This window comes from Methylobacter svalbardensis (assembly GCF_037671525.1).
GTDB classification, from domain to species: Bacteria; Pseudomonadota; Gammaproteobacteria; order Methylococcales; family Methylomonadaceae; genus Methylobacter_A; species Methylobacter_A svalbardensis.
On the sequence record NZ_JAWPOH010000029.1, the window covers coordinates 1 to 46,450 of the forward strand.

Annotated in this window: 43 protein-coding genes and 2 pseudogenes; 19 read left to right on the forward strand and 26 right to left on the reverse strand. The window is 49.1% G+C overall.

Going from position 1 to position 46,450, the window contains the following annotated elements; all coding sequences use genetic code 11:
• The first annotated feature begins 161 nt into the window (after window positions 1-161).
• From RW114_RS12050 to RW114_RS12070, 5 genes are all read left to right on the forward strand, one after another.
• Window positions 162-989 (forward strand): alpha/beta fold hydrolase, encoded by an 828-nt coding sequence (locus RW114_RS12050; protein ID WP_340123005.1) that lies wholly within the window; start codon window positions 162-164, stop codon window positions 987-989.
• A 90-nt stretch (window positions 990-1,079) separates the two neighbouring features.
• Entirely contained in the window at window positions 1,080-1,877 is a 798-nt protein-coding gene (locus tag RW114_RS12055; RefSeq protein ID WP_340123006.1) for a UDP-2,3-diacylglucosamine diphosphatase, read from the forward strand.
• 165 nt (window positions 1,878-2,042) lie between these two features.
• Window positions 2,043-2,567 (forward strand): phosphatase PAP2 family protein, encoded by a 525-nt coding sequence (locus tag RW114_RS12060; RefSeq protein ID WP_340123007.1) that lies wholly within the window; start codon window positions 2,043-2,045, stop codon window positions 2,565-2,567.
• A complete protein-coding gene (locus RW114_RS12065; protein WP_340123008.1) occupies window positions 2,564-3,604 on the forward strand; it encodes an MJ1255/VC2487 family glycosyltransferase in 1,041 nt (346 codons plus the stop codon). Before RW114_RS12060 ends, RW114_RS12065 begins: the two co-directional genes overlap by 4 nt.
• A 573-nt stretch (window positions 3,605-4,177) precedes the next feature.
• Window positions 4,178-4,759, forward strand: coding sequence for a ceramidase domain-containing protein (locus tag RW114_RS12070; RefSeq protein WP_340123009.1), 582 nt, complete (start codon window positions 4,178-4,180; stop codon window positions 4,757-4,759).
• 266 nt (window positions 4,760-5,025) lie between these two features.
• On the opposite strand, the gene RW114_RS12075 is transcribed toward RW114_RS12070, so the two are convergent.
• Together RW114_RS12075 and RW114_RS12080 are read right to left on the reverse strand one after the other, a co-directional pair.
• Window positions 5,026-5,352: a hypothetical protein gene (locus RW114_RS12075; RefSeq protein WP_340123010.1), complete on the reverse strand. Its 327-nt coding sequence runs from the start codon at window positions 5,350-5,352 to the stop codon at window positions 5,026-5,028.
• A 118-nt stretch (window positions 5,353-5,470) separates the two neighbouring features.
• On the reverse strand, window positions 5,471-6,163 hold the full coding sequence (locus RW114_RS12080) for a rhomboid family intramembrane serine protease (RefSeq protein ID WP_340123011.1): 693 nt from the start codon (window positions 6,161-6,163) through the stop codon (window positions 5,471-5,473).
• Between the two features lie 177 nt (window positions 6,164-6,340).
• On the opposite strand from RW114_RS12080, the gene RW114_RS12085 reads away from it, so the two are divergent.
• The gene (locus RW114_RS12085) at window positions 6,341-7,675 is read left to right on the forward strand and encodes a DEAD/DEAH box helicase (protein ID WP_340123012.1); all 1,335 of its coding nucleotides are present in this window, start codon (window positions 6,341-6,343) and stop codon (window positions 7,673-7,675) included.
• Window positions 7,676-7,739: 64 nt separating this feature from the next.
• Here RW114_RS12085 and RW114_RS12090 read toward each other — a convergent pair whose 3' ends face one another.
• Together RW114_RS12090 and RW114_RS12095 are read right to left on the reverse strand one after the other, a co-directional pair.
• The gene (locus tag RW114_RS12090; RefSeq protein ID WP_340123013.1) at window positions 7,740-8,129 is read right to left on the reverse strand and encodes a response regulator; all 390 of its coding nucleotides are present in this window, start codon (window positions 8,127-8,129) and stop codon (window positions 7,740-7,742) included.
• Window positions 8,130-8,238: 109 nt separating this feature from the next.
• The gene (locus RW114_RS12095; RefSeq protein WP_340123014.1) at window positions 8,239-8,454 is read right to left on the reverse strand and encodes a DUF2905 domain-containing protein; all 216 of its coding nucleotides are present in this window, start codon (window positions 8,452-8,454) and stop codon (window positions 8,239-8,241) included.
• Window positions 8,455-8,585: 131 nt separating this feature from the next.
• Between RW114_RS12095 and RW114_RS12100 the strand changes: the two genes are divergently transcribed.
• The 4 genes from RW114_RS12100 (at window position 8,586) to RW114_RS12115 (ending at window position 11,344) form a co-directional block, all read left to right on the forward strand.
• Window positions 8,586-10,184, forward strand: coding sequence for an NAD(P)/FAD-dependent oxidoreductase (locus tag RW114_RS12100; RefSeq protein WP_340123015.1), 1,599 nt, complete (start codon window positions 8,586-8,588; stop codon window positions 10,182-10,184).
• A gap of 446 nt (window positions 10,185-10,630) precedes the next feature.
• Entirely contained in the window at window positions 10,631-10,855 is a 225-nt protein-coding gene (locus RW114_RS12105; RefSeq protein ID WP_479687031.1) for a sll1863 family stress response protein, read from the forward strand.
• A 110-nt stretch (window positions 10,856-10,965) separates the two neighbouring features.
• Complete coding sequence (locus RW114_RS12110; RefSeq protein ID WP_340123017.1) at window positions 10,966-11,097, forward strand: DUF3096 domain-containing protein; 132 nt, start codon at window positions 10,966-10,968, stop codon at window positions 11,095-11,097.
• An 88-nt stretch (window positions 11,098-11,185) separates the two neighbouring features.
• Window positions 11,186-11,344: a DUF3309 family protein gene (locus RW114_RS12115; protein WP_422614808.1), complete on the forward strand. Its 159-nt coding sequence runs from the start codon at window positions 11,186-11,188 to the stop codon at window positions 11,342-11,344.
• A 271-nt stretch (window positions 11,345-11,615) separates the two neighbouring features.
• Here RW114_RS12115 and RW114_RS12120 read toward each other — a convergent pair whose 3' ends face one another.
• The 17 genes from RW114_RS12120 to RW114_RS12200 all read right to left on the reverse strand — a co-directional run bounded on the left by RW114_RS12120 (window position 11,616) and on the right by RW114_RS12200 (window position 30,294).
• A complete protein-coding gene (locus RW114_RS12120; RefSeq protein ID WP_340123018.1) occupies window positions 11,616-12,002 on the reverse strand; it encodes a hypothetical protein in 387 nt (128 codons plus the stop codon).
• Window positions 12,002-12,442, reverse strand: coding sequence for a phage holin family protein (locus RW114_RS12125; protein ID WP_340123019.1), 441 nt, complete (start codon window positions 12,440-12,442; stop codon window positions 12,002-12,004). The genes RW114_RS12120 and RW114_RS12125 overlap by 1 nt, the downstream gene beginning before the upstream one ends.
• Before the next feature lie 13 nt (window positions 12,443-12,455).
• Complete coding sequence (locus RW114_RS12130; protein WP_340123020.1) at window positions 12,456-12,686, reverse strand: DUF883 domain-containing protein; 231 nt, start codon at window positions 12,684-12,686, stop codon at window positions 12,456-12,458.
• A gap of 13 nt (window positions 12,687-12,699) precedes the next feature.
• Complete coding sequence (locus RW114_RS12135; protein WP_340123021.1) at window positions 12,700-12,960, reverse strand: ElaB/YgaM/YqjD family protein; 261 nt, start codon at window positions 12,958-12,960, stop codon at window positions 12,700-12,702.
• Between the two features lie 74 nt (window positions 12,961-13,034).
• Entirely contained in the window at window positions 13,035-13,265 is a 231-nt protein-coding gene (locus tag RW114_RS12140; RefSeq protein WP_340123022.1) for an ElaB/YgaM/YqjD family protein, read from the reverse strand.
• A gap of 614 nt (window positions 13,266-13,879) precedes the next feature.
• Complete coding sequence (locus RW114_RS12145) at window positions 13,880-15,145, reverse strand: MgtC/SapB family protein (RefSeq protein ID WP_340123023.1); 1,266 nt, start codon at window positions 15,143-15,145, stop codon at window positions 13,880-13,882.
• 1 nt (window position 15,146) lies between these two features.
• Complete coding sequence (locus RW114_RS12150; protein WP_340123024.1) at window positions 15,147-16,151, reverse strand: bifunctional enoyl-CoA hydratase/phosphate acetyltransferase; 1,005 nt, start codon at window positions 16,149-16,151, stop codon at window positions 15,147-15,149.
• 171 nt (window positions 16,152-16,322) lie between these two features.
• Entirely contained in the window at window positions 16,323-17,732 is a 1,410-nt protein-coding gene (locus RW114_RS12155; protein ID WP_340123025.1) for a DUF2254 domain-containing protein, read from the reverse strand.
• A gap of 52 nt (window positions 17,733-17,784) precedes the next feature.
• Complete coding sequence (locus tag RW114_RS12160) at window positions 17,785-18,660, reverse strand: ADP-polyphosphate phosphotransferase (protein WP_340123026.1); 876 nt, start codon at window positions 18,658-18,660, stop codon at window positions 17,785-17,787.
• Window positions 18,661-19,271: 611 nt separating this feature from the next.
• Window positions 19,272-19,604: an HPF/RaiA family ribosome-associated protein gene (locus tag RW114_RS12165; RefSeq protein WP_340123027.1), complete on the reverse strand. Its 333-nt coding sequence runs from the start codon at window positions 19,602-19,604 to the stop codon at window positions 19,272-19,274.
• Window positions 19,605-19,837: 233 nt separating this feature from the next.
• Window positions 19,838-22,192 carry a phosphoketolase family protein gene (locus RW114_RS12170; protein WP_340123028.1) on the reverse strand — a complete coding sequence of 785 codons (2,355 nt, stop codon included), beginning with the start codon at window positions 22,190-22,192 and terminating at the stop codon, window positions 19,838-19,840.
• Window positions 22,189-25,797: an HAD-IC family P-type ATPase gene (locus RW114_RS12175; protein WP_340123029.1), complete on the reverse strand. Its 3,609-nt coding sequence runs from the start codon at window positions 25,795-25,797 to the stop codon at window positions 22,189-22,191. Before RW114_RS12175 ends, RW114_RS12170 begins: the two co-directional genes overlap by 4 nt.
• Window positions 25,798-25,968: 171 nt before the next feature.
• Complete coding sequence (locus tag RW114_RS12180) at window positions 25,969-26,109, reverse strand: hypothetical protein (protein WP_340123046.1); 141 nt, start codon at window positions 26,107-26,109, stop codon at window positions 25,969-25,971.
• A 44-nt stretch (window positions 26,110-26,153) separates the two neighbouring features.
• Entirely contained in the window at window positions 26,154-26,933 is a 780-nt protein-coding gene (locus RW114_RS12185; protein ID WP_340123030.1) for a PRC-barrel domain-containing protein, read from the reverse strand.
• Between the two features lie 106 nt (window positions 26,934-27,039).
• Complete coding sequence (locus RW114_RS12190; RefSeq protein ID WP_340123031.1) at window positions 27,040-27,426, reverse strand: DUF302 domain-containing protein; 387 nt, start codon at window positions 27,424-27,426, stop codon at window positions 27,040-27,042.
• Window positions 27,427-27,565: 139 nt separating this feature from the next.
• On the reverse strand, window positions 27,566-30,109 hold the full coding sequence (glgP, locus tag RW114_RS12195) for an alpha-glucan family phosphorylase (protein ID WP_340123032.1): 2,544 nt from the start codon (window positions 30,107-30,109) through the stop codon (window positions 27,566-27,568).
• Window positions 30,110-30,150: 41 nt separating this feature from the next.
• Window positions 30,151-30,294: a hypothetical protein gene (locus RW114_RS12200; RefSeq protein WP_340123033.1), complete on the reverse strand. Its 144-nt coding sequence runs from the start codon at window positions 30,292-30,294 to the stop codon at window positions 30,151-30,153.
• A 171-nt stretch (window positions 30,295-30,465) separates the two neighbouring features.
• Here RW114_RS12200 and RW114_RS12205 point away from each other — a divergent pair.
• Window positions 30,466-30,612 (forward strand): annotated as a pseudogene (locus RW114_RS12205) (IS1595 family transposase); the annotation flags it as partial.
• Window positions 30,613-30,741: 129 nt separating this feature from the next.
• A complete protein-coding gene (locus RW114_RS12210) occupies window positions 30,742-31,797 on the forward strand; it encodes a GGDEF domain-containing protein (RefSeq protein ID WP_340123034.1) in 1,056 nt (351 codons plus the stop codon).
• Window positions 31,798-32,082: 285 nt separating this feature from the next.
• Here the strand turns inward: RW114_RS12210 and tsaB are convergent, their stop codons facing one another.
• Window positions 32,083-32,766 carry a tRNA (adenosine(37)-N6)-threonylcarbamoyltransferase complex dimerization subunit type 1 TsaB gene (gene tsaB / locus RW114_RS12215; protein ID WP_340123035.1) on the reverse strand — a complete coding sequence of 228 codons (684 nt, stop codon included), beginning with the start codon at window positions 32,764-32,766 and terminating at the stop codon, window positions 32,083-32,085.
• Window positions 32,767-32,875: 109 nt separating this feature from the next.
• Window positions 32,876-34,798, reverse strand: a complete 1,923-nt coding sequence (locus tag RW114_RS12220; RefSeq protein ID WP_340123036.1) for a DNA repair helicase YoaA — start codon at window positions 34,796-34,798, stop codon at window positions 32,876-32,878.
• A 424-nt stretch (window positions 34,799-35,222) separates the two neighbouring features.
• Here RW114_RS12220 and RW114_RS12225 point away from each other — a divergent pair, with 424 nt between their 5' ends.
• Together RW114_RS12225 and RW114_RS12230 are read left to right on the forward strand one after the other, a co-directional pair.
• The gene (locus RW114_RS12225; RefSeq protein WP_340123037.1) at window positions 35,223-36,860 is read left to right on the forward strand and encodes a multicopper oxidase family protein; all 1,638 of its coding nucleotides are present in this window, start codon (window positions 35,223-35,225) and stop codon (window positions 36,858-36,860) included.
• A 182-nt stretch (window positions 36,861-37,042) separates the two neighbouring features.
• A complete protein-coding gene (locus RW114_RS12230; protein WP_340123038.1) occupies window positions 37,043-39,214 on the forward strand; it encodes a zeta toxin family protein in 2,172 nt (723 codons plus the stop codon).
• Here RW114_RS12230 and RW114_RS12235 read toward each other — a convergent pair.
• Window positions 39,211-40,440: an amidohydrolase family protein gene (locus RW114_RS12235; RefSeq protein ID WP_340123039.1), complete on the reverse strand. Its 1,230-nt coding sequence runs from the start codon at window positions 40,438-40,440 to the stop codon at window positions 39,211-39,213. The genes RW114_RS12230 and RW114_RS12235 overlap by 4 nt on opposite strands.
• Before the next feature lie 85 nt (window positions 40,441-40,525).
• On the reverse strand, window positions 40,526-42,727 hold the full coding sequence (locus tag RW114_RS12240) for a TonB-dependent receptor family protein (protein ID WP_340123040.1): 2,202 nt from the start codon (window positions 42,725-42,727) through the stop codon (window positions 40,526-40,528).
• Between the two features lie 348 nt (window positions 42,728-43,075).
• On the opposite strand from RW114_RS12240, the gene RW114_RS12245 reads away from it, so the two are divergent.
• The 3 genes and pseudogenes from RW114_RS12245 to RW114_RS20980 all read left to right on the forward strand — a co-directional run.
• Window positions 43,076-44,038, forward strand: a complete 963-nt coding sequence (locus RW114_RS12245) for a helix-turn-helix transcriptional regulator (RefSeq protein WP_340123041.1) — start codon at window positions 43,076-43,078, stop codon at window positions 44,036-44,038.
• A 176-nt stretch (window positions 44,039-44,214) separates the two neighbouring features.
• Window positions 44,215-44,442, forward strand: a complete 228-nt coding sequence (locus RW114_RS12250) for a diguanylate cyclase domain-containing protein (RefSeq protein WP_340123042.1) — start codon at window positions 44,215-44,217, stop codon at window positions 44,440-44,442.
• Window positions 44,443-44,506: 64 nt separating this feature from the next.
• Window positions 44,507-44,682, forward strand: a pseudogene (locus RW114_RS20980) (IS1 family transposase); the annotation flags it as partial.
• 38 nt (window positions 44,683-44,720) lie between these two features.
• Here RW114_RS20980 and RW114_RS12255 read toward each other — a convergent pair.
• A complete protein-coding gene (locus tag RW114_RS12255; protein WP_340123043.1) occupies window positions 44,721-45,041 on the reverse strand; it encodes a hypothetical protein in 321 nt (106 codons plus the stop codon).
• A gap of 640 nt (window positions 45,042-45,681) precedes the next feature.
• Between RW114_RS12255 and RW114_RS12260 the strand changes: the two genes are divergently transcribed.
• Window positions 45,682-46,164, forward strand: a complete 483-nt coding sequence (locus RW114_RS12260) for a hypothetical protein (RefSeq protein WP_340123044.1) — start codon at window positions 45,682-45,684, stop codon at window positions 46,162-46,164.
• 142 nt (window positions 46,165-46,306) lie between these two features.
• Window positions 46,307-46,450: IS4/Tn5 family transposase DNA-binding protein (locus RW114_RS20985; RefSeq protein ID WP_422614784.1), on the forward strand; the 144-nt coding region annotated here is incomplete at its 3' end.

The following is a 46,450-nucleotide window of genomic DNA, read 5'->3' on the forward strand; positions in this document are numbered from 1 at the left end:
CAGTTTTTGTACAATTGAATTCGAAAAGCTTAGCGTTATGATTTTAAGTGCTCCTTTAAGTTTTTTCAGTAGAAATAAGTATATCTTCAAAGGAGTTTTTTACTGTTTTGGAAATTAATTTTCTGGAAGTCTATATGAAAAAAAGGCATTCGGTCTTTGGTATGAATAAAGATCTTGGGCGAAACTGGCTGCTGCTTAGAGGCTTGGCGCGTGAGTCGGCGCACTGGGGCGCTTTCGTTCCCCTTTTACAATCGACATTTCCGGATGCGCAAATAACGCTGCTGGATTTACCCGGCACCGGCTGTTTTCATCGGGAAGCCAGTCCATGCACAATCAAGGCGATAACCGACAGCCTTCGCCGTCATGCGCTGGATAAGGGGTTCATACAACAACCGGTAACGATTCTGGCTCTTTCGCTGGGAGCGATGGTCGCCTGGGAGTGGATGCGCAGCTATCCCGAAGATATTTGCGGCGCAGCCCTGATGAACACCAGCTTTGCAGATCTGAGCCCCTTTTATCAGCGGCTGCGCTGGCAAAGTTACGGAAAATTTGCCGCATTGGCGATGACGCATGACGTGCATAACCGGGAATCGGGAATCTTGCGGTTGACAAGCAACCGCCGATATATCGCCAGGGATGGTGAGTATTCCGCAAGCCAGTCGGTAACTGGCTTGACGCAGGATGAACAGATAATTCAAGCCTGGGAAAATATACAAAACAAACGCCCGATAAGCCTTAAAAACAGCTTCCGCCAGATTATAGCGGCAGCAAGCTATCGGCCCGGCGACATAAAACCGAAGCAGCCGGTCCTATTACTAAACGGACTAGGTGATCGCCTGGTGGCGCCGACCTGCTCAGCGGCAATACACAAAAAATGGCATCTGGAACTTCGCAGCCGTATCGGTGCAGGCCACGACCTGACTCTGGATGACGGCGCATGGGTGGCCTCGCAACTGAAAGATTGGGTAGCTGTCGAAGCAGGCAGCTGAAACTTAATGAAAACGTCATCAAACAGTTAACTTCCTGTAATAATTCAGGGGTATTTTGGTAATCGTCGAAACTTTTTGAAGCTGGCCAAAATGACAATACATTATCGTTCAATCTGGATTTCAGATACCCATCTTGGGACTAAAGGCTGCAAGGCCGAGCAGCTCAGAGATTTTCTTGACAACGTCGATTGCGACTACCTCTATCTGGTCGGTGATATTATCGATTTATGGAAATTCAAAACCGGCTTTTATTGGCCTGCCTTGCACAGCGACATCGTGCAACGGGTAATCGACAAGGCTAAAAAAGGCACCCGCGTCATCTATATACCCGGCAATCATGATGAACAGTTCCGCAAACATGCCGGGATACATTTCAACGGCATTGATATTCAGCTCAATGCGATTCACACCACCCAAGATGGCCGAAAGTTTCTGGTTCTGCATGGCGATGAGTTTGATAGCATCGTTTGTCACAATAAAAACCTGGCTTACATCGGCGGCGAAGCTTATGAAGTGTTGTTGGTCGTCAACCGCTGGCTTAATGTATTGCGCATTAAGATGGGCTTCAAATACTGGTCTATCTCGGCATTCTTAAAGCACAATGTTAAAAATATTGTCAGCTTTATGGATAACTACCAGCATATCCTGAGCCTGGAAGCACAAAAAAGACAGGTAGACGGTGTTATCTGCGGCCATATCCATCATGCCGATATTACCGAGATGGAATTCGGCAAAACCTACTGCAATTGCGGCGACTGGGTGGAGAGTTGCACCGCATTGGTCGAAGATGAGGCAGGGCAGATTGACGTTATTCGCTGGCTGGAAGAAAGTCATCAGTTGCTGGATCAACAGCTTGAGCCACAACCTGCGTATGCGAAAGTAGCGTAAGGTTGTCCGTAAGCCTTTTTAAACAACATTGTCACGAAATCTTAAACAAACGTTCATTTCTTTGTCACAGAAGAGTTTTACTCTTTGTCCGGAAGGCTAATGCTTTTCAGCCCTGCAAAATATCATAACCGACTTTTGTAGAACTTCCCTCAAGAGGATAAAGAAATGAAACTGCTCTATTTCATCCATAAATACGACGTTTTCATGTTCACCTGGCTGATCAACGCCAGAATGCACACCACCTTGACCAAGGCTAGCCGTTACCTGTCAAAAACCGGCGATGGCCAGCTGTATCTGGTCATCATAGGCTTGTTATATTGGGGCGAAGGCTTTGAAAGCCCATTTTTGCAAGCAGTTCTGTTGGCCTTTTTAATCGAAAGGCCGATTTATTTCGTGCTGAAAAACGGTCTGAGGCGCAATCGGCCGCAAGCTGCGTTACAAAACTTCCGCAGCATCATTACACCCTCGGATAAATTCAGTTTTCCATCCGGTCATACTTCCGCCGCTTTCATGATGGCGACGTTGCTTGGATATTATTTCCCCTCCTTGATGCTCCTGCTTTATTGCTGGGCGGCATTGGTCGGTTTCTCTCGCGTGGTACTGGGTGTGCATTTTCCGACCGATACGTTAGTAGGTGCCCTTTTGGGTATCAGCACCGCACTTTTCAGTTTGGGACAAATCGTAATATGAAAATTTTTTATGGCGTACAAGGTACCGGTAACGGTCACATCACCCGCGCGCGGGTCATGGCAAGAGAACTCTATGCCGCCGGAATTGACGTTACCTTTCAATTTACCGGCCGTCCTGCAGATAAGTATTTTGATATGGAGATATTTAACGGCTACCAATCGCGTACCGGCCTGACCTTTTGTACCGAGAAAGGTCAAGTCAATTATCTGAAAACGGCACGTGATGCCAAACCCATTACTTTTGTAAGAGATGTAAAGTCGCTGGATTTAGGCAGCTATGATCTGGTGATCAGCGATTTTGAACCGGTCACCGCCTGGGCGGCAAAAAACCGGAAGATACCGGTTTTAGGTATCGGCCATCAATATGCGTTTAATTATAAAATCCCCAGAGAAGGATCGGATCTTATCGCCGACCAAGTCATGAAGCATTTTGCCCCCACTGATGTGAGTGTCGGCTTGCACTGGCATCATTTCGGTCAACCTATATTGCCGCCGATTATCGATACGCCCGAAACGCCAAAAAGCATCATCAAAAACAAGATCATCGTATACCTGCCTTTCGAAGACCAGCATGAAGTCATCCGGCTGTTGTCGCCTTTCGACAACTTCGACTTTCATCTTTATTCGCCAGAACCGGAACTATCCAAATTCGATCATATCACCTGTAATCCGCTGTCACGCGCCGGTTTCCAGAAAGATTTATACAATTGTGCGGGCATTATCAGCAATGCCGGATTCGAACTGGCCAGTGAATCATTACAGATGGGAAAAAAAATTCTGGCGAAACCACTGCATGCGCAAATGGAACAAATTTCCAACGCCGCCGCCCTACAGCAGTTAGGTTACGGGCATATCATGCATGACCTGAGCAGTTCAGTTATTGAACACTGGCTGCATGACAACCACGCCGTTCAAATTACCTATCCCAATATCGCCAAAGTTTTGGTGCAATGGATACAGGACGGCATGCCTGAAATGGATACGGAGTTTATTGAAGCTATCTGGAATAAAGTGAATGTTTTGCGCATGGAACACTAGCTAATGACGCCCTAGCGAAAATAGAACCCAGACAGGTCTCAGGGTGCTTTAAATGTCTAGTCGCGGGGTGAATGGACACCCATCATCGGCCTTTTTCCCGATCGGTTACTACGGTATAGATAACATAAACTACAAAAATAACAGTTAAAATATAAATGATTGCTGACATATTTGTTTACCACCCTATAATGAATTTATAAATTATTTTGTCTTCATGTTTTAGTTTAACTGACCTTTTTGGCAAACCGTAAAAGCTTTATTAAGAATATTATACTGCTACCAGCCTACTCAAAAAATATAAAATTTAGTCATGCAAAATATCAGACTATGAAAAAATTTTATTCTCAGTATAAACCACGAAGAACACACAGAACACGAAGTTTTTAATGCAGTGAATTAATTGAATCATTCTCTTCGTGCTCTCTGTGGTAAATAATTTTTTCAGCCTAATGTGGATAATACTTTCATAGTCTCGTATGCAGTGCATAGCTTACTTGAGTTTTTAAGCTGTACTCTGAAAAATGAATCTTGTTAAATCCGTCCCTTAGTTTTTACATCCTGAATGTATAACTTATGCCTACCGATAACCGCCTGAAGCTCATATTGACGATAATTGTTATTGCAATTATCGCGGTTTTCAGCCTCGATCCCATTGCCCAAGAGCCGGATTACCATAATTTCGCCGACCAGCGTCGGCTCATCAATATAGCCAATTTTTTCAATGTACTATCCAATTTACCGTTCGTCATTATCGGCATCCTCGGTATGCGACTGGTCGGGTTACGGCAGGCATCAGGGGGATTAGTAGAGTTGCAGTCCATCTATTTGACGTTTTTTGCCGGGGTATTTCTAAACGGTTTCGGTTCTGCCCATTATCACTACCAGCCCGGAAATCAATCCCTGTTTTGGGATCGACTGCCAATGACAATCGCCTTTATGTCGCTGTTTTGCGCCGTTGTCGGCGAATATATTTCGACCCAATTGGCTGGCAAATTATTTATCCCTTTGCTGATAACGGGCGTTACTTCAGTCAACTACTGGTACCTGACCGAACTGAATGGCCACGGCGATTTACGCGCTTATGCGCTTATGCGCTTATGCGCTTATGCGCTGGTACAGTTTTTACCGCTTGTGCTGATACCGCTAATTCTGTAGCAGTTTGACTCAAGATTGAACGGAGACAACTATATTTGGTGGGTTATCGGGGCTTATGGTATTTCGAAGTTCATGGAGTTATTCGATACTCAGCTCTATCGTACTTTTGGCCTGCTCAGCGGACACTCGCTAAAACACTTGATTGCCGCATTCGGGACGTTAATTTTTTATTGGGCATTACAACAGCGGCGTTTATCCTAAAAAATAGGCATAAAAAAAGGTGCGTCGAAATCGACACACCTTTTTGACAGCGGATAATAGAAAAATTAAGCTTTTACCGCATCGGCAATTTCATTAAACGCTTCAATTCTTGTTTTACCGCTCTTGATCATATCGACACCTATATCGACGATCATTTTGCAAAGCCCTGGCGTTTTGTAAACAATCAAACCTAGATAACCAACCGCAGGAATGGCAATAAAAGCCGCAATAAAACCGTTAAGACCAACAACTCCCATCAGCTTTATAAGCAATACAACGGCATCCAAAGGCAGTAAGACCATGGCGCCAAAATAGACTATTACCATGAATATGGATACCACAAAAACTACAAACTGAAGTAGCCTGACCAACGCAACGTTAATTTTTTTCATATTACTTTCACAACCTGATTGAACTTTAAGGAGTCTTTTTAGTCAAAAAATGACTCCTGACCCTAGTATGTTGTCAAAAAAACCGCTTTTTGAAGCGCTAAATTATACCTTAACACCGTCAAAGTAATTCATTTTTTTCGGCTTGCTCTTTACGAAGAAACAAACGATATAGAATTGAACCTGCAATAAAGCCGCCTAAATGCGCCCACCAAGCCACATCAATAGCGGCAACATCCTTAAACAACATTGCAGTGGTTGCGCTATGTAATTGAACCAAGACCCACAAACCTAAAAAAGCAACGGCCGGAACATGAATGACTATCGGTAAAAACAATATAGGAATCCACACCACAACGCGTTCAAGCGGATATAAAAAGAAATAAGCCGCCAATACACCGGCTATCGCACCCGATGCACCGACAACGGGAATGGCAAGGTTCGGATCGAAAAACCACTGCAAAAAAGTAGCCAACAAACCGCACATCAAGTAAAAAATCAAAAAAGGAAAGCGCCCCATCCTGTCTTCTACATTATCGCCAAAGATCCATAAAAACCACATATTCATGATCAGGTGCAGCCAGTTTCCGTGCAAAAACAGGCTGGTCAAAAAAGACAAATAGCCATCGAAAGGCAAGCCATAATACTGTTTTGTATAGCGAATAGGCACCATGCCGTAAAGATTAATAAGCCGCAAACTTAACTGATCGGGCATCAATTTCATCGACACAAAAATAATAATGCAAACCGCCATTATCCCCCACGTAACTAAAGGCCTTGAATAGCAGGGTGCTGTATCTCTAATGGGTATCATGGTTTTTCCTGATCTCTGTAGACGGGATGTTATTCCTGCTTTTAACCTAGCTTAAAAGCTAAAAAAGCGATTTGCAATGAATAGTTATTTAATCATAACCTTGATCGCAAAAAGTCTATAATGCATAGTTAAATTGCTTCCTATCACCCTTGCGCTTTAGCAACCACTAAAAGATTCATGCACTCAAATCCAATAGACAAAACGCCATCATTTTCGAGCCTATCGCTAGATGAACAACTGCTTTCGGCCGTAAAAAAAATGGGCTTTGAACAGCCTACGCCGGTCCAACTACAAGCGATTCCCCTTGTTCTGGATCATAAGGACCTGCTGGTCAGCGCCGAAACCGGCAGTGGCAAAACCGCCGCATTCTTGCTACCTACCCTGCAGCACCTGCTAAGTCTGTCCTCCGGAAAAGCCGGCACACGGGCTTTGGTATTGACGCCAACCCGCGAACTAGCTCAGCAGATTTTTAAGCACTGCCAACAATTGACCGAATTTACCGACCTGAAAACAGGCCTGATTACCGGCGGCGATGATTTTAGGCTCCAGCAAAACATGCTGCGCAGAAATACGGACATTGTTATTGCCACCCCAGGCAGAGTTCTGGAGTTGATGGAGCAGGAGATACCGGACTTTAGCAACCTGGAAGTGCTGATATTGGATGAAGCCGATCGCATGCTGGACATGGGATTTAGTGAAGACGTACTGACTATTGCCAATAGCTGCAATGCACAACGACAAACCCTGCTATTTTCTGCTACCTTGACCCATTTTGGCGTTATCAAAATGGCTGACAAGGTGTTAAAAGACCATAAAGTCGTTGCTTTAAATACCCTACATGACGGACACCGCAATATTGAGCAGCAAATTGTTCTGGCCGACGACAATGATCACAAACTAAAATTATTGACCTGGCTATTACAAAATGAGACCTATAACAAGGCGCTGGTGTTCACCAATAGCCGGATCCAGGCGGACATCCTGCGCGGACCGCTACAAGGACAAAAACTCCGTGTCGGTGTGCTGCATGGCGAAATGGATCAAAAAGATCGCAACCGAATGATGGAATTATTCCGCGATGGTGAAGTCAAGATCATGCTGGCTACCGATCTTGCCGCGCGTGGCCTGGACATCAAGGGTATCAATCTGGTTATCAATTTTGATGTCCCGAGAAACGGGATCAATTATATACATCGCATAGGCCGAACAGGTCGGGTCGATGAACTGGGCTTAACAATTGCGCTGGTAAAACACACCGAGTGGAATTTAATGTCCGGCATTGAGCGTTTTTTGAAACAGAAATTCAAACACCGTCGCATCAAAGAACTGGAAGGTAAATATAAAGGCCCTAAAAAACTTAAGGCTTCGGGAAAGGCAACCGGCGGCAAAAATAAAATAGAACCTAAAAAAGCCGCCGTCGAAAAAGTCAAGCTACGGGACAGGGACAAGAAGAATGTCGGTAAAAGGCGTGTACCGACAGTTAAACCGGACGTAGACGTTAACCAGGTATAAAAAAAGGCCCCATTCGTCATGCGAATGGGGCCTTTTCTTTATTTTAACTATCTGACTTAAGCTATTAAGAAAGCTTGGCTATAACCTGTTTAACCAAGTTGTCCGGCTTAAAAGGCTTTACGATATAAGAGGTTATTCCTGCCATAATAGCTTCTTTTACCTTATCACCTTCAGACGAAGACGTCAGCATTATCCACGGTGGAGTTTGCATTTTGACATCGTCTTTTACTGCCTTATACAAATCAAGCCCACTCATGCCGGGCATATTCCAATCACATACCACGATATTAATTTTTATCTTCCGCATCATTTGCAATGCTTCTCCTCCACCCGGAGCATCAAAAACGTGGGTAAATCCGGCTTCTCGCAGAATAGCTTTAGTCAATGTGCGCATTGAGGCTGCATCATCGACAATCAGAATTTTTTTCTGTAACAATTCTTGTGACATTTCCATTTTTATTCCAACGTATACTTATTATGAGCACTGCAGCACTTAATCGGCGCATTCTACAAGAACTCGAGGTATCCGACAACAGATTGCAAGAATAATGTTAACTATCCGACTATTTACGAAAAAAAAGGTTAATAATTAGTGTCAAGATGATACTAACAACCAGCATAGAGGTAATCGGAATAAAAACAAACCGTTGCTCACCCTCAATACGTATATCGCCGGGCAATCTACCAAACCAGCCAATCAGCCAAGGCGCATAACTAACCGCAAGTCCGATAACCACCAAAACAACACCAATCACCGCCAGTAATTTTCCGAGTGCCATTTGTAGCCTCCATTATTAGGTTAATGCACAGCTAACAAGAAAAACTCCGTTAAGGTAAAATACTATACATCCACACACCGCCACCCGCAAAACAATCGGTTCTGTAACAGGAACCTATCGGAATACATTACATGCTAAGAATCACTGAACTTAAACTCCCTCTCGATCACACGGAAAACGAACTCAAAACTGCAATACTTGATCGGCTCGGTATCAGCACAGAAGAACTCATCACTTACACCCTATTCCGTCAAGGTTTTGATGCGCGCAAACGCAATGCAATTCTGCTGGTTTACACGATTGATGTCGATGTCACCAACGAACAGGCGATTCTTGACCGTTTATCAGACGATCCGCACATCGCCTTAACGCCGGACAGCAGTTATCGCTTTGTAACCCATGCGCCAAAAGATCTGATGCAACGTCCTGTAATCATCGGCACCGGGCCGTGCGGGCTATTTGCCGGTTTGATTCTAGCGCAAATGGGCTTTCGACCCATCATTCTGGAACGGGGAAAAGAAGTGCGGGAACGAACCAAAGACACCTTCGGTCTTTGGCGCAAGGGCCTGTTTAACCCTGAGTCCAATGTGCAGTTTGGCGAAGGCGGTGCCGGTACCTTTTCTGATGGCAAGCTTTATACCCAGATCAAGGATCCGAATCACTATGGACGAAAAGTCCTCAATGAGCTGGTCAAAGCCGGTGCACCTGATGAAATTCTTCATGTCAGCAAACCTCATATCGGTACTTTCAAACTGGTAACCGTGGTTGAGCAGATACGCGCAACTATCGAATCATTAGGTGGCGAAATCCGCTTCCAAAGCCGAGTTGACGACATTATTATCGATAACGGCCAAGTATGCGGCGTGGTACTCGCCAATGGTGAAACCATCCAAAGCAATTATGTCATACTGGCAGTAGGACATAGTGCACGCGACACCTTCAAAATGCTTTATAACCGAGGCGTTTATATTGAAGCCAAAGCTTTTTCCATCGGCTTTCGTATAGAACATCCGCAATCACTGATCGACAGTTGCCGCTTTGGCAGCAACGCCGGTCATCCATTACTGGGCGCTGCCGATTACAAACTGGTTCATCACTGTAGCAACGGACGTTCCGTGTACAGTTTTTGCATGTGTCCCGGAGGCACCGTGGTGGCAGCAACCTCTGAATCTGGGCACGTGGTCACCAACGGCATGAGCCAATACTCGCGCAACGAGCGCAACGCTAACAGCGGCATCGTCGTCGGTATTACGCCTGACGATTATCCCGGACATCCGTTGGCGGGCATCGATTTCCAACGCCGACTGGAAGCGGGTGCCTTTAAATTGGGCGGAGAAACCTACGAAGCGCCGGGGCAACTGGTTGGCGACTTTCTCGCTAAGCAACCTTCTTCACAGCTGGGTACGGTGCAACCCTCCTACACGCCGGGCGTGCATTTATGCGATCTCAGTTCGGCGTTGCCGGATTATGCAATAGCCGCAATACGCGAAGCGATACCGGATTTTGATAAAAAAATAAAGGGCTTTGCGATGAACGACGCGGTATTGACCGGTGTCGAAACCCGCACCTCATCGCCTATTCGCATCAAACGGAACGAGCATTATCAGAGTCTGAATATCAAAGGATTGTATCCGGCCGGTGAAGGCGCCGGCTATGCGGGCGGGATTCTTTCTGCGGCGGTGGATGGCATCAAAGTTGCGGAAGCATTGGCTTTGGATATGAGCAAATAAATGCCGTGTGTAGCGTGTTGATTTTTACCAATGGAAAAGCTACGACGAAGCCTTTATCTGCGTCATTATACTTTTTCTCGCACATCGAAATTCGGCACCTACTGTCTCGTGTATGTTTAACAGCGCTGAGATCCATGAGCTTGGATCGTTACCACTCAAGTCTGCGCGGGATAAGATACATCCCGCGCAGACCGCGTGTGCGGTAGCGTACAGACCGCGCCTGATATTGAGTTTAATCTGTTTCTCAGTTAGTGAAACAAGGAGCGGAGATTTATCGCAACACAGTCTCCTTAGCTCAAATAACATCGCATAATTGCCATGATTTGAAACACAAGTTGATACAAATCAGCATAAAAACACTAATCAACAATAAAAAGAAAAACATGAAAACTAAAGACGAATACATAGAAAGTCTGGCAGCAGAATTAAAACAGTGAAGCGCTCAGATTGACCTCTTGACTGCCAAGACGGAAAACGCAGCAGCACAGGCGAAACTCAAATACGCTGAAGAGCTCGACGTGTTACTGACTAAACAGCATGAAGCCACTGAAAAGATGAACGAGTTGACAGAAGCCAGTGGCAATGCATGGGAAACGGTCAAAGAAAGTGCGGATAAGATCTGGGATGAGCTTAGAGTCGGTCTAGCCGACGCCGCTTCAAAATTCAAGTAAGCCACATTACCGGATGGCAGGATTAGGGGGATCACCGACAGCAGTCCTAGCTGGATGCAGACCTCGTTCTATGTTGCCGCCACGTTATTTTTAACTTAAGGAGAACTTTTATGAATATTGCAATCCAACCCTTATTGGCCCTTGTGATAGGGATTTTAATTCTGCTCGTGCCGAGATTTTTAAACTATTTCGTGGCCGTATATTTGATTGTCGTGGGTGTCATGGGACTAATGCATCAATAGCTGTAGATGAAAGGCAGGCCCAAGGATCAAAATTAGGCCATTTTGGAATGGTTTTCAGTTTAACGTTCTTTTTCTAAGGAGAATTATTATGTCAATTGGTACAATCTTACTCGTCATTCTTATCCTGATGCTCATTGGCGTTATTCCAGCGTGGCCACATAGCCGAGGATGGGGTTATGGACCTAGCGGCGGACTCGGCTTGATACTGATCATTTTACTGATTTTGCTCGTATTGGGCATAATCTAGCCGATAGATAATACTTATACTGTCTGCACCCTGTGTATAAAACGGCTTCTAACGTAAACCGGGACAGTTGAAACCCTTGTGGGAGCGACGTCGCAATGATGTCATCGCTCCCATATCGAGATAACATCAGTTCTATCAAAGCTTAAAGGGGTATCCCAGCTTAAGTTAGAAGCCCTTTGCAAGACTCTCCTGAACACAAGCTCGAACGGCTTAAGTCAACAACAGCAATACGCCTTTATTTTTCAATGTCTGCCAGTCAAATCGCAAGTTATCACCGAGGGCGGGATTGACGTATAGGAATTTTGCCCGGCGCTTCCTGTTGATAGTAGGATTTCATCATCCAGGCGATGGACAAACCCGTGTATAAGGTTCGGGCAGAGGCTATGAGATTCAATACAACCCTCAAGGGTGAAGTCCCGACAGTTTGCGGCTTAACTACAGAACTACGGGATTTTGGGGGGTGGCGCTTGGTGAGTTCGCCAATGATAAATCCGATGCCGCCCGCCAGCAGCAAAGTTGCCGGAGCGGCCAGCTGTCGATGTATCTTCCTGATCAGCGTAGCGGTGCGGATATCGATTCCCTGTTGCCGACTTAACAACTGTCGCTCTGTATCTCTGATTTGAACAGCTAGTGTCTTGGGTTTAAGGTCGATTGCCATCAGGATTTCTCCTTCTTACCCTGCCCGTGAGGCATCGGCCGAAGACTGCGGAGGGTGGAGGGAAATTGTAAATAACGACTTTTGCGACGGATCACACCACAGAGGACCAACGCAAGTAACAAATTGAAAACGATGGCAAGCAGTATGGCATTGCTTGCCACGACGCCATGATCTATCAGTATTAGCACCGCGACGGCTAAAAGCCCGAACCACGCACCGCTCAGCAACAAGGCTGTCATCACTCCCGCCATAATCATGGCCACCAGACTCATGCCCGCACGCTGTGTTTCCAGCGCGACGAGCCGGAAACGATCATGGCCCTGCTCACGCAGTTCACGCCATAGCAATTGAACATCTGCCAGAACACCGGAATCTTTTATCGAGCCTCCGGGCTCTGAATTTTTCCCCAGAGCCTCATCATTTACGGCTTTTGGATCCATGCTATTTGCTGGTTTAACGTCCACTTAAAAAACGGTTAAGCAGAAAGCCTGCCGCTACGGCGATGCCCAGCGATGTTATCGGGTTATCGTTAATATAACTGCGGCAACAGTCCACCATCTGCTGCTCGGCATTTTTCAGTTGCTCATCTTTTTCGCCAATGGCTTCAGCGGCCTGATTGGCCGCGCTGGCGATCTGATCGACAACGTGATGTGCGGAACTGGATGCTTTGTCTATAGATTCCATAATGACTCCTTCTTTATTTTGAACTGCCGGTCACCCGGTCGGTCGAACATCCACAGGTCAAGCGGCTCAGCACAAAGCCGCCCGCTACGGCAATGCCCAATGACATTATGGGATGGTCGCGGACATAACCACGACAGTTCCCCATTAATTGCTGCTCGGCATTTTTCAATTGTTCTCCTTTTTCGCCAAGCGCTTCGGCGGCTTGATTGGTCGCACTGGCGATCTTATCAACAGCCTCATGTGCCGAATGTGATACGTTGTCTATTGTTTCCATGATGGTTGCCTCTGTAATTTGAGCCGCATGTCATTAACGGTATTCAGGTTTATGATAGTTGACTGTTTTTTGGACTAACGTCGGCTTAATAAGCGACCCAGAACAAAACCGACCGCTGCCGTGATACCCAGCGACGTTAAGGGATGGTCTCGGACATATCCCCGGCAATTTTTCATCATATGCTGCTCGACAGTTATCAGTTGTTCTCCTTTTTCGCCAAGCACTTCGGCGGCTCGATTGGTCGTACTGGCGACCTTGTCAAAAGTTTCATGTGCTAAATTAACTGCTTTGTCTGTAATGTCCATAATGATTTCCTCGCTTATTTAAGGTGCATGTCATTCACGCCCTTGACGCTACGTGCAATGCCAACTGCTGTTTATGTCAGCCTATGAATTCAAAAATCCGTTTAATTATTGAACCACGCCTTTGAAGGTTTAAATATTGATCTTACCGAATCTCAGGTTGGGCTCATTAGAATAACGCCGACTTAATGTTAGTGATGATGACGCTGTCTTCACCTACTCTTAGGCTCCCTCGTGCTTTTGTGTCGATGTGCAGTCTGCGGCAATCATTAACGTCAGGGCCAAAAAATGCGGAACACATTTAATACAGTATTTCATCAATAGACCTCATTAAGTGCCTGTCGCGGTAGGTTAGACTGAAAAAACGTTTTTTATCCTTCTACAGGTTCAGGACGGACGTCATTCCGATTACAGGTTAGAGCCGAATACACGTCAAAAACCCTGAAAACACTTTAACTGCAAAACCGGCCGTAGTCAGTGCGGTAAAGCACATAAGAGCATAGCGTTGCTGCTAAGTAGTCGTTAAAAAATCTTTTCGCATTTCCGTTCACCCACGGAGCACACTTACACAGACATGGCGACCTGAAGAACCCATCGATTATTGACACAACACCTATTCATTCTACCCATAACCAGGCTGATACCAGTCCACCGGCGGTACTCGCCAACAGCGGCAAACCAACACGAAGACCCATGGCCTTCCCCCCGATAACAGTTGATATTCCTCCTTTAACAAGGTTATTAACAGCAGCAGCAATCACAATACCCATCACCGCATCACCCACAGCCAAATCAGTCTGGCTCATACGCGCAAGCAACAGGCTAATAGCGTCTACGTCCGCTACTCCCGAGGCGGCGGCAAGTGCCAGCATCCCCACATTTCCGAACCAGTTTCGCAGCATTTTACCTAACAGCATCACCAGTGCCAGCAGCAAGCCGAAGCCAAGCGCGGTTTTAAGTTCCAAGGGGTTATCGAAAGAGAAAGCCGTATCGGATTTTTTGTGCGTCGACATTCTTGAATACCATAGAGCAGGCAAGTAGAGAAAGAGCATCATCACCGCTACCGGCACCAGCATCGGCTGAAACAAGCCATTATTGAGTAAGCTCGCGACTAACAACATACGCGGAAACATCGTCCCGCAAGCAAGCAAAATCCCCGTGGACAGCATCGGAGTTAGCGCGGCATCTTGACGCGTCATGCGCGAGAAATGCAGAGTAAGGGCGGTAGAAGAAGCCAAACCGCCGAATAAGCCGGTGAAGATGGCTCCCCGGGTAGTGCCACCGATCTTGATGGCGAAATAACCGACGAACGAAATTGCCGCGATCAGCACCACCATCCACCAGATGACATAAGGGTTCAATGCCTGCCAAGGGCCATAACCCCGATTCGGAAGAAGCGGTAACAACACCACCGAAATGAGCAGCAACCTGATACCGGCACGCAGTTCCTCGGCTTCCAGCGTATTTACCCAGCGGTGTAACAACGGCTTGTAGCCCAGCAGCAATGTCGTCACCACCGCGAATGCAGCTGAGATAGTGACTTCACCTATAGCCGCCAAAGCCCCCAACACGAACACCAAAAGACCAGACACCAGACTGGTAATACCCACATCCTTGCCTACGTAGCGTAGATTGACGACGTAAGCCGTGGTTAACGCAGCAGCGAGTCCGGCGAATGCCAAACCAAAGATTAATGCCCCGATATGTCCGGCAAGCAGTGCAGCACACCCACCCATCAAGCCGATCAGGCCATAGGTACGCACACCGGCAATACGATGACCTTCCTCTGCCTCACGTTCTTTCCAGCCGCGCTCGACGCCAATCAGCAGGCCAATGGCTAAGGATACGCTCAGAAAATAAAAAGTTTGTTGTATTTCAGTCATTTCAATCTGCAATATCCGTCTCATTATTTAATGAGGTTTGTTTAGCCGTTGTTTTTACTTTTACGCTACGGTGCCAAACCAGATTCGCCAGCGCCGCCGACACTAGCCGTGCACGCGGCGGATCGGAGCGCGAACTGAGAATAATCGGCACCCTAGCGCCCAACACGATACCGGCAAGTGTCGCGTGGGAAAGATATTCGAGGTTTTTGGCCAGGATGTTGCCGGCATCCAGGTCAGGCACCAATAAGATGTCCACGTCCCCGGCCACTTGACTGACGATACCTTTCATCTCTGCCGCTTCGCGCGAAATGGCATTATCGAAGGCGAGTGGCCCGTCGACGATGGCATGAAGGATCTGGCCGCGCTCGGCCATCTTGCTCAGACAGGCCGCATCGAGACTGGAGGGGATGGTTTGCTTGACCAGCTCGATGGCCGACAGCGCCGCGACCTTGGGTCGTTCAATCCCCAGCAGCCTGGCGAGCCAGACCGCATTATTAACGATCGCGGCCTTGACGGTCAGATCGGGCGAAATGTTGATCGCCGCATCGGTAATCAACAGCAGTTTCGGGTAGGTGGCTAACTCGGCCACAAAGACGTGACTCATGCGCCGATCGGTGCGCAGGCGTTTGAGTACGGCATGCATCAGTTCATCGGTATGCAGCCAGCCTTTCATCAGGGTCTGCGCTCGCCCTTCCAGCACCAGCCGTACGCCGCAGTCTGCGACGGTCTCATGCGGCTCCGGGCTTAGCATCGGCATAGCCATCACCTCCGGCAGATCGGCTGCGACTTCGGATATACGCTCTATATTGCCGATGAGTATCGGTTCGATGATGCCTTCTCGCGTCGCCTCAACCACGCTTTCCAGAACAAAGCGTTCCTCGGCCTCGACCACCGCCACTGACAGGGGTGGCAAGCCGCGCGCGAGCGCGAGCACATCATTAAGGCAAATTCCGGCTTGCTGTAACACTGTCTGCTGCGCCCTATCCGTATTTTTATCGGGATTCATTTCAGTCTCCTAAACAATTGAGGAGCAGCTAAAGCCGCTACGAATCGATTGCGAAAAAATTACAACAGTTTCAATGTTGATTAGCAATCAACATAATATTATCGCTGGAGTGCAAGCTTCGCTTGCTTTGGCAAGCGAAGCTTGCACTCCCAGTGCGCCTATATTGAGTAATCAACTGAATTTAAAAACACGGTAAAAAACTTTTGAACACTGACTTAATTCTGTTCCATTCATCCTTGACACGTGCTCCTGAAAATGGTCTCCCAGAATATGAGAGAGTCGCGCCAAGGAGATATCGATGTCGGCCATATCATGTGGTGTGCTGATGGTGCTGATGGTGCGCCGGGCCGCAGAGGCAATCAAATCCGCCTGTTGACTCAAGGCTCGCCTTCGTCGGGTGTTGGTGGCCTGTCCGGCGATGGTTTCCAGTGCTTGAAGCAGGCGCGTCAGAACCGCAACATTAGCTTCGGCATTCTGCCGTATTTGGTCAAAAGCTTCGGCCAACAGGCTTTTGAAGCTCGGGCCTCTGGCAATCACGCGCAGCTCTCCCTGATCCAGGCGCAATGAGGTCACAATCCGGCGAACCGAGAGCCGGACAAGGATCGCCGTCAGGTAGTCCACGCACATGACCGCAGTCGTCGTATCGTTGATACCGGGCGACAGTGCCTTCAGGGCAACATCCACGATTTGCCGAATGCCGAAGGCAACATCCTGTTCCACGAGACGCTGTCGGCTGATGACGTAGAGCGCGTTCAGCTCGGCTGTCATCTGCTCGTCCAGTTCGCCCGGACCAGCCGCGGAGATCAGCGGAGAGTCCTCGACGACGAACTCGCCGATGCCGCGTTCCATGCGCAGGATTATTCCGCGTTCCCGTGCCAGAGTCAGAAGCGCATCAAGACCGACATTTTCAATGTAACCGGTCTTCTGTGCCGGGATCGCAGTCCAGGTATGCTCCGCGAGAAATATTGCCCAGTGTCCGTCCGCCTCTTCGTCGGCGTTTTTACTCAACGCATTAGGAAATAAATGATCTACAGCTTTGATGGTATCCTGGGCGGCGGCCGCAAGAATGCTCGATGCCTGAATAGACATCGAGATGTGGTGAATGAAGTAAATTAGAAAGGCAATTCCGACGACAGCGAGGATCAAACCGACCAGCACCGCCAGCGAAGGGACGAATGTTCCTTCATCACCGCTCCGGATAGTCCGGAGCACCACCAGGCAATACGCGAAGATACCGACGAACACGCCGAGCACCACCTGGTTGATAGGGTCGCGCATAAAGTTCCGAAGAACCCGCGACGTGTACTGACTGGATGTCAGTGCGAGCGCAACGATGGTAATGGAAAATACCACCCCGGCCACCGTGATCATCGAACTGGCAACGGTTGTAAGCAAGCCGCGAGCTCCGACCGCACCGGCACCGAAGAACAGCGGCCATCTTTCGACACTATGCAGATCGACGTTCGCATCCACTGCGATCAATACAGTGGCAAGCGCCACAGCGCTCAGAACAATCACTGCGGGTACGAACCAGAAGCTCAAGCGCATTTCCTGCCACCAATGTTGTAGTTTCGTTTTCACTCTCGGTACCCTTCCGTTATGATTTTGATGCTGTTGTCGTTCGGTTGTTACTTTACCCCTCCTTCGTTAGCCTGCGGCGGATCAAAAGCAATTCCTGCTGACGCTTTGCGCCGGCTTCTGGATAGTGCATTTTGAGCCCCTTAAAAGTATCGAGAATAATCTGAGAAATGATCAGTCGAGCGTTCTTTTTATCGTCGGCAGGTACTACATACCAAGGTGCATTTGTCGTACTCGTTGCGCTTAGGCACGCCTCATAGGCTTGCATGTACTGATGCCAGAATTTCCGCTCTTCAATATCGGCAAAACTGAATTTCCAGTTTTTTTCCGGCTCATCAATGCGCTTCAGAAAGCGCTTCCGCTGCTCTTCTTCCGAAAGATGAAGAAAAAACTTGATGATCCGTGTGCCGTTACGATAGAGATGGTTTTCTAAGTCTACGATAGAACGATAGCGCTCCTGCCATATGGTTTTCTCGCCGAGCAGTTCGTCCGGCAGCCCTTGGCTGCGCAAGATTTCAGGATGCACACGAACGATCAACACCTCCTCATAATAGGATCGGTTAAAGATGCCGATCCGACCACGTTCCGGTAAACACTGGGAGGTACGCCACAAAAAATCGTGATCCAGTTCTGTAGCGCTGGGATGTTTAAAGCTGAACACCTGACAGCCTTGTGGATTGACACCGGACATGACGTACCGGATGGCGCCGTCCTTTCCGGCGGTGTCCATCGCCTGAAAAATCAGCAGCACCGCATAACGGTTGGACGCATACTGAAGACGTTGCAACGAGCTCAGTTCCTCCACTTGTTCTTTGAGAAGTTTGTAGTATTTCTTCTTCGACTTGTAAACAGGCTCTACGAGTGTCGGCCGTTTTTCGAGCTTGATCTTTTCGTCTTCCTGCACCCGGAAATCTTTGATATTGATTTTCATCTTCATACCTTTTTAAGTAGCCGTTCAAAAGTTTTTTAACATTTTTGTTCACCACGAAGGAGTGTTGATTTCAGGGAATGTCATTTGTTTTTACCATGAAGAGCATGAAGTGCTTGAAGAATTTACTGTATAGACTTCCTGCGTTTTCTATAGAGATGATTTTATAAAACATAACTTTTGTATTTATAAAAATCAATCAGTTACACTTTTAATGTGGGTGAAAGTATTGTTAATCGCTTTACAGTAAAGTCAATTGGAAATCCTTATTCGACAAATTTTCTTTTCTTCATTATCTTCATGTCCTTCATGGTAATAAAAAACAAGTTATAAGCTGGATAAGGGATCAACAATGGACATTGTTACGGATCAGCACCCCCACGGAGAACACGAAGGTCATTATTTTTTCTTAGTGATCTTCGTGTCCTTCGTGGTAAATAGTTTTTTCACTTGGTTAAAAAAATTTTGGCCCCTCACTTATGACACGGATGCGGTTGCATCGGCGCCTCGGAAACAGACATCCCAGCCCAGTTCCACGGTCACCCACCGCGCACACCGATTGCGGCGGTGTCGAGTTTCACACCTCCGCGAGTTTCGGCCCTGACGGAGATGAATCAGTCTTTGTGACCCTTTTGATCGCGCAGCCGCCCGAGGGTACTTTCAATCAAACTGCTCAACTTATCAGCAGCGCCATCAACGGCTTGGTCCAGGGTCTGAGCATGGTGAGTGACTGCGATAGGCTGACGGCCTTCGAGACGGGCTTCGAGCATGCAACGCATGTCGTCATTGCCGTTCTTCTTGTCGCTGTTCTCATCGCTCAGGTGGACCTCCACTCGCGTGATATGCTCACTAATCCGGCTCAGGGCATTTTTTACGACGCCACTAAAGTAAGCTGTCTGTGCCTCATGACCTTCAATGTTGCGGTCGGTATTGATTTGAATTTGCATAGTGAGTGTTTTCCTATTGTGAAAATAATTATAGCTAAATGACGGTAGGTGACAAACAGTCTCGTCCATCCCAGCCTCCATTCGGCCAACTCGCCCAGATTATCGAGCAGGCCATCGACTTGCGGGCAGCTCAGAACCTGCGCTTCCCGGTACGATAACCCAACTCGCCGATGATATTCCTCTTGAAAAGCTCAAGGTATTCCGTCTCAATCAATCGTGGCACCCTCACAGTATCATCCTTTCCAGTTCCAGCTACGAATTTCCGGCATGTCCTCGCCGTGCTTGTCGATGTATTGCTTATGCTCGATGAGCTTGTCTTGCATGGCTTGCTTGGCGTAGGCGGCGTGCGCTCCCAGTTGCGGGAGATGGTCAATCGCATCGCCAAACAAGTGGAACCGGTCCAGGTTGTTTAATACCGTCATATCGAAGGGCGTTGTGGTGGTGCCTTCTTCTTTGAAACCGCGTACATGCAGGTTCGGGTGGTTGCTGCGGCGATAGGTCAGACGATGGATGAGCAATGGATAACCGTGAAAGGCGAAAATGATAGGCTTATCTTTGGTGAAGAGAACGTCGAAGTCTTCGTCGCTCAGGCCGTGCGGGTGTTCGCTCGGGTGCTGGAGTTTCATCAAATCAACCACGTTGATCACCCGGACTTTCAGTTCGGGAAAATGCTCGCGCAACAACTCGACGGCAGCCAGGGTTTCCAGCGTCGGCACATCGCCGCAACAGGCCATCACGACATCCGGCTCGCCATCCTGATCGTTGCTGGCCCACGGCCAAATGCCAAGGCCGGCGGTGCAATGTTTAATGGCCTCATCCATGTCGAGCCACTGCGGCGACGGTTGTTTGCCGGCGATGACGACGTTGACGTAGTTGCGGCTGCGCAGGCAATGATCCGTTACCGAGAGCAGCGTGTTCGCGTCGGGCGGCAGGTAGATGCGAATGACTTCCGCCTTTTTGTTCACGACATGGTCCATGAAGCCGGGGTCCTGATGACTGAAACCGTTGTGATCCTGCCGCCAGACGTGCGACGAGAGCAGATAGTTCAAGGACGCAATCGGCCGACGCCAGGGAATCTGATTCGAGACCTTGAGCCATTTGGCATGCTGGTTGAACATCGAATCGATGATATGAATGAACGCTTCGTAGCAGGAGAAGAACCCGTGGCGGCCGGTGAGCAGATAGCCTTCGAGCCAGCCTTCGCACTGATGTTCGCTCAATATCTCCATTACCCGGCCATCGGCTGCGACGTGATCGTCGCCGGGAACAATTTCCGCGGTCGAACAACGGTTGGTCACTTCGAACACAGCTCCCCAGCGGTTCGAAGTCGTTTCGTCCGGACTAAAGATACGGAAGTTTTCGGGGTTCAGTTTGATCACATCGCGGATAAATTCACCCTGCACTTGGGTGGCTTCGGCTTCTGCGGCGCCGGGTTTTTGCACCTTTACCGCGTAGTCGCGAAAATCAGGCAGGTCCAGCTCATGTAACAAAAAACCGCCGTTGGCGTGAGGATTGGCGCTCATGCGTCGTTCGCCTGTCGGCGCCAATTCAGCAAGTTCGGCAACCAGCTTGCCGGTCTTGTCGAATAATTCTTCCGGATGATAGCTTTGCAACCACTGTTCCAGAATCTTTACGTGCCCCGGATGACTCATGTCGTCCATCGGCACCTGATGCGAACGGAATGTGCCTTCGCTGGGCTTGTCATCGACTAGCTTCGGGCCGGTCCAGCCCTTCGGTGAGCGCAAGATGATCATAGGCCAGCACGGACGCGTCTTGAAGCCATTGGCGCGGGCGTCGGTTTGGATGCGCAGGATCTCGGCGATCACTGTGTCCAGCGTGGCCGCCATGAGCTGGTGCATCGCCATCGGATCGTCGCCTTCGACGAAATACGGCGTGTATCCATAGCCGCGAATCAAGGCTTCCAGTTCATCATGCGGAATGCGCGCCAAAACCGTAGGACCGGCAATTTTGTAGCCGTTCAAATGCAGGATAGGCAACACGGCACCGTCGTGGACCGGATTGAGAAATTTGTTCGAATGCCATGCGGTGGCCAGCGGTCCGGTCTCTGCTTCACCATCGCCGACGACGCAGGCAACGATCAGGTCGGGATTGTCGAACGCGGCTCCGAAAGCATGCGACAGCGAATAACCCAGCTCACCGCCCTCGTGGATCGAGCCCGGCGTCTCCGGTGCGACGTGACTAGGAATGCCGCCGGGGAAGGAGAATTGTTTGAACAGCCGCTTCATCCCGACTTCGTCTTGCGCGATGCTGGGATAGACCTCGCTGTAAGTCCCTTCCAGATAGGCGTTCGCCACCAGTCCCGGCCCGCCATGCCCCGGCCCGGTGATGTAAATTACATTCAGATCGTGTTTCTTGATAACGCGGTTCAGGTGGACGTAGATAAAGTTTAGCCCCGGCGTCGTACCCCAGTGACCGAGCAGGCGCGGCTTGATGTGCGCCAGCTTGAGCGGCTTCTTCAACAGCGGATTGCTGTAGAGATAAATCTGGCCGACCGACAGATAGTTGGCGGCGCGCCAGTAAGCGTCCATCTTGTGGAGTAATTCCGGGGAAAGAGTCTTGGTATTCATGGTTTAATTCCTGGTGTTGAGTACGGCATGATTGTTTCCGCCGGCGCTGAGCGCCCTTCGGCCTGAGCGGCGCACAGGCAGGCGCCGAAGATGAAAATGCACCCGGAAAGGTAAATCCACAGCAGTAATGCCATGATCCCGCCGAATGCCCCATAAATCGCGTTTAACGTGGCGAAGTTCTCGAGGCAGATCACTAATAGACTTTCGGTCGCCTGCAAGAGCGCCGTGGTGCACAAGGCAGCGAACCAGACTTCAGCAAACCGTGTGGGCCGCCGCGGAGCCAGCCTGTAAAACAGACTCAGACCGAGGAACACCACCAACAAAGGGATAAAAAAGCTCCCCAGGGCGTAGACCCAGGAACTGAAATCATGCACCGGGAAAAGCCAATCCTTCGCCATTTTCGCCAGCACCGGCACCGCGACGGCCAACAGGACCGAGCTGATCATGATGATGAGAAAACCGAGGCTTTTGAACGGCAGCCGCCACCAGTTGGAGACCTCAATGCCCCATGCCCGGTTGGCGGCGCGGACCAGTGTGGCGAAAAAACCCATGGCTGCCCAAATGAGCAAGAGAAATGCAACGGTACCCGCTTGTCCGCGCGCTTTGATCACATCGTTGATGGTGTCGAAAATGTAACGCTGCATTTCACCAGTAATCGGGACGTAGGTTTCAACGTAAGCAATGACTTCTATTCCAGCCCGGTTACGGTCAATAAAGGCTGAGGCAATAGTGACGATGAGGACAATCAAAGGAAACAGCGAGAAAAACGCGTAGTGCGCGAACGCCGCCGCAGACTCCGCCCCGTTCATCTGCGAAAACTTTTTCACGGCAAGACAGAGTATGGCCCAAGCCCGGTTGGCAGGTTCTACCGGCGCCGGCTTTTCTTGCCGCGGTGTGGGCCGCGCCACCTTCACCACTTCCAGAACCAGCAGCGGGATAGCAGCCAAAGCAACAAGCACGAAACAATCGCTGAACGGCAGGTATGTCGTTTTCAGGAAGCGGCCCAGCGTTGCGTTATGTTGGCTCCACACCTGGAGGCCGAAAGAAACGGCAACCACGAGCATCAGATTGATATTCGTGAACAGGGAGATACGCCAGACCGGCTTGGTTTTGCTGCGCGCGCCGAATGACCGCAACAGCTCGGCAAACACCAGCACGGCAAAGGCATAGGTGCGCGCCATTTCAGTAGTTTCCGTGTTCAAGACATAAAAGTAAACCGCGAATGACACGGCCGCAGTGAGCAAACCGGTGAAGGCCATGGTGTAAAGAAAGCTGGGGTTGGTAATAGGCTCAGAGCGGGGACGCGGTTGGCGCTGCATCACCTCGGGATCGATGGGGTCGGTAGCCAGGCAAAGCGCGGGCAGACCGTCGGTCACGAGATTGATCCAGAGCAGATGAATGGGCAGCAGCGGCGTCGGTAGACCCACGACCACGCAGACGGTCATCAACAGCAATTCCCCGGTGTTGCCCGCCAGCAGGTATTGGAGCGTCTTGCGGATATTGTCGTAGATGCCGCGCCCCTCTTCGACGGCGGCGACGATGGAGACAAAATTGTCATCGGTGATGATCATGTCCGCCGCTTGCTTGGTGACTTCCGTACCGGCTTTACCCATGGCGATGCCGATGTCGGCGCCCTTGATGGCCGGAGCGTCGTTGACGCCGTCGCCGGTCATCGCGACCACCGCATCATTGGCTTTCCAGGCGCGGATAATGCGCAGTTTGTGCTCGGCGGTGACGCGGGCGTATACGGCTATTTTGGGCACGCGTTGCCGGAGTTCGTCGTCAGACATCTTGTCCAACTCGACGCCCGCGATAGCCATGTCGTCGTTTGCAGCGATACCGATTTCCCGCGCAATGGCCGTCGCGGTGTGCGGATGGTCACCGGTAATCATCACCACGCGGATGCCGGCGGCGCGACATTTCTCAACGGCATCTTTGGCTTCCTGACGCGGCGGATCAACCATGCCCGATAACCCCACGAATACGAGATCATGCTCCACGGCGTCTGCCGTTAAGTCGGTGGGCGCTGCATTGTCCAAGTCGCGCCAAGCCGAACCGAGCACGCGCAGGGCTTGCTGCGCCATCGCGGTATTTTGCGCCACGATGGTCTGACGATCATCGGCCGTCATGGGACGGATTCCGGCGCTGGTGTAGAGGTTTGTGCAGCGCTCCAACAACACATCGGGTGCCCCGTTGATGAAGGCACGCAATTTGCCATCCGGCATCTTGCGTATCATCGTGCTGAGTTTTCGATCAGAATCGAAAGGTATCTCTTGCTGTTTCGGCAGTTCCCGCTCGATGCGCTCGTGGTCGCCGCCGGCTTTGGCTCCGGCCGCCAATAATGCGCCTTCGGTGGGATCGCCAATCACTTTCCAGGTCCCTTGTTCCTGAACCAAATGGGCGTTGTTGCAGCCGAGAATGACGGTCGCGAGTTCGAGCAACGGTGGCGCGTGCTGCGCTTGGGTCTTCTTGCCCTCGAAGCGCACTTCGCCGTCCGGCCCGTAGCCAATGCCTGTGATTTCGTAACTTTGGTCTGCGACGTAGAGCGCGCGCACGGTCATTTCGCCCATCGTCAAGGTGCCGGTCTTGTCCGTACAGATAACCGTGGTCGAACCGAGCGTTTCGACTGCGGCCAGCTTGCGCGCCAGTGAATGGCGGCGGGACATGCGCAATACGCCAAGCGACAGCGCCACCGTGACGACGGCCGGTAGTCCTTCCGGCACGGCGGCCACGGCGAGGCTCACCGAGGTCATGAATAACTCGAACAAATCCGTGCCGCGCAGCAACCCCAATCCGAACAGCAGCGCGACGATGCCCAGCGCCGCCCAGACCAATACCTGCCCGAAGGACTCAAGCTTTTTTTCCAGCGGAGTGCGTTCCTCCGCACCGGCCTCTTCAATCAGACCGGCGATGCGGCCCAACTCGGTCTTCATCGCCGTGGCCACAACGACGGCTTGTCCCGTTCCTGCCGCAACGCTGGTGCCCATGAATACCATGTTCTCGCGGTCGGCAAGCGGGACATCGCCTTGATCTAAAGTCGCAGGCTGCTTGTTCTCCGCTACCGATTCGCCGGTCAGCGTCGCTTCGATGCACTTGAGCGAGGCGGCTTCCAGAAGCCGTGCATCGGCGGCAATCAGGTCACCGGCCTCCAGCGCGAGGATGTCACCGACGACGATTCCCGAGGCAGGAATCGAAGTGACTTGCCCGTCCCGTCGCACCTTGGCCTGCGGCGCAGTCATTTTCTTGAGCGCCGCGATGGACTTCTCCGCGTTGAACTCCTGGTAGAAGCCGATGACGGCGTTGAGGACGACGATGGCAAGGATGGCGATAGCATCCACCACTTCTCCCAGCACGCCGGAGATGACACCGGCCGCGATCAGAATCCAGATGATCAGGCTCTTGAACTGGCCAAGAAAAATCTGTAGTGGGGTGATGCGTTTGCCTTCTTTCAGCTCGTTCGGGCCATCAGCGGCAAGGCGTTGTGTTGCTTCCGTCAGCGAAAGTCCGGCCTCTGAGGAACCGAGTTGTGCCAACACTTCCTGGGCAGACTGGCTGTGCCAGGCTTTGCCTTTTGGTTGTTCGGCGATGGCGGGTGCCGTGGTCATGTAGCCGTACCTCCAATCACCAGCTCCGCACTTTCGAGTACTGTTCTGTTTAAGCGCCACACTGAACGCGCAATCATCAGTTCTTCGTTCGTTCGAATGACGCGAACTGTGAACTGGCCGGCATCCGGGGAAATCACTTCCGCAGTGTCGGCAGTACGCAATTCATTAAATTCAATGTCGAGAAAGCTCGGCTTCTCTACAGATGCCTGCTGAAAAGACGAGCGTGTCCACGCCGCCGAGCGCAGCGGCGAAGGAGCCGATCCTTTTGATCGGGTGGCAAAACAGTACGACTGCTTCAGCCGCATTTTGCAGTCTAGCAAGACACGCATCTAAGAAAGCCCTTTCTTATGTTTGCTTTAACGAGAATGCTTCTTGGCAGCCGATTCATCGATCCAGTATCCTTGGCGATCGTAATGTTGATGCAGTCCGGTCTCATAATCTCTGGTTAGCAGAGATTCCTCCGTATATTCCGGTGACTGCTTGATGGCCTCACAAGTGAGATTAATGAAAACTGTCGAATCGAGCCAATCAATACTCTCGATCCATTGAGGTGAAATCAGAACCTTTTTTCCCGGCCACCAGTTTTGCGTATTGATGATTAGATAACGAATCGCCCAGGTCTCATCATCGATGATAAAATCCTCAACATGACCAATATCGCCGTCTGTGGCTTGAATGTGATGCCCCATCACATCGTGAGTACTGCGCAAATTGGGATCCCACTCTTTCCCCTCTTGGCTTGGTTTTTTCCATGTTTCAGGGTCACGTACAATGTAGGGATAAGATGGATAAGATCCCCACATGTATGGGCCGATCCAATACATCGGCCATCCATAATACCCGTAGTAGTGCTCCTCGAATTGTTTCGAGACTGGCTTGTCACTGTCCAAGGATGGACTGTCCTCAATCTGCTTTTTAGTCAAATTGATGGTGATGAATTGCTCTTCTTTATTCACCGCGACCAGCGCATACGGGGAGATCAACACCAGTCTGCCGGTAAGCCAGTTGCCTGTATCGGCGACCAAATAGCGAATCGCCCAGTGCTGGTCATCGAAGTAGAATTCTTCCACTTTCCCTATTTCCCCGTCGAGGCTGTGCAATTTGTACCCTTTTAGTGTTTTAGCTTTGTTGAACATGGTAGTACTCCTGGTTTTTTGAGTTTGATTTTGTACACTGTTGTCAGTCCGACTTACAGTCGTATTTGAGAAATTGGTTTCACCCATTAGCGACCAATGTGATCAATCAGTTTGATGCCGCCTCCTTCATGATTTTGACAATGGTGTTTTCCACATCTCGCGCCACCACTTCCAGTTGCGGCACGTTGAACATTGCCAGAAGCGTGGTTGGCTTCAATGTCGCCAGAACGGTTTTACCTTCTTCTTCGTAAATGCTGATACGGCAGGGTAGGGCAGTGGAGACACTCATGTCTTGCTCAAGCACTTTCTTGGCTTGTTGCGGCTGACACACTTCAAAAATAAGGCATTCGCGGTTGAATTCCACGCCCTTTTTGTTCATGGTTTCTGTGAGGTTATGCACCTGCATCACGCCAAAGTGATTGGCCTGTACTGCGTCTTGCAAGGCACTCGCAGCCTCAGTTACGGTTTTGTCGGTAGATAATTTGACTAGCATAGATGACCTCTTGGGGTTAACAATTGACTTACGTTACAGCGCCGGGCGCTGAGTTATTTTTTGTACGGCTTGATGATAACGACGACCAGCAGCATGACCACAGGCTGCCGGTCATTGTCCCACCCTTCCGGCGAATGGATCATCGCTGCCACAAGATATGCGAGATTTCCAATGGGATAGCAACACCGTCGCAGTGCGGTATGATTCGCGCCGTATAATCGTTTGCGGGGCGGGTTGCTGACACTGCCGCGCTGTAAACGTAGCTGTGCTGCGCATCGTCCGGTTCTCGTACGCGCTTCATATCTACTCGCTCCGCTGCGCTATCGCCAACGCCATCAGCATAAAGTTCAATCCGCACTGACTCTGGATTAAGGTCATTGAGATACACTTGAACTTCAAATAAGTGTTGCTCGCCGTCAGTCTCTACCTTGACTGCTACGAAGTGTAGCGCGGCCCATTTCTGTTCCAGACTCCGCTGCCATTCGACTATTTGCCTGCCGATTGCGCCTTTATTGGCAATGCGCAATTGATAGGCGGCCGCAGCCGGGAGGTAATGTTGCTCGGTGTATTCGCGCACGGTGCGGTTGTCGGAGAAACGCGGGGTCAATTGCGCCATGCTTTCTCTCATCCGCGCCACCCAACCCGTGGGAATACCCTGTTCATCGACGGTGTAAAATGCGGGGATCACCTCGTGTTCAAGCAGGTCGTAGAGCGCGTCGGCTTCGACCGCATCCCAGGCAGGATCGTGGTCGTGTTCCTGGCCGTCCCCCAACGCCCATCCCACCTCAGGCGTGTAGGCTTCCGCCCACCAGCCGTCCAATTCCGACAGATTGATGCCGCCATTGACCAGCACCTTCATGCCGCTGGTTCCGCACGCTTCCCAGGGCCGCCTGGGCGTGTTGATCCAGACATCCACGCCTTGCACCAAGCGCTCGGTTAAATGCATGTCGTAGTCACTGAGGAAAATGATATGAGGGCGCACCTCGGGGCGCCGGATGAAATGAGTCCATTGCTGGATCAGCGCCTGTCCCTCCACGTCTGCCGGATGAGCCTTGCCTGCAAGGATGAGTTGTACCGGTCGCTCGGCATTGGATAACAGACGAAGCAGCCGCTCCGGGTCGTGCAACAGCAGGTTCGGTCTTTTGTAGGCCGCGAAGCGGCGCGCAAAACCCAGGGTCAATGCGGTAGGATTAAACAGATGTTTCGCCTCTTCCACCGCCTCGGCAGAAGCGCCGGAGGCGGCCAGTTGCCGGGAAAAGCGCTCGCGGGCGTATTCAACCAAAGACTTTCCGGCGTCGGCACGAAATTGCCAGAGCCTGATGTCGGAAATACGACGGATGTCTTGATCCATAGTTTCCGTCGGCCTTAGCCAACGCTCTTTGCCACAGGCTTCCGTCCACAGATCGTCGGCCGGAGCCGAGTCCCAGGTCGGCATATGCACGCCGTTGGTTACGTGTCCGACGGGCACTTCGTTCACCGGCCAGTGAGGAAAAAGAGGCGCAAACAGGTGGCGACTAACTTTGCCATGCAAGCGACTTACGCCATTTACCGCCCCGCTGCCGCGGATTGCGAGATAGGCCATATTGAATTTTTCCGACGCGTCGTCCGGGTTCTGGCGGCCTAAGGCCAGCAAATCGTGGAGTGTCAGCCCGAGATCCTTGGCATAACCGCCGAGGTATTGTTCGATAAGAGCCGGAGCGAAACGGTCGAACCCGGCGGCCACTGCCGTGTGGGTGGTGAACAGGTTTCCGGCCCGGGTGACGGCCAGTGCGTCATGAAAGGACAGCGCGGTCTCTTTCATAAAACTGCGGGCGCGTTCCAATACCGCGAAGGCGGCATGGCCTTCATTCAGGTGACAGACTTCGGGATGAATATCCAGCGCCTCCAGCAGTCGCCAGCCGCCAATACCAAGCAACAGTTCCTGCTTGATACGCAGCTCCGGCCCGCCGCCGTACAGCTCGCTGGTAATTCCTCGATGAGCAGGGAAGTTTGCCGCGTCATTGCTGTCCAACAGGTAAAGCTTTACTCTGCCGACCTGGACTTGCCAAACGCGCAGCCAGACCGAGTAACCGGGCAAGGCTATTTCCAGACGCAACCACTCGCCGTCGGCTTGGCGCAATGGCGTTATCGGCAACTGTCCGGGGTCGTTATAAGGGAACAGGGCCTGTTGTGCTCCGTTCTTGTCGATCACTTGGCGAAAATAGCCTTGTTGGTAGAGCAGTCCCACGCCGACCACCGGCACGCCAAGATCGCTGGCTGCTTTAAGCTGATCGCCGGCTACATTGCCGAGACCGCCTGAATAAATGGGCAGCGCTTCGCTCAACATGAATTCCATGCTGAAATACGCAACACAGGTTAACGGAGCCTGCGGATAATGTTGCTGAAACCAGGCGGGCGTTTCCATAGCTTGCCGCCTGGTCTGCACCAGATCATCAACGACCTTGAGAAAAACCGGATCGGCCAACACGCGCTCTATCTGGTCGCGAGACACCGTCTGTAGAACCACCCAGGGATTCTGCGTAAGCTCCCATAACTCGGGATCAAGTTGTTGCCATACTTGGTCGGTGGCATGACTCCACGACCAGCGCATATCCAGCGCCAGCTCCGCCAGGGCATCGAATCCCTCGACTTCTGCAGACAGAAGGCTGTATATCGGGTAGCCGACACGGGCTTGTTTGCTCATATTTTCTCCTTTATGACCGGAAAATACTCTAGCTGCAAAACTTAACTGTAGTCGGTACGGTAGAGCACATACATACAGGCAGGGAGGTTATCATTCAGGACATCGCGCTTAAAACCTTCAACACCTGCTATCGCCTGGGTCAATACAAACACCGGATGGCAGTTGCATATTAAGGCAGCGGCCATTTTTATGTCTTGAAGGCCGGAGCATTGGCGTACATGGAGCAACATGAAATTAAAGCCAAACGGCACCGGAGAATCATCACTGAAGGTGTCTTAATGGGAGGTCTATTAGCCCAAGGCATTTCCCGTTAATTTCAGCATTATCAGTGACGATGCCGGACAATTTAATATCTTGGGGCATATCATGCTTTTGATTTTGCAAAATATGCCTCACGTTATTTAACGGCATTCGCCTACCGCTTCCAGCTTGATACGCTCCCGATGCGTCTTCTCATGGCTACCATTATCATTGGGCTTCGGTCAGCTGAGACAGTTTGCTAAGCAAAAAGCATTTTACCAATCAAGAAATGCAAGATATCGACTAAAACTGTTTGTCAGCATTTCACTTGAAGTTATCGAATAATCGATTAGAATTATTCTAATTTAATGAATCTTATTTGACACTAAATAATGACAATCGACAGCTTAACATTTCTTCCTAAATACGATGCCACGCTGGAACAAAATACAGAATATCTTCGGCAAATACTTCCCTTTATGTCAAATAATAAAATTGCTACCGACCCTCTTAATTTTGCAATTTGCTATGAATATATTATTGGCAGAAACATTAACTTAAACAACGAATTGGATGAGTTAATTAAAAAGCGGACTGTTTTCACATCTGAATTAAGTATTAAACTCTTTAAAAAACATATTTGCGATACCTCGATCAACTCCCTAGAAAAAATAAATCACACCCTGTTACAGCTTATTAATAAAACAAGCGAAGCCATAGACACTACGGGTGAAAAAGCCAGTGCGGCAACAATACACTTCCAGAACCAAAATAAGAAGCTGGAAAACAACCAAGGCCTATCTGAAATCAAAGCAGTCTTAGCCGAAATCATCGAGGGAACTCAAGATCTTGCCGAAACCAGCAAGACCTTACAAGTACAACTGGATGAAAGTAAAAAAGAAATGCAGTTGCTGCGCCAGGAACTTGTACAGGCACGAGAAACGGCGAAAACTGATGCCCTGACAGGTCTCTTTAATCGCCGGGCTTTTGATCAAAAACTTGATGAATACATTGAAACTCATAAACAAAACAATTTTGAACTTTGCCTGCTTATTCTGGACCTTGACCATTTCAAACAAGTCAATGATACCTTTGGCCACCAAGCCGGAGATAGTGTACTTCGTTATACCGCTAATCTGATTAAGCAACATATTGCCGAACATCATTGTGCGGCGCGCTATGGTGGTGAAGAAATGGCCATCATCATGCCCAATACACCGTTTAACAAAGCCATGGAAATCGCCGAAAAAATAAGAAGCTCATTAGCCCAGAATCCTTTAAAACGTAAGAATAGCAAAGAATCGATAGGAAAGGTGACCCTTTCTATCGGTGTCTCAGGCTTTAAAATAAACGACTCGATCGAAAGCTTGATCGAGCGCGCGGACAAGGCAATGTACCGAGCTAAAAATAATGGCAGAAACCAGGTCATGGCTGAGAGCTTTATCTAACCCGATAAGGCGGACTCCTCGCGAGGCAATTTTTCATGATCGAAGCGTTGAACCTGGCTCCTGCCCGGTTCTTTCCAGGAAAGGTTTTTTGTATTCGATTGTTTTTGATATTCTGCGTTACCTACGACATGGATGCAGGAACAATGGCCGGAAGTGTCTACTTTTGGTGATTGGCGGTTTGCCTATCGCGCCCCATTAAGAGAACACACTACAAGATTTTTGATGGTGCTTGGAAAATGGCAGGTGATGCGTACCTATATAACTTTCGCCCCCTCTCAACTCAAATCACCGCTCAGATTCTTTCTTAGCCACCTTATCCCGTAAATAAACCGGCATGGCCTGTTCGGCGGCAACGGCTAGGCCCTGCTCTAAACCTCGCGCGCCTAAACGGGCAATCGCACCGGCTCTGGGCAACCTATCGGCTTTATAGTGACTAACCAGCCCTGCCAGGCGAGTCGTTAATTCCTGATGATAAACACCCCAGCCTGAACCGATACCTACGCCGGTCAGCTCGGGGAATTCAACCGCGTCAGCCGGCGTCACGGTCTCAAAGCCTACCAGTTCGGCATAGCCTAGTGCATCGCGTTGGTAAACGCCCCAGAAAATCTCACCCATCCGTGCATCCATCGCAACAAAGACGACATTATCCTCATTGTGATCGAAAAAATCCTGAGCAATAGCCGCCAGGGTGGACACGGGAACTACCGGCAAATCTGCGCCCAAGGCGATGCCCTGGATCACGCCGGTAGCGATACGTACGCCGGTAAACGAGCCGGGGCCGCGACTGAACGCCAGCGCATCAAGATGCTGCGGCTTTAAGTCAGCATCCGCCATTAATGAATCAATCATCGGCAAAATCAGCTTGGTGTGTATTTTGGGCGCCAGTTCATAACGTTCAAACACCTCGCCATCAATAAACAGCGCTGCCGAGCAGGCTTCGGTCGATGTTTCTACTGCCAGTAATTTCATTGTTCGGTCTCTAATGGGTAATTAATTTAACGAATTCCAGTGGAGTGCAGGCTTCGCCTGCAAGCACAAGCAAAGCTTGCACTCCCGTTTAGCTACACCTAAGTCTGTTCTACTTCCCAATCAATTCGTCCTGAAAAAATGCCCGTACCTCTTCTATATCGCGGGTGCGTTTCATCGCCGGTACGCTGTCTAAAAATATCTGCCCGTAGGACTTCTTTAACAATCTAGGATCGCAGACCATCAATACTCCCCGGTCGGTTACGTCGCGGATCAAACGGCCTATGCCCTGCCTTAACGCAATCACGGCGGTGGGCAACTGGTATTCGAAAAACGAGTTCCGCCCCTGTTGGGTCATCGCATCCAATCGCGCTTTTAACACCGGGTCGCCGGGCGACGCAAAAGGCAGCTTGTCGATAATGACGCAGGATAAGGCCTCGCCCCTGACATCGACACCTTCCCAAAAACTCGATGTGCCCAGCAACACGGCATTGCCCGCTTCTTTAAACTGCTCCAGCAACAAGGCTTTGGGACGACTGCCCTGAATCAGCAGCGGAAAATCGATTTTTTTCTCCAGCAATTCAGCCGCCTGTTTCAGCGCACGATGACTGGTAAACAGGAAAAATGCCCTGCCCTTGCTGGCCTGTAACACCGGCACAGCAAACTCGACGATGGCCGGGATAAACTCAGGATCATTGGGTTGCGGCAAACCTTTCGGATGATAAAACAGCGATTGATGGGCAAAATCGAAAGGACTGCCCCAGCTTTCGCTGGTCGCGTTGCTAAGTCCCAGATTATTGGCAAAATGATCGAACTTGTTGGCCACGCTTAAGGTCGCCGAGGTGAAAATCCAAGCCGCCTGATGTTGCAGCATAAAGGAGCGGAATTCTGCGGCTATATCCAGCGGCGTCCGGCTCAGGGTAAAGGTGTTTTTATAGGTTTCGTACCAGCGTATCCATTTGCCGCTGTTGTCTTCGAGAATAATTTTTAACTGTTGCACCAGTTCGTCGGCGCGTTTAAAACACGAGTCCAGGCCTTTGGTTTTAATCGAAGCCAATTCCAGTTGATCGGCCAGACGTTGTAGCTGTTCTTTAACCGCAGTCAAGTTCGCCGCTATTTTCGGATTGTTTTCGATATCCTGCCAATCGCCGCGTTTAAGCTCGATACCGAACGCCAGTCTCAAATCTTTAACCTCATGTTCCAGGTCTTCACAGGCGGTACGCAAGGCAGGTATATCGGTGGCGTCTTTAAAATACTCCATCAACGCGTCTTTCGCCAGATCATTCAGCTGTTTGGCGCTGATGCTAATACCTAAAAAATTGGATGCCGTATCGGCCAGTTGATGCGCTTCGTCGATAATCACCACCTCGGCATTGGGCAATAACTCGCCGAAACCGCTGTCGCGTATCGACCAGTCTGCGCACAGCAGATGATGATTAACCACCAGAATTTCGCTTTCCTGCGCTTTTTTTCTGGCCTTGACCAGAAAACAGTCGGCGTAATCCGGGCAATCCTGACCCAGGCAATTATCCATTGACGAAGTCGCCTGATACCAGACCGGATCGGTCTCAGCCACCTCGGACATTTCCGAGGTATCGCCGCTAAGGGTGCGTTTCGACCAGGATTGGATTCTTGCCAGGGCCACGGCATCTTCCTTGCTAAAACCCAGTGTAGACGTTAACGCGCTTTTCAGCCGATAGGTACATAAATAATTGCTGCGACCTTTTAACAGCGCAGCAATAAACGGTGTTTTGATGGCTTTGCGGATAATCGGCAAATCCTTGTTAAACAGCTGATCCTGAAGATTTTTAGTGCCGGTCGAAATAATGACTTTTTTACCGGATAAAATGGCGGGTACCAAATAGGCAAAAGTCTTGCCGGTTCCGGTTCCGGCTTCGGCGATCAAATGCTGATTGGCTTCGATAGCATGAGCAATTGCCTCGGCCATTTCAACTTGAGCCGCCCGTGGCTGATAGCCTGGGATTACCTCGGATAAGCCGCCGTCACTGCTGAAAAATTTTTCTAATTCCGTCAATTGAGTCTCTTGCGCTATATTTGTATTTTCTATTTTAATTCAACCGACAAACGCAGTTCATTGTTTAACTGAATTGAAAAAGCCGACAAAGCAACAAAGATACCAGATTGAGATTTTAAAGATAGTCGATTAGGCATCTAAATTTACGCAGATCAAGCGGCTCGATAGTACCCTTGAAAAAGCGCATCGAAGACACCTTGGATGCGGCTGTTAGGTATCTACACCGATTTATCGAACAGCCGGCTTCCTTTATCCTTAAAATTTAATAAAAGGATTCGCTCCCATGGGGCTTTCTTACATCAGCAGCATTGGCTAATCAACACCCTGAAAGCCACGCAATTTTGATTAACGTACCTTGCGTAAAGTATGTTAAAAAGCAGTACATTACAATATGCTAATATCAATTAAATCGAGGTAAGCCCAGATGAAAACAACGACTGATTTGCAACGCCGCAAACTATTAAAATATACCGCTATCGGTATCGCCGGAGCAGCTACTTACCCGAGTTGGGCTCAGGCCGGCGAATTTGTCAGGGTCAACGCGCCGTCTGCCGATTTTCTTCCCGACGTTGAAATTGAGCTGACCATGAACACGGCCGATGTACCTATTCTGAGTGGTAATAAAACCCACGTCTGGAAAATCACCGGCAAGGTCATCAAAGGCGCTGCCAACGTGCTTGATAATAATGAAGGCACTTATCTGGCCCCTACCCTGCGCTTTAAAAAAGGCCAGAAAGTCAGAATGATTCTGAATAATAATTTACCGGCGCAATCGATTCTGCATTGGCACGGCCTGCATGTGCCGGCCAACATGGACGGCAATCCGATGTATGCGATCAATCGCGGCGAAACCTATATCTATGAATTCGAGATATTGAACCGGGCGGGCACCTATTTTTATCATGCCCATACCCACGGCGTCACCGCCAGACAGGTCTATTCCGGCCTGGCGGGCCTGTTAATCGTCAACGATGACCAGGAACAGGCACTGAATTTACCGAGCGGCGACCTTGATGTGCCGCTGGTGATTCAGGATCGCAGTTTTGACGGTCAAAACCAGCTGGTTTATTCGGCTCACATGATGCAACGCATGCAGGGCTTTCAGGGCGACCAGATCCTGGTCAACGGTCGACCTGATTTTGTGTTGCCAGTAGCAACACGCGCTTATCGACTCCGGCTAGTCAACGGCTCCAATTCCCGTATTTATAAACTCGCCTGGGATGACGGTACTCCGATCACCGTCATAGGCGTTGACGGCGGTTTACTGGAAAAGCCCGAGCAACATGCTTACGTGATGCTCGCTCCGGGGGAAAGAGTGGATGCATGGATGGACTTTAGCGGACGAGCAGTAGGTACCGAGCTGACTTTGCATAGCCTTAAGTTTGATGTTGCCGCGCATGGCGGCATGGGCATGATGGGTGGTGGCATGATGGGCGGACGCGGACGAGGTATGATGGGCGGCGGCATGGGTGGCATGATGGGCGGAGGAATGATGTCGGTCAGTACCTTGCCTTCAGGTTCCGACTACCCGATTTTAAAAATCCGGATCGCCAAAAAGGAGCAAGGCGACAATACCTTGCCCAAGACTCTAACCCCGATCGCCGCTCTGCATGTCAAGAATGCTGCAAATGCCGACAATCCCAGAACCATCGCCTTATCCATGCAGCACATGTCAGCCCTGCTAAATGGCCGTTCTTATAAAATGAACGACATTCAGCCCGATGAAATTATCCCGGTTAACAGTCTGCAATTAATCGAGTTCGATAATGGTTTTGACGGCGGCGGTATGCACGGCATGATGAATATGCCGCATCCGATGCATTTGCATGGCGAGCAATTCCAAATCGTCAAACGGGAAGTGAACGCTCGTTCGGGTGATAATTACGCCTCGGTTGCCTCAGGATTGATACAAAACGGTTGGCAAGATACGGTTCTGGTGATGCCTGGCGAGAAGGTCACGATCTTAAAACCGTTTAACGATTTTAAAGGCCTGTTCATGTACCACTGCCACAATCTGGAACACGAGGATATGGGCATGATGCGGGATTTTCTCATCAAATAAACTCCAAATCGCGCCACGGACGGCGCGCTCCCCTTGGGCATGCATTAGCACCGCCCATAAAGTCTTGGCCTCACACCTTGCCCAAGCAGTGCTTTGGCGACATAATCGGTTTATTAAAAAGCCCTCTATAGGGCTTTTTAAGGTTTTTTAGCATGCCGAAATATTTTGCCACAGGTAACGCCATGAGCGATAAAACAATCCATCACCTTTCCAGCTATGCGCAATTAAAAAAATTACGTACCGTGTTGGCAATCGCCCAAGGGATTAAATTGTTATCCCTGCTGAAAAAAGAAGTCGAAGAAACGGTTTCACATGACCAAGCTAAACGCGTCACTTATATGACGGAATTGTTTTCCCGTATTCACCGTGAAATGTTTCACGATTGGAAAGAACAGGCTACCGTTAATCATCGGCCGGGCGTAATGCCCGATGCAAGCCAACGCAAAGCCTTTCGCGAAGCTATCGAATGCTTGGTATTGAATGATGACAATAATGTCGACAGCGCCATTTTCGACAACAATGGTTTTGTGATGCGTACCGAAAATATCGCCGAACGTTTGGCACAGTTTTATCAACAAATGCGCAGTGTTCGTCCGTTTTCCTACGGCAATCGTTTAACCCTGGATTTTTTCATGATCGCATTGGGCAATTTGCCCGCCTTTAAAAGCGTCTACGAGCAAGGTATCGATTTCAGACGCCTGGAGTCAACTGACGCCATCGCGCTCCATCAGACCCAAAGCCAGCACGATGCAGTTACCTTGGCTTTCCAGCATGCGCTTGATCCCACCCGCACCCAAAGCCTAAACAATATAGCCAATGGTTACGGTCAATGGCCTGAAAATAAAAAATTTATTTTCGGCATTCCGTTTTTATCGCAAAATACCGCCGATGGCATTGAATGTCTGGTTTCTGTTAATGGCGGTTTGGTGCCATTCGCCAGCATCCAAAGAGAACTATTCTTTGCCGGCCGGCATTTAGCGGATTATCCGCGCAGCGTGGCGGATAATGTGATCGGTTATTTACCTAACACCGAAGCCTTGCGCGCACCGGACAAACACGATATTGACGGTATCAATATCAAGGCAGACGGTGCTGCCCCCTTATTTTGTCTGGATATTAACTTGTTGACCGGCTTGCGCTCACCCGCGCACACCGAACTGATGGAATTATTGCGCCGCTGTATCGGTAATAACGCCAGTATTTTTGATCTGGTGAGCCAGCACAGTTTAAAAGACAAAATGATAATTGCCGCCGATGGTGATGAACGCTTAGCGCGGGCGGTGGAGATTGCCTATGAGCGCTTGATCATCATCGTCGAAAAACTGGAGCAGGCGAAACAAGCGATTTTTGCCGGTAAAACGCCCGATCCCCAGCCCAAGTTATTCATGTCTATGGGCGGTGCCGGATCAGGAAAAACCGCAGTAGAAGAAATTGCAGCAGCGCAATGCGGCGATAATTTTGTGATTACCTCATTGGATGAGTTCCGCAAAATCAGTGATTTATACCAAATATTGACTGCCGCCAGCCATCACAGCGACGATTATGTTTATGTCGAACCGTTTGCCAATCGCCTGCGTAGTTTAGTCGCGGAACACGCCAAAGCACACGGCTTCAACATTCTTTATGATGGCACCGGCATTCCTTACAAACCGCGCTATGCCGCTATCGTCGAGCAATTCAAAGCCGCAGGGTTTCAAACGCAAGTTACCGCAGTCGATGCCTTTTTGGTCAAGCCTGAAGGACGCGAAGATGAATTGCCGCGTTCCGCCGTGGTCAGCAGCGTCAAACAACGCTTTGAACAAACCGGCCGGGCGCTGCCTTGGGTAGTCACCATCGATAAGCACATACGCGCGCCCGATTCTTTTCTTACCGCGTTACAACACACGGCCCTAGAAAAAATAGCGTTATTTGCCAATGATGGCGAACGCAACAAGCATTATTTAGTCGCCGAGAGCTTTGATTTAACCGATGAGGATGTTCGCACGTTGCAACGCAATCAATTATCCAATAGCTTAACTGACCATTTTAAAACCCTTATCAATCAGCATTCCCAGTCCATTTTAAAGCAACTGGCCGATGATGATGCCGATAACATCGAACAATGGCTAAAGCGCAATCCCGCATTTAAAGAGAGTAATGTCGGTTATCAAATTTATCCCGCTCAAAATCATTATCGGGGATTATTGATTTATAACGTACGCCGCATGGCGGATTTTATTGAAAAGCGCCAGCTCAATCCTAACGCATCCGGCGAAGAAGGCTTGTTGCATAAGTCGGGAAATCTGGCCTTTCACGTTGACCCGCATGCTAAACAAGCCTGGATTACCCGCCTGCAAGATGCCCCTATGCCTTAATCGAAATTGTTTAAAACAATTTTCCCGCCCGACATCACCAGATCGGGATATTTCAGTATTTTTAGCGCTTGAGTAGGATCGCCTTTCACGGCAATCATATCGGCCGGCGCTCCGGCTTGTAAGGTACCTAATAACGGTATATTTAAATACTCGCCTGATTTTGATGTTGCGCTACGCAAGACCTCAATAACTCGCCTATTTGCGAGATGCATCATAATGATAAGCTCCTGCACATCTATGCCCCAGGGAATATCCGGATGTGCAATTTCGGCCCCGTATAAAAATTCCCCACCCAGTGCCGCTAGGACTCGGGCATTGTGAACAACACCCGAACATTTCGACAAGGTATCCAGCGTAGTGACTATTTTTACGTTTTGCGCCACCGCTTTTTTCAGTAGTGCATCGGGGATAATGTCACAGGGCACGTGCGCCCATTCATCAATGCCTGCGTCAATAGCAATCCTTGCGCCTTTTGCCTCGCCGATATGCGCCGTTACCTTTCGACCCTGTTTATGGGCTTCATCGACTATCGCCCGGACAATATCTTCCGACAATAGCGCCCAGGTCTTGTTTACGCGGACAGTCTTGCGATGGGAATTTTCATGCCCGGCATCAGCCGGATGATGTCCCGAGGCCCAAGGCGCGCCCGCTTCGCCACCGGTTTCCAACGCGACCTTAATCACAACCGCACCGCCGTCAATAAGGCTGCGGACGGTTTCCCGCGCCTGTTGTTCGGTGTTCACCGCCATGGCGATATTTTCAGCCCCCATACCTGGAATCGGATAACCGTCAGGCGCGGTAATAATCGGCCCGGACGTGAGTACCCGCAAACTGCCGTCGCCGCCGTATGGCTTATGCAACGGCCCGCCCACATCCCGGATGGTGGTGATGCCGTGTTTTAAAACAATATCAGCCGGAATATGTTGATAGCCAAGATGGGCGTGTAATTCAATAAAACCGGGCAGCAGAGTCGCATCGCCCAAATCGATGACTCTGGCAGTACTGGACTTGAAAGCTTCGCGAGTGCCGACTTGAGTGACAAGCCCATCGGTCACTAATACCGACGTATTCGTTCTGATGCTATCGCCGTCGAAAACGCGCGCCGCATGGATAAGAACCGATGTTTGCCCTGTTTCCTGCGCAATGACAGGGAATGGAAAAAAGGCTGGTAAGGCTAAAAACAGCAACAGCTTGATTTTTATAAACAGTTCAACGAGTGTTTTCATAAGAGAGCAGGAGTAAATCCATATTGCAAAAAAACTGAATCAGCACTGTCACTGATTCTGCTAAATGTTCGTGCAAATGAGCTAATTAATAACTGATTTCTACTCCGCCATAGAAGGACAATGGTGCGCCGGCGTTTAACATCGCATCGTTTGCCGTAGCCCGATCCATGACATTATGGCTGGCAACGTATTGGGTATCGAGCAAGTTCCGGCTTTCGAGAAACACCTTATAATGATCATTAGACCAGCCGGTACGCATTCCCAACAGACTGTAAGAATCAATTTTATAAGTGTTGGCGAAGTCACCCCAGCGCTCACCCACCACATCGAAAGTAGGCCCGATAAAAATGCCGCTCACATGGCGATAGAGGGCCTCGCCTTTTAAGAAATAATCGGGGGCCGCCGGTAAAGCGTTGTTGCCGTAAGTGCGATCATTATCAAACTTAAAATGATTGCTGGTGAAGCTCAGCATGGGTTCGATAGAATGCGTACCTTTGCTATCCAGGGCGAATTTTCCGCCGATTAAACCTTCAACGCCCGCGTGAATGGTATTGTCAATATTGGTTGACAAACTCGTTCCCGGCCTCGGTGAAACGGACAGGATTTCTTTGTTAAGCCACGCGTAATAAAGCGATAAATCCCACATCACGCTGTTTGAGTTACCGAAATTTTGATTGCCGCGTGTGCCTATTTCGACAGACGTGCCTTCCATTGCCTTTAGCGTGGTATTACCTGCACCGGCAGTGATGTTATCCGCCAGATTATAGTTAGTCGGCGGCTCGTATAGACGACTGACATTAGTATATAGGCTGGCGTTTTTGCTCACGTTATACATCAAACCCAAACTAGGATTAATGCCGGCATAGTCAGTACTGGGATGGCTGCCCTGAGGATAAAAATTGAAGTAGGCGTCCTGGGGAATGGCTAACCTGACATTATCGACTTCACGGTGTGCAAACACGCCTTGCAAAGCCGGTGTCAGCGTCCATTTATCGGTAATATGCCAGTGATCCTGAGCAAAAATTTCGATATTATCGGCTTTCTTGGTAATTTGATTGGTCATAGCGCCACGTATGCCGCCGTTATTCGTGTAGTTGCCGCCTTTATCCGAGTTGGTGCCGTAATTCACCCCCAGCAATAACGCATGATTGTCCAGACGCAAATTGTAGCGGGCGGAGGTACCCCAATCCTGCTGATTGCTATCGACCAGCAAACTAAACCTGTCCAGTGCGCCGCCACCAAAATCCAACATCACCTTGTCGACTATCGGATGATAAAGTTGCTGGTTTTCGAAAGAAAAACCCACTTCGAGAGAGCTGTTATCGTCAATAGTCCAGGTTGTTTTGTTGGCAACACGCTCAGTTTCGGTATTCAGCTGATAATTGCCGCCAATAGCCTGGGCGCTGGCCTGGTTGGGGTCGGCGTCGAATTGTGCCCGAGTTAACTGGCCCGGTAACTCCTGATTATTTTTAATGTAGCTCACAAACGTACGATTAACCACGGAATCAGAGAGTTGCCAGCCGAAGTTGCTGTAAAGACCGAAACGATCCTGCTTGTTGTGGGCGCGGTAGCCCTCCCATTCTTTTCCTTCGACCGTCAATAAGCCGTCAAAACTGTCATTGAAAACCTTGCTCACCGTTCCTCGACCGAGAAACTGGCCGAAGCTGCCGCCGCTGAGAGATAGTCTCATGGCGGGACTGTTATCGGCAGTGGGTGAGGTAAAATCCACCGCACCGCCCAGCGTACTGGCACCGTACTTAAGCGCATTGCCGCCGCGTGCAACCGTAGCAAAACTCGCGGCCAGCGGATCGATCATGCGATTGTGATTATTGCCGTCAGCGGCAGTGACCGGTAAGCCATCTTGCAGAAGCTTAACGCCATTCTGATCAAAGTTGGTGGAATCCAGATTCGAGCCGCGACTCGAAAAAAAGACTTCGTCATTGCCGCTTTGGCTGGCCGCCCAAACACCGGGTACATAGCGAAAAAAATCCGCTATGCTGGATATATTACGATCATGCAGTTCATTAATATCGACCAAACTGACACCGCCAGGCGAAAGATCAACTTCGGCGCTTGCAGCGGCAAGTTTCCGATCATCGTTCTCCGTTACCACCATCGATTTAAGCTCGATATTTGACGGTTCTTTTAACACTTTCTGCTTTGCTTTAACTGTTGGCGGCTCTTTCGCCATCACTGCGACACTGGAATTAAATAGCAACAAAGACATAAGCAGGGGGCGACCTAACTGTAAAATTCTGGTAGGTCGATTGGAGTGTTTAAGTTTCATAATAATTCCAATGTAGTAAAAACGTACGTCTCAGTATTGGCTGAGTATTTTTATTCGGCCATTAAATCAATAATAGGATTTGGTGCGAACAGGATCGAAGATACTACGCAATAACAGCGACAGATTCCTTGCGCTTTCATATGGCAAAAGGATTATTTCTTATGCCCAAGGTAGGATTGGGTGATATGCCCTGGTTTTGTTATTTCAGTGTGTGATATGCCGCACTTTTTCAGCATGCGAGCGTCGTCAACCTTGGAAATAATCATTAACGCAATGAAAACAATGCGATAACAAGTCAAGGCCTGATTTGTGCTTAATAAATCAGACAGATCTAAGAGATGGACAGCCATGGAAACACGACAAGCCACAGCAAAACGGTGGAGTATCAGCAGCAACGAGTTGCAATTACAGCAGCAAAAAGACTGCCTGCATCAGTTCTTACCGGAAAATTTGGGTCTGGGGCACTCAGCCATATTCCAGCTTGATCAGGATTTGAGCTATACAGAAACGCGCTACACGCCGTCGAAAGACTTGGCTGTTTTGAGCCGAATAGACTATCAGGAGCCGCGCCTGGTAGTGACGCTAAGCCTAAAAGGACAATCCCGTTTTTCCGGAAATAACGGTGATGAACTTATTTTTCGCGAAGGCTACACGTCTATCACCAGCCTTCAATCCAGTAGGGGTGAGCGCCAATACCAAGCCCATAAATCGACGATGCAACTGCGTTTCGGACTGAATAAAAGTTGGCTGGACAGATATTTTGGTGAACACAAGGCGACACAGTTATTCAGCAAGAATGGCACGCAATTGTTAAATTATCAGCCCATCTCTCCTCAGGCAATGTGCGCGGCGCATCAGTTACTGAACTGCAAGGTATCCGCTGAAACAAGCCGGATATTCATGCATGGGCAAGCCATGTCGTTACTGGCGTCTGAATTAAGCCCTCTTTCCGAAGGCAAGCGTCGCAATTTGACGAGATTGAATCAAAAAGATGTCGCCGTAGCAAAGTCGGCACGGGATATTCTGTTGCGCGAATTTAGGAACCCTCCGTCAGTTGAAGACCTGTCAAAACGGGTAGGAACCAATCAATTCAAATTAAAGCAGCTATTTCACCATTTTTTTAATAACACGCCTTATGGTTTGTTGTTGGAAATCAGGATGAATAATGCCTATCAGTTGTTGGAAAATACACAGTGCCAAGTCAGTGTTGCCGCAGACTTGGTGGGTTACAGTCACGCAAGCAATTTCAGCACTGCATTTATCAAGTATTTTGGCACTTCACCCAAGACTGTCTCAAAAAAACCGGGTTGAATCTTTCCACAAAATCAGGATTTTTCGTCATGACATAGCTTCAGCCGTAAGCTGACGGATGATGTTCAGTGAATGGTGCTTTATAAGCCGCGTTAACAGATTGGTTTTTTTTGCGTTCTGCTGAGCCCCTTAAATATTAAGGCTCCCGTCAATCTTAAGACCATAGCTATCAACTATTGATTGAGCGCATCCGCGAGGAACTAGGAATAACCACCCTGGCTTTCCACGGAAGCAAGCCAATTCCGGTCACCGTATCATTCGGGCTTGCCATGCTCGATCCGGACATTAACGTTGAAGAGACGATCCACCGCGCCGATACGGCACTTTATGCGGCCAAGACTGCCGGGCGCAACTGTTCGTGCATCTGGTGTACCGCAAATGCCACTCATATGGTAAAGGATTGACAAGGAAATATAGGGGCCAAATATAGATCTTAACTTACTGGCATTGATCCTGACCCCAATTATTCAGGCGGGTAAGCGCAATACCCGAAAAATAGAACACAAAAACTTAAACTTCAGAACCTGGATTAAACGTTTGGTACGCAAACTATTTGCTTTCCGAAGCTCAAATTGATACATGATACGGTCATCGGCTTACTGGTCAATAAGGTCAAATGTAGACTCAATATTTACACACAATGACATATTTCACCCACTATCCAATTTTGACCCCAATCAATTTACTTTCGCTTGCACTTCACTTCTTCCTTGAATTCATCACGCTTGGCCTCCTGCTTGACCTTGCATGCGCCGTTCTGAAATTCCTTCTTCCACTCTCCGCCCCAATGTGCACCGACTCCGTCCTCGCACTTTATCTCCCGCTTGAATTCTCCGTGCTTTGATTCAATTTTCACCTCACAGGAACCATCCCAGAACTCATCCTTCCATTCGCCTTCCCACCAACGCTGTTTGTCATAGTGACGGTCGCCATCATCGGCAAATACAGTGTTGTGGGGAGCAAGAATCAGGGCTAAAAGAATCGCAAGCAGTGGCGTATTCATGACTATCACTCCAAAGGTTGAATGTATCGAAAATTGAAACGAAGTCAGGTCTTGTATTGTTCAATCTTTTAAAATAAAAGCTTGTTCATGCACAATGAAAGGCCTGACACCTATCTCCTCTTTTTCCATAACAGTATCTTGTTAATTTTTTGATGGCAACTATTTATGCAAATCAGCGGGTAGGATGGAAGCAACAAGCCACGGATGGTCAAATGTGGAATCAGTTGAAAAAGCACGCGGCTCGCCCTACTCGGCTATCATGCAATGCTAATGAAGCGGGGATTCTTATAGGGATGTGAATAATTATCATTGACTTAATGCTTGTGCTTAATTAGAATTTATTGCAATCTAAGAATAGACTTATTTTAAGGAAATATAATGCAAAATGTATAATAAGAGTGTAATACTTTACTACATACTTGTAGTTTTATTGATTGGCTTCGCTGGTTTCGTATTTTATTTTGACTTCAGTGATAGGACTATACTGAGATATTATATATTTGAGGATAATTTCTCAGAGAATATTACAGTAGTAATGTACGGTTTATCTTGTGTAATATTTTTATTATCGTGGAAGAATCAAAAAAATAAATTTCATCTGTTTCTGGCGCTGCTATGTTTTGTTATTGCAGGGGAGGAGATGAGTTGGGGGCAAAGAATATTTGATATTATAACACCTTCAACATGGAGCCAGATAAACATACAACATGAAATAAATTTTCATAACCTAAAATCATTTCCGGATTATTCGGCAATACCCTCTTCACATAGAATGTTTAACGGGACAACGGCTCTGTTTTTCTTAGTTATTCCAATTGCTAGTTTATTTAATTATCCCAATAGAATATTTTGCAAATACGGGGTTCCTGTCTATCCCTTTAGTGGAATATATATTACATTATTGATTTTAATTGTTAAAATTTGGGAGAAATATACTAATCATGGTGGATATTATTCAGATGAAGTAGTTGAATTGTCTGCCTCTGTCGGGTTTTGGCTTTATTCAATCTCCGAACTCGATAAATGTTTAAGAAAAAAGGAAGTCACTATTCAGCGTAATTTACACGAGAAATCGACTGACTCTCATTCAAAGAATGAAATCGGGCAATTCCCCGTCGACTAGCAGAGACATTGCTTTTTCGACAGACCGACAAATAACAAAAAACCAAGCATATCATAGCGTTTAACAGTTACATGAAGACTGGTTAAACCCATCTCCTTACACACAAGTTGTTAAGATTTAGTAAAGTAGAATCATTTTAGCTATGAATTGGGCAAATAGAGAATTTCGTAATTTAGATTTAGGTGATAAACGACTAAAGAATAGAGCCATAAAGCTAATCGAAAACCTAGCCAAGTCGCCAAAATCAAGCATACCTGAATCATGTCAAGGTTGGGCAGAGACGCAA

Excerpts from the sequence above, each read along its gene's own strand:
- RW114_RS12115 (WP_422614808.1), top strand. The coding sequence starts at position 11,186 with ATGTCAATTGGTACAATCTTACTCGTCATTCTTATCCTGATGCTCATT.
- RW114_RS12080 (WP_340123011.1), bottom strand. The coding sequence starts at position 6,163 with ATGATACCCATTAGAGATACAGCACCCTGCTATTCAAGGCCTTTAGTT.
- RW114_RS12175 (WP_340123029.1), bottom strand. The coding sequence starts at position 25,797 with ATGACCACGGCACCCGCCATCGCCGAACAACCAAAAGGCAAAGCCTGG.
- RW114_RS12140 (WP_340123022.1), bottom strand. The coding sequence starts at position 13,265 with ATGGACATTACAGACAAAGCAGTTAATTTAGCACATGAAACTTTTGAC.
- RW114_RS12160 (WP_340123026.1), bottom strand. The coding sequence starts at position 18,660 with ATGAAAATCAATATCAAAGATTTCCGGGTGCAGGAAGACGAAAAGATC.
- RW114_RS12050 (WP_340123005.1), top strand. The coding sequence starts at position 162 with ATGAATAAAGATCTTGGGCGAAACTGGCTGCTGCTTAGAGGCTTGGCG.
- tsaB (WP_340123035.1), bottom strand. The coding sequence starts at position 32,766 with ATGAAATTACTGGCAGTAGAAACATCGACCGAAGCCTGCTCGGCAGCG.
- RW114_RS12165 (WP_340123027.1), bottom strand. The coding sequence starts at position 19,604 with ATGCAAATTCAAATCAATACCGACCGCAACATTGAAGGTCATGAGGCA.
- RW114_RS12100 (WP_340123015.1), top strand. The coding sequence starts at position 8,586 with ATGCTAAGAATCACTGAACTTAAACTCCCTCTCGATCACACGGAAAAC.
- RW114_RS12075 (WP_340123010.1), bottom strand. The coding sequence starts at position 5,352 with ATGAAAAAAATTAACGTTGCGTTGGTCAGGCTACTTCAGTTTGTAGTT.
- RW114_RS12170 (WP_340123028.1), bottom strand. The coding sequence starts at position 22,192 with ATGAATACCAAGACTCTTTCCCCGGAATTACTCCACAAGATGGACGCT.
- RW114_RS12190 (WP_340123031.1), bottom strand. The coding sequence starts at position 27,426 with ATGCTAGTCAAATTATCTACCGACAAAACCGTAACTGAGGCTGCGAGT.
- RW114_RS12060 (WP_340123007.1), top strand. The coding sequence starts at position 2,043 with ATGAAACTGCTCTATTTCATCCATAAATACGACGTTTTCATGTTCACC.
- RW114_RS12145 (WP_340123023.1), bottom strand. The coding sequence starts at position 15,145 with ATGACTGAAATACAACAAACTTTTTATTTTCTGAGCGTATCCTTAGCC.
- RW114_RS12110 (WP_340123017.1), top strand. The coding sequence starts at position 10,966 with ATGAATATTGCAATCCAACCCTTATTGGCCCTTGTGATAGGGATTTTA.
- RW114_RS12245 (WP_340123041.1), top strand. The coding sequence starts at position 43,076 with ATGGAAACACGACAAGCCACAGCAAAACGGTGGAGTATCAGCAGCAAC.
- RW114_RS12185 (WP_340123030.1), bottom strand. The coding sequence starts at position 26,933 with ATGTTCAACAAAGCTAAAACACTAAAAGGGTACAAATTGCACAGCCTC.
- RW114_RS12255 (WP_340123043.1), bottom strand. The coding sequence starts at position 45,041 with ATGAATACGCCACTGCTTGCGATTCTTTTAGCCCTGATTCTTGCTCCC.
- RW114_RS12055 (WP_340123006.1), top strand. The coding sequence starts at position 1,080 with ATGACAATACATTATCGTTCAATCTGGATTTCAGATACCCATCTTGGG.
- RW114_RS12130 (WP_340123020.1), bottom strand. The coding sequence starts at position 12,686 with ATGGAATCTATAGACAAAGCATCCAGTTCCGCACATCACGTTGTCGAT.
- RW114_RS12065 (WP_340123008.1), top strand. The coding sequence starts at position 2,564 with ATGAAAATTTTTTATGGCGTACAAGGTACCGGTAACGGTCACATCACC.
- RW114_RS12210 (WP_340123034.1), top strand. The coding sequence starts at position 30,742 with ATGACAATCGACAGCTTAACATTTCTTCCTAAATACGATGCCACGCTG.
- RW114_RS12120 (WP_340123018.1), bottom strand. The coding sequence starts at position 12,002 with ATGGCAATCGACCTTAAACCCAAGACACTAGCTGTTCAAATCAGAGAT.
- RW114_RS12070 (WP_340123009.1), top strand. The coding sequence starts at position 4,178 with ATGCCTACCGATAACCGCCTGAAGCTCATATTGACGATAATTGTTATT.
- RW114_RS12225 (WP_340123037.1), top strand. The coding sequence starts at position 35,223 with ATGAAAACAACGACTGATTTGCAACGCCGCAAACTATTAAAATATACC.
- RW114_RS12095 (WP_340123014.1), bottom strand. The coding sequence starts at position 8,454 with ATGGCACTCGGAAAATTACTGGCGGTGATTGGTGTTGTTTTGGTGGTT.
- RW114_RS12240 (WP_340123040.1), bottom strand. The coding sequence starts at position 42,727 with ATGAAACTTAAACACTCCAATCGACCTACCAGAATTTTACAGTTAGGT.
- RW114_RS12150 (WP_340123024.1), bottom strand. The coding sequence starts at position 16,151 with ATGAATCCCGATAAAAATACGGATAGGGCGCAGCAGACAGTGTTACAG.
- RW114_RS12085 (WP_340123012.1), top strand. The coding sequence starts at position 6,341 with ATGCACTCAAATCCAATAGACAAAACGCCATCATTTTCGAGCCTATCG.
- RW114_RS12230 (WP_340123038.1), top strand. The coding sequence starts at position 37,043 with ATGAGCGATAAAACAATCCATCACCTTTCCAGCTATGCGCAATTAAAA.
- RW114_RS12135 (WP_340123021.1), bottom strand. The coding sequence starts at position 12,960 with ATGGAAACAATAGACAACGTATCACATTCGGCACATGAGGCTGTTGAT.
- RW114_RS12125 (WP_340123019.1), bottom strand. The coding sequence starts at position 12,442 with ATGGATCCAAAAGCCGTAAATGATGAGGCTCTGGGGAAAAATTCAGAG.
- RW114_RS12235 (WP_340123039.1), bottom strand. The coding sequence starts at position 40,440 with ATGAAAACACTCGTTGAACTGTTTATAAAAATCAAGCTGTTGCTGTTT.
- RW114_RS12260 (WP_340123044.1), top strand. The coding sequence starts at position 45,682 with ATGAGTTGGGGGCAAAGAATATTTGATATTATAACACCTTCAACATGG.
- glgP (WP_340123032.1), bottom strand. The coding sequence starts at position 30,109 with ATGAGCAAACAAGCCCGTGTCGGCTACCCGATATACAGCCTTCTGTCT.
- RW114_RS12200 (WP_340123033.1), bottom strand. The coding sequence starts at position 30,294 with ATGGCCGCTGCCTTAATATGCAACTGCCATCCGGTGTTTGTATTGACC.
- RW114_RS12090 (WP_340123013.1), bottom strand. The coding sequence starts at position 8,129 with ATGGAAATGTCACAAGAATTGTTACAGAAAAAAATTCTGATTGTCGAT.